Source organism: Clostridium sp. MT-14 (genome assembly GCF_042436595.1).
Classification (GTDB): domain Bacteria; phylum Bacillota; class Clostridia; order Clostridiales; family Clostridiaceae; genus Clostridium_B; species Clostridium_B aromativorans.
This window is the reverse complement of record NZ_JBHMIY010000027.1, coordinates 1-57,671: the sequence shown is the minus strand read 5'-3', so window position 1 is coordinate 57,671 and position 57,671 is coordinate 1. Positions and strand designations below refer to the sequence as shown.

General features: G+C 33.7%; 59 protein-coding genes, 1 pseudogene and 2 CRISPR repeat arrays. Of the genes and pseudogenes, 19 read left to right on the top strand and 41 right to left on the bottom strand.

Annotated elements, in window-relative coordinates; all coding sequences use genetic code 11:
• The first annotated feature begins 82 nt into the window (after nt 1–82).
• The 4 genes from ACFHWD_RS15995 (at nt 83) to proC (ending at nt 4,824) form a co-directional block, all read left to right on the top strand.
• The gene (locus ACFHWD_RS15995) at nt 83–643 is read left to right on the top strand and encodes a helix-turn-helix domain-containing protein (RefSeq protein ID WP_150358558.1); all 561 of its coding nucleotides are present in this window, start codon (nt 83–85) and stop codon (nt 641–643) included.
• Nucleotides 644–667: 24 nt separating this feature from the next.
• Entirely contained in the window at nt 668–1,570 is a 903-nt protein-coding gene (locus ACFHWD_RS15990) for a trans-4-hydroxy-L-proline dehydratase activase (RefSeq protein ID WP_378062667.1), read from the top strand.
• Nucleotides 1,571–1,576: 6 nt separating this feature from the next.
• Entirely contained in the window at nt 1,577–3,955 is a 2,379-nt protein-coding gene (gene hypD / locus ACFHWD_RS15985; RefSeq protein WP_378062666.1) for a trans-4-hydroxy-L-proline dehydratase, read from the top strand.
• Nucleotides 3,956–4,017: 62 nt separating this feature from the next.
• The gene (gene proC, locus ACFHWD_RS15980; RefSeq protein WP_378062665.1) at nt 4,018–4,824 is read left to right on the top strand and encodes a pyrroline-5-carboxylate reductase; all 807 of its coding nucleotides are present in this window, start codon (nt 4,018–4,020) and stop codon (nt 4,822–4,824) included.
• A gap of 85 nt (nt 4,825–4,909) precedes the next feature.
• Here proC and ACFHWD_RS15975 read toward each other — a convergent pair whose 3' ends face one another.
• The 4 genes from ACFHWD_RS15975 to ACFHWD_RS15960 form a co-directional block, all read right to left on the bottom strand.
• Complete coding sequence (locus tag ACFHWD_RS15975) at nt 4,910–5,884, bottom strand: D-2-hydroxyacid dehydrogenase (protein WP_150358562.1); 975 nt, start codon at nt 5,882–5,884, stop codon at nt 4,910–4,912.
• Between the two features lie 272 nt (nt 5,885–6,156).
• Nucleotides 6,157–6,645: a DUF6803 family protein gene (locus ACFHWD_RS15970; RefSeq protein ID WP_179978624.1), complete on the bottom strand. Its 489-nt coding sequence runs from the start codon at nt 6,643–6,645 to the stop codon at nt 6,157–6,159.
• Nucleotides 6,646–6,783: 138 nt separating this feature from the next.
• Nucleotides 6,784–7,611, bottom strand: coding sequence for an alpha/beta hydrolase (locus tag ACFHWD_RS15965; protein WP_229981404.1), 828 nt, complete (start codon nt 7,609–7,611; stop codon nt 6,784–6,786).
• A gap of 22 nt (nt 7,612–7,633) precedes the next feature.
• On the bottom strand, nt 7,634–8,161 hold the full coding sequence (locus ACFHWD_RS15960; protein ID WP_229981403.1) for a 2'-5' RNA ligase family protein: 528 nt from the start codon (nt 8,159–8,161) through the stop codon (nt 7,634–7,636).
• 172 nt (nt 8,162–8,333) lie between these two features.
• Between ACFHWD_RS15960 and ACFHWD_RS15955 the strand changes: the two genes are divergently transcribed.
• Nucleotides 8,334–8,717: a DUF1523 family protein gene (locus tag ACFHWD_RS15955; RefSeq protein ID WP_179978621.1), complete on the top strand. Its 384-nt coding sequence runs from the start codon at nt 8,334–8,336 to the stop codon at nt 8,715–8,717.
• Here the strand turns inward: ACFHWD_RS15955 and ACFHWD_RS15950 are convergent.
• From ACFHWD_RS15950 to ACFHWD_RS15940, 3 genes are all read right to left on the bottom strand, one after another.
• The gene (locus ACFHWD_RS15950; RefSeq protein ID WP_229981421.1) at nt 8,676–8,873 is read right to left on the bottom strand and encodes an ATP-binding cassette domain-containing protein; all 198 of its coding nucleotides are present in this window, start codon (nt 8,871–8,873) and stop codon (nt 8,676–8,678) included. The genes ACFHWD_RS15955 and ACFHWD_RS15950 overlap by 42 nt on opposite strands.
• Before the next feature lie 279 nt (nt 8,874–9,152).
• Nucleotides 9,153–9,938 carry an N-formylglutamate amidohydrolase gene (locus tag ACFHWD_RS15945; protein ID WP_150358567.1) on the bottom strand — a complete coding sequence of 262 codons (786 nt, stop codon included), beginning with the start codon at nt 9,936–9,938 and terminating at the stop codon, nt 9,153–9,155.
• A gap of 84 nt (nt 9,939–10,022) precedes the next feature.
• Nucleotides 10,023–10,622 (bottom strand): tyrosine-type recombinase/integrase, encoded by a 600-nt coding sequence (locus tag ACFHWD_RS15940; protein WP_150358568.1) that lies wholly within the window; start codon nt 10,620–10,622, stop codon nt 10,023–10,025.
• A gap of 312 nt (nt 10,623–10,934) precedes the next feature.
• Between ACFHWD_RS15940 and ACFHWD_RS15935 the strand changes: the two genes are divergently transcribed.
• Nucleotides 10,935–12,083, top strand: coding sequence for a methyl-accepting chemotaxis protein (locus ACFHWD_RS15935; RefSeq protein WP_378062664.1), 1,149 nt, complete (start codon nt 10,935–10,937; stop codon nt 12,081–12,083).
• Nucleotides 12,084–12,159: 76 nt separating this feature from the next.
• Here the strand turns inward: ACFHWD_RS15935 and ACFHWD_RS15930 are convergent, their stop codons facing one another.
• The 3 genes from ACFHWD_RS15930 to ACFHWD_RS15920 all read right to left on the bottom strand — a co-directional run bounded on the left by ACFHWD_RS15930 (nt 12,160) and on the right by ACFHWD_RS15920 (nt 14,920).
• Nucleotides 12,160–12,684 carry an FmdE family protein gene (locus tag ACFHWD_RS15930; protein ID WP_229981401.1) on the bottom strand — a complete coding sequence of 175 codons (525 nt, stop codon included), beginning with the start codon at nt 12,682–12,684 and terminating at the stop codon, nt 12,160–12,162.
• 263 nt (nt 12,685–12,947) lie between these two features.
• Nucleotides 12,948–13,361, bottom strand: coding sequence for a hypothetical protein (locus ACFHWD_RS15925; RefSeq protein WP_229981400.1), 414 nt, complete (start codon nt 13,359–13,361; stop codon nt 12,948–12,950).
• A gap of 35 nt (nt 13,362–13,396) precedes the next feature.
• Nucleotides 13,397–14,920: a sulfite exporter TauE/SafE family protein gene (locus ACFHWD_RS15920; RefSeq protein WP_229981399.1), complete on the bottom strand. Its 1,524-nt coding sequence runs from the start codon at nt 14,918–14,920 to the stop codon at nt 13,397–13,399.
• Nucleotides 14,921–15,145: 225 nt separating this feature from the next.
• Between ACFHWD_RS15920 and ACFHWD_RS15915 the strand changes: the two genes are divergently transcribed.
• Both ACFHWD_RS15915 and ACFHWD_RS15910 read left to right on the top strand, forming a co-directional pair.
• The gene (locus ACFHWD_RS15915; protein WP_229981398.1) at nt 15,146–16,537 is read left to right on the top strand and encodes a cell wall metabolism sensor histidine kinase WalK; all 1,392 of its coding nucleotides are present in this window, start codon (nt 15,146–15,148) and stop codon (nt 16,535–16,537) included.
• The gene (locus ACFHWD_RS15910) at nt 16,530–17,222 is read left to right on the top strand and encodes a response regulator transcription factor (RefSeq protein ID WP_229981397.1); all 693 of its coding nucleotides are present in this window, start codon (nt 16,530–16,532) and stop codon (nt 17,220–17,222) included. Before ACFHWD_RS15915 ends, ACFHWD_RS15910 begins: the two co-directional genes overlap by 8 nt.
• Nucleotides 17,223–17,284: 62 nt before the next feature.
• On the opposite strand, the gene ACFHWD_RS15905 is transcribed toward ACFHWD_RS15910, so the two are convergent.
• Entirely contained in the window at nt 17,285–17,575 is a 291-nt protein-coding gene (locus ACFHWD_RS15905) for a hypothetical protein (protein ID WP_229981396.1), read from the bottom strand.
• A gap of 923 nt (nt 17,576–18,498) precedes the next feature.
• Here ACFHWD_RS15905 and ACFHWD_RS15900 point away from each other — a divergent pair.
• On the top strand, nt 18,499–19,050 hold the full coding sequence (locus ACFHWD_RS15900) for a hypothetical protein (RefSeq protein ID WP_150357112.1): 552 nt from the start codon (nt 18,499–18,501) through the stop codon (nt 19,048–19,050).
• Nucleotides 19,051–19,110: 60 nt separating this feature from the next.
• On the opposite strand, the gene ACFHWD_RS15895 is transcribed toward ACFHWD_RS15900, so the two are convergent.
• Entirely contained in the window at nt 19,111–19,728 is a 618-nt protein-coding gene (locus ACFHWD_RS15895; RefSeq protein WP_229981395.1) for a hypothetical protein, read from the bottom strand.
• Nucleotides 19,729–19,852: 124 nt separating this feature from the next.
• Between ACFHWD_RS15895 and ACFHWD_RS15890 the strand changes: the two genes are divergently transcribed.
• Nucleotides 19,853–20,068 carry a hypothetical protein gene (locus ACFHWD_RS15890; RefSeq protein WP_150357114.1) on the top strand — a complete coding sequence of 72 codons (216 nt, stop codon included), beginning with the start codon at nt 19,853–19,855 and terminating at the stop codon, nt 20,066–20,068.
• 153 nt (nt 20,069–20,221) lie between these two features.
• Here the strand turns inward: ACFHWD_RS15890 and ACFHWD_RS15885 are convergent, their stop codons facing one another.
• Entirely contained in the window at nt 20,222–21,967 is a 1,746-nt protein-coding gene (locus ACFHWD_RS15885; RefSeq protein ID WP_378062663.1) for an ABC transporter ATP-binding protein, read from the bottom strand.
• 259 nt (nt 21,968–22,226) lie between these two features.
• On the opposite strand from ACFHWD_RS15885, the gene ACFHWD_RS15880 reads away from it, so the two are divergent.
• On the top strand, nt 22,227–22,502 hold the full coding sequence (locus ACFHWD_RS15880; RefSeq protein ID WP_150357116.1) for a helix-turn-helix transcriptional regulator: 276 nt from the start codon (nt 22,227–22,229) through the stop codon (nt 22,500–22,502).
• Between the two features lie 46 nt (nt 22,503–22,548).
• Complete coding sequence (locus tag ACFHWD_RS15875) at nt 22,549–25,032, top strand: CoA-disulfide reductase (RefSeq protein ID WP_150357117.1); 2,484 nt, start codon at nt 22,549–22,551, stop codon at nt 25,030–25,032.
• A gap of 70 nt (nt 25,033–25,102) precedes the next feature.
• On the opposite strand, the gene ACFHWD_RS15870 is transcribed toward ACFHWD_RS15875, so the two are convergent.
• The 7 genes from ACFHWD_RS15870 to larA all read right to left on the bottom strand — a co-directional run bounded on the left by ACFHWD_RS15870 (nt 25,103) and on the right by larA (nt 32,432).
• On the bottom strand, nt 25,103–26,404 hold the full coding sequence (locus ACFHWD_RS15870; protein ID WP_179978566.1) for a pyrimidine-nucleoside phosphorylase: 1,302 nt from the start codon (nt 26,402–26,404) through the stop codon (nt 25,103–25,105).
• Between the two features lie 13 nt (nt 26,405–26,417).
• Complete coding sequence (deoB, locus tag ACFHWD_RS15865; protein WP_179978567.1) at nt 26,418–27,599, bottom strand: phosphopentomutase; 1,182 nt, start codon at nt 27,597–27,599, stop codon at nt 26,418–26,420.
• Nucleotides 27,600–27,698: 99 nt separating this feature from the next.
• Nucleotides 27,699–28,343 (bottom strand): deoxyribose-phosphate aldolase, encoded by a 645-nt coding sequence (gene deoC / locus ACFHWD_RS15860; RefSeq protein WP_150357120.1) that lies wholly within the window; start codon nt 28,341–28,343, stop codon nt 27,699–27,701.
• A gap of 142 nt (nt 28,344–28,485) precedes the next feature.
• The gene (locus tag ACFHWD_RS15855; RefSeq protein WP_150357129.1) at nt 28,486–28,881 is read right to left on the bottom strand and encodes a cytidine deaminase; all 396 of its coding nucleotides are present in this window, start codon (nt 28,879–28,881) and stop codon (nt 28,486–28,488) included.
• A 68-nt stretch (nt 28,882–28,949) separates the two neighbouring features.
• Nucleotides 28,950–29,711, bottom strand: a complete 762-nt coding sequence (locus ACFHWD_RS15850) for a TIGR03915 family putative DNA repair protein (RefSeq protein WP_150357121.1) — start codon at nt 29,709–29,711, stop codon at nt 28,950–28,952.
• Nucleotides 29,712–29,722: 11 nt separating this feature from the next.
• Nucleotides 29,723–31,009, bottom strand: a complete 1,287-nt coding sequence (locus ACFHWD_RS15845; RefSeq protein ID WP_150357122.1) for a putative DNA modification/repair radical SAM protein — start codon at nt 31,007–31,009, stop codon at nt 29,723–29,725.
• A gap of 148 nt (nt 31,010–31,157) precedes the next feature.
• Nucleotides 31,158–32,432 (bottom strand): nickel-dependent lactate racemase, encoded by a 1,275-nt coding sequence (gene larA, locus ACFHWD_RS15840; protein WP_150357123.1) that lies wholly within the window; start codon nt 32,430–32,432, stop codon nt 31,158–31,160.
• A 322-nt stretch (nt 32,433–32,754) separates the two neighbouring features.
• Here larA and ACFHWD_RS15835 point away from each other — a divergent pair, with 322 nt between their 5' ends.
• Together ACFHWD_RS15835 and ACFHWD_RS15830 are read left to right on the top strand one after the other, a co-directional pair.
• Nucleotides 32,755–34,098, top strand: a complete 1,344-nt coding sequence (locus ACFHWD_RS15835) for an amidohydrolase family protein (protein WP_150357124.1) — start codon at nt 32,755–32,757, stop codon at nt 34,096–34,098.
• A gap of 342 nt (nt 34,099–34,440) precedes the next feature.
• Nucleotides 34,441–34,749 carry a hypothetical protein gene (locus ACFHWD_RS15830; RefSeq protein ID WP_150357125.1) on the top strand — a complete coding sequence of 103 codons (309 nt, stop codon included), beginning with the start codon at nt 34,441–34,443 and terminating at the stop codon, nt 34,747–34,749.
• A 152-nt stretch (nt 34,750–34,901) separates the two neighbouring features.
• Here the strand turns inward: ACFHWD_RS15830 and ACFHWD_RS15825 are convergent, their stop codons facing one another.
• The 4 genes and pseudogenes from ACFHWD_RS15825 to ACFHWD_RS15810 form a co-directional block, all read right to left on the bottom strand.
• Nucleotides 34,902–35,057: a hypothetical protein gene (locus tag ACFHWD_RS15825; RefSeq protein ID WP_179978571.1), complete on the bottom strand. Its 156-nt coding sequence runs from the start codon at nt 35,055–35,057 to the stop codon at nt 34,902–34,904.
• 110 nt (nt 35,058–35,167) lie between these two features.
• A pseudogene (locus ACFHWD_RS15820) lies at nt 35,168–35,469 on the bottom strand (DUF3021 domain-containing protein).
• A 238-nt stretch (nt 35,470–35,707) separates the two neighbouring features.
• Nucleotides 35,708–36,052, bottom strand: a complete 345-nt coding sequence (locus tag ACFHWD_RS15815; protein WP_179978572.1) for an SdpI family protein — start codon at nt 36,050–36,052, stop codon at nt 35,708–35,710.
• Nucleotides 36,053–36,075: 23 nt separating this feature from the next.
• The gene (locus ACFHWD_RS15810; protein ID WP_150357128.1) at nt 36,076–36,399 is read right to left on the bottom strand and encodes a hypothetical protein; all 324 of its coding nucleotides are present in this window, start codon (nt 36,397–36,399) and stop codon (nt 36,076–36,078) included.
• 484 nt (nt 36,400–36,883) lie between these two features.
• Here ACFHWD_RS15810 and ACFHWD_RS15805 point away from each other — a divergent pair, with 484 nt between their 5' ends.
• Nucleotides 36,884–37,132, top strand: coding sequence for a hypothetical protein (locus ACFHWD_RS15805; protein ID WP_378062662.1), 249 nt, complete (start codon nt 36,884–36,886; stop codon nt 37,130–37,132).
• A 197-nt stretch (nt 37,133–37,329) separates the two neighbouring features.
• On the opposite strand, the gene ACFHWD_RS15800 is transcribed toward ACFHWD_RS15805, so the two are convergent.
• Nucleotides 37,330–37,683: a helix-turn-helix domain-containing protein gene (locus ACFHWD_RS15800; RefSeq protein WP_150357943.1), complete on the bottom strand. Its 354-nt coding sequence runs from the start codon at nt 37,681–37,683 to the stop codon at nt 37,330–37,332.
• Between the two features lie 153 nt (nt 37,684–37,836).
• Between ACFHWD_RS15800 and ACFHWD_RS15795 the strand changes: the two genes are divergently transcribed.
• Nucleotides 37,837–38,196 (top strand): cupin domain-containing protein, encoded by a 360-nt coding sequence (locus ACFHWD_RS15795; RefSeq protein ID WP_378062661.1) that lies wholly within the window; start codon nt 37,837–37,839, stop codon nt 38,194–38,196.
• Nucleotides 38,197–38,851: 655 nt separating this feature from the next.
• Here the strand turns inward: ACFHWD_RS15795 and ACFHWD_RS15790 are convergent.
• From ACFHWD_RS15790 to ACFHWD_RS15715, 16 genes are all read right to left on the bottom strand, one after another.
• Nucleotides 38,852–40,582, bottom strand: coding sequence for a cell wall-binding repeat-containing protein (locus ACFHWD_RS15790; RefSeq protein ID WP_179978574.1), 1,731 nt, complete (start codon nt 40,580–40,582; stop codon nt 38,852–38,854).
• An 87-nt stretch (nt 40,583–40,669) separates the two neighbouring features.
• The gene (locus ACFHWD_RS15785; RefSeq protein ID WP_150357940.1) at nt 40,670–40,999 is read right to left on the bottom strand and encodes a hypothetical protein; all 330 of its coding nucleotides are present in this window, start codon (nt 40,997–40,999) and stop codon (nt 40,670–40,672) included.
• 414 nt (nt 41,000–41,413) lie between these two features.
• A CRISPR array of direct repeats spans nt 41,414–42,037; the repeat unit is 30 nt; unit sequence ATTTAAATACATCTCATGTTAAGGTTCAAC.
• A 177-nt stretch (nt 42,038–42,214) separates the two neighbouring features.
• Nucleotides 42,215–42,499, bottom strand: coding sequence for a CRISPR-associated endonuclease Cas2 (cas2, locus tag ACFHWD_RS15780; RefSeq protein ID WP_106010966.1), 285 nt, complete (start codon nt 42,497–42,499; stop codon nt 42,215–42,217).
• A gap of 19 nt (nt 42,500–42,518) precedes the next feature.
• Entirely contained in the window at nt 42,519–43,523 is a 1,005-nt protein-coding gene (cas1b, locus tag ACFHWD_RS15775) for a type I-B CRISPR-associated endonuclease Cas1b (protein ID WP_179978575.1), read from the bottom strand.
• A gap of 26 nt (nt 43,524–43,549) precedes the next feature.
• The gene (gene cas4 / locus ACFHWD_RS15770; protein ID WP_179978576.1) at nt 43,550–44,044 is read right to left on the bottom strand and encodes a CRISPR-associated protein Cas4; all 495 of its coding nucleotides are present in this window, start codon (nt 44,042–44,044) and stop codon (nt 43,550–43,552) included.
• A 32-nt stretch (nt 44,045–44,076) separates the two neighbouring features.
• Nucleotides 44,077–46,326: a CRISPR-associated helicase/endonuclease Cas3 gene (locus ACFHWD_RS15765; protein WP_106010969.1), complete on the bottom strand. Its 2,250-nt coding sequence runs from the start codon at nt 46,324–46,326 to the stop codon at nt 44,077–44,079.
• A gap of 16 nt (nt 46,327–46,342) precedes the next feature.
• On the bottom strand, nt 46,343–47,050 hold the full coding sequence (cas5, locus tag ACFHWD_RS15760) for a CRISPR-associated protein Cas5 (RefSeq protein ID WP_106010970.1): 708 nt from the start codon (nt 47,048–47,050) through the stop codon (nt 46,343–46,345).
• A gap of 1 nt (nt 47,051) precedes the next feature.
• On the bottom strand, nt 47,052–47,981 hold the full coding sequence (gene cas7i, locus ACFHWD_RS15755) for a type I-B CRISPR-associated protein Cas7/Cst2/DevR (protein WP_106010971.1): 930 nt from the start codon (nt 47,979–47,981) through the stop codon (nt 47,052–47,054).
• A gap of 1 nt (nt 47,982) precedes the next feature.
• The gene (locus tag ACFHWD_RS15750; protein ID WP_179978577.1) at nt 47,983–49,719 is read right to left on the bottom strand and encodes a hypothetical protein; all 1,737 of its coding nucleotides are present in this window, start codon (nt 49,717–49,719) and stop codon (nt 47,983–47,985) included.
• Between the two features lie 9 nt (nt 49,720–49,728).
• Complete coding sequence (locus ACFHWD_RS15745; RefSeq protein ID WP_179978578.1) at nt 49,729–50,427, bottom strand: CRISPR-associated endoribonuclease Cas6; 699 nt, start codon at nt 50,425–50,427, stop codon at nt 49,729–49,731.
• A gap of 138 nt (nt 50,428–50,565) precedes the next feature.
• Nucleotides 50,566–50,802, bottom strand: coding sequence for an Rrf2 family transcriptional regulator (locus ACFHWD_RS15740; protein ID WP_179978579.1), 237 nt, complete (start codon nt 50,800–50,802; stop codon nt 50,566–50,568).
• A 248-nt stretch (nt 50,803–51,050) separates the two neighbouring features.
• Nucleotides 51,051–51,458: a nucleotidyltransferase substrate binding protein gene (locus tag ACFHWD_RS15735; RefSeq protein ID WP_179978580.1), complete on the bottom strand. Its 408-nt coding sequence runs from the start codon at nt 51,456–51,458 to the stop codon at nt 51,051–51,053.
• Nucleotides 51,445–51,744, bottom strand: a complete 300-nt coding sequence (locus ACFHWD_RS15730) for a nucleotidyltransferase domain-containing protein (protein WP_179978581.1) — start codon at nt 51,742–51,744, stop codon at nt 51,445–51,447. The genes ACFHWD_RS15735 and ACFHWD_RS15730 overlap by 14 nt, the downstream gene beginning before the upstream one ends.
• A 122-nt stretch (nt 51,745–51,866) precedes the next feature.
• Entirely contained in the window at nt 51,867–52,709 is an 843-nt protein-coding gene (modD, locus tag ACFHWD_RS15725) for a ModD protein (RefSeq protein WP_179978582.1), read from the bottom strand.
• Between the two features lie 19 nt (nt 52,710–52,728).
• Nucleotides 52,729–53,640, bottom strand: coding sequence for an ATP-binding protein (locus tag ACFHWD_RS15720; protein WP_378062660.1), 912 nt, complete (start codon nt 53,638–53,640; stop codon nt 52,729–52,731).
• A gap of 69 nt (nt 53,641–53,709) precedes the next feature.
• Nucleotides 53,710–54,039, bottom strand: coding sequence for a helix-turn-helix domain-containing protein (locus ACFHWD_RS15715; protein WP_378062659.1), 330 nt, complete (start codon nt 54,037–54,039; stop codon nt 53,710–53,712).
• Nucleotides 54,040–54,772: 733 nt separating this feature from the next.
• Between ACFHWD_RS15715 and ACFHWD_RS15710 the strand changes: the two genes are divergently transcribed.
• Genes ACFHWD_RS15710 through ACFHWD_RS15700 form a run of 3 tightly spaced genes read left to right on the top strand, consistent with a single transcriptional unit; the run spans nt 54,773 to nt 55,666 of the window.
• Complete coding sequence (locus tag ACFHWD_RS15710; RefSeq protein ID WP_150357931.1) at nt 54,773–54,958, top strand: type II toxin-antitoxin system HicA family toxin; 186 nt, start codon at nt 54,773–54,775, stop codon at nt 54,956–54,958.
• Nucleotides 54,959–55,014: 56 nt separating this feature from the next.
• The gene (locus tag ACFHWD_RS15705) at nt 55,015–55,410 is read left to right on the top strand and encodes a type II toxin-antitoxin system HicB family antitoxin (RefSeq protein ID WP_150357930.1); all 396 of its coding nucleotides are present in this window, start codon (nt 55,015–55,017) and stop codon (nt 55,408–55,410) included.
• A 49-nt stretch (nt 55,411–55,459) separates the two neighbouring features.
• Nucleotides 55,460–55,666, top strand: coding sequence for a tyrosine-type recombinase/integrase (locus tag ACFHWD_RS15700; protein WP_150357944.1), 207 nt, complete (start codon nt 55,460–55,462; stop codon nt 55,664–55,666).
• Between the two features lie 97 nt (nt 55,667–55,763).
• Nucleotides 55,764–57,656: a CRISPR direct-repeat array (repeat unit 30 nt; unit sequence GTTTCAATTCCTCATAGGTAATCTAAAATC).
• Between the last annotated feature and the right edge of the window lie 15 nt (nt 57,657–57,671).

The window sequence follows — 57,671 nt, the reverse complement described above, 5'->3', positions numbered from 1 at the left end:
CAAAAATTTTTTTGTATAATATAATGATATTAGAAATTGTTAAACAATCTACAATTTTAATATAAAAATGGAGTGACTTAATTTGAATTTAGATATTGGCGAAAAAATAAAGGAATTGAGAACTAAAAATAATTTAACTTTAAACGATTTAAGTTCAAGAACCAACTTATCCATTGGCTATTTATCCCAATTGGAAAGAGGCTTAACAAGCGTGGCTATTGACACATTGGACAATATTGCTAAAGCTTTAGGAGTTACAATATACTATTTCCTGAGCAAGCCTAAAAACAAGAAAAATTTTATTCTGAGAAGTTATGAAAGAGAGGTACTGGAGGTAGAAAACAATCGAATCATACAGATTCAATTGACAAACGATATAGAGGGGAAAAATTTACTTCCAAGAATTTTTGAAATACTTCCAAGCAGCAGCGATGAAGAAATAACTTCATATCCGCATATTGGCGAAGAATTTGTATACGTACTGGAGGGAATTTTAACCTTATTGATCGATAAAGAAAGATATGAATTATTTCCCGGAGACAGCGCTCATTACAGCTCAAATCGCGAACATAACTGGACAAATAATACCAACAGAATCGTAAAAATATTGACAGTTCATACCCCAAACCTTTTTAAAAAATAATTATCAAATTAGGAGGTGAATTACTTGACATCAGGTACTATTTTCAATATACAGAAATATTCCATTCACGACGGCCCTGGAATTCGTACTACGGTCTTTTTCAAGGGATGTCCTTTAAAATGCTGGTGGTGCCACAACCCTGAAAGTCAAAACACAAATCATGAAATAATGTTTTTTGAAGAACGATGTACTGTTTGTGGTAAGTGTATTAAAAAATGTCCTCAGAATGCAATTAAAATAAATAACAATTTTCCCGAAATCGATAAATTCAAATGCACTCTATGTGAAAAATGTGTAGATTTTTGTCCAAATAAAGCCAGAGAACATGTTGGCAGAAATATTACATCAAACGAGCTTATAAAGGAAATTGTAAAAGATGAAGTTTTTTATGAACAATCCGGTGGAGGCGTTACTTTTTCTGGAGGAGAACCACTTATGCAGGTGGATTTTCTGGATGATATACTCAAAAGATGCAAAGACAGGGGAATTCATACTGCAGTAGATACCAGCGGCTATGCGCCATGGAAAAGTTTTGAAAGAATAGCTTCAAAAGTCGACTTATTCCTATATGACATAAAGATTATGGATAACGAAAAACATAAAAAATATATTGGAGCTGAAAACGATATTATACTCAAAAACATTGAAAATCTTTCCAATATGGGATGTAATATATATCTTCGAATGCCTATAATAAAGGAAATCAACGATGATAATGACCATATAGAAAAAACAATAAAACTACTATCAATCATAAATGTAGAACAGGTAAACCTGCTGCCCTATCACAAGATAGGAATGGATAAATACAGAAGACTAAAAATGAATTACAAATTATCCGGCATGGAGAAACCTTCTGACGAAAGGATGGAGGAAATAAGCCAAAAATTTAAGAAAGCTGGAATAAAAATCAAAATAGGAGGTTGATTGATTATGATGACTGAAAGAGTAAAAAAACTCAGACAAGAAAGTTTGAATGCTGTGCCAAGGATCTCTATGGAAAGAGCTCAAATTGAAAGTGACGTTTATAAAAAGTATGAAGGGAAAGTATCCATACCAGTACTCAGAGCTCTAGTCTTAAAAGAACTAATGAGTAAAAAGAAGCTCTGCATCAATAAAGGCGAATTAATAGTTGGAGAAAGAGGAGAAGCGCCAGCAGCCACTTATACCTATCCTGAACTGTGCTGCCATACCTTAAAGGATTTTGATATAATGAATATACGTGAAAAAATATCTTTTAAGGTAAATGAGGAAGACAAAAAGATTCAAAAGGATACCATAATTCCATATTGGGAAAAAAGATCCATGAGACATAAAATTTTAGACAGCATGACCGATGAATGGAAGGACTGCTATGCTGCAGGAATGTTCACTGAATTTATGGAACAGAGAGGTCCTGGGCATACTGCGGGAGATGACAAAATATATAAAAAGGGATTTCTGGATTTTAAAAATGACATCAATAGAGCCATAAATAATCTCGATTTCTTCAATGATGACGAAGCATTGGACAAGAAAAACCAGCTGGAGGCTATGAGCATAGCTTGTGATGCAATAATGATTCTGGGTCAGCGTTATTCTGAATATGCTGCAAAACTGGCAGAGGAAGAAAAAGATCCCCTGAGGAAACAGGAGCTTCTTGAAATTTCAAAGGTATGTCAGCATGTACCTGCCAATGCCCCCAGGACATTCTGGGAAGCTTTGCAGATGTACTGGTTTGTGCACCTATGTGTTATATCTGAACTGAATCCCTGGGATGCATACAACCCTGGAAGATTGGATCAGCATTTAAATCCATTTTACGAAAAAGGTCTTGAAGAAGGAACCTTGACCAGAGAAAGTGCAAAAGAGCTGCTGGAATGCTTCTGGGTAAAATTCAACAATCAGCCGGCACCTCCAAAAGTGGGTGTAACCTTAAAGGAAAGTGGGACCTACACAGATTTTGCAAATATAAATGTAGGAGGAGTAACAGTAGATGGTAAAAGCGGCGTAAATGATGTAAGTTATCTTTTACTGGATGTAATAGATGAAATGCGACTTCTTCAACCAAGTTCAAACGTTCAGATAAGTAAAAAAAGCCCCCAGAAATTTGTAAAAAGAGCTTGTGAAATTTCCAGAAAAGGCTGGGGACAGCCATCTATGTTCAATGCAGATGCCGTTACCCAGGAACTTGTAAGGGCAGGAAAATCAATAGAAGATGCCAGATGCGGCGGTACAAGCGGTTGTGTTGAGGCAGGTGCCTTCGGTAAAGAAGCATATATTCTTACGGGATATCTGAATCTGCCTAAAATATTTCAGATAACATTAAACAACGGCACTGATATAACTACAGGTAAAAAACTTGGAATAGAAACTGGAGATGTAACCACCTTCAAGACCTACGATGAGTTGTTCAATGCTTTTAAAAAACAGCTTAAATATTTTGTAGATGTAAAAGTCCAGGGAAACAGGGTAATTGAAAAACTATATGCTTCCCTGATGCCCGTACCGTTCCTTTCCATAATAACCAGCGACTGTATTTCAAAGGGTAAGGATTATAATGCAGGAGGAGCCAGATACAATACCAGCTATATTCAGGGCGTTGGAATAGGAACAATTTCAGATAGCTTGATAGCCATAAAATATCAGGTATTTGACAAAAGTAATATAACCATGAGTGAGCTTATGAATGCAACAAAGGATAATTTTGAAGGTCATGAGGATATATTGAACCTTGTAAAAAATAAGACTCCTAAATACGGCAATGACGATGATTATGCCGATACCGTAATGAAACAGATATTTGATGCCTTCTACAATGAAGTAAATGGCAGAAAAAATGGACGGGGTGGATTCTATAGAATAGATATGCTTCCAACTACATGTCATATTTATTTTGGAGCAGTTATGGGTGCAACTCCAAATGGAAGAAAGGCATATGCTCCAGTTTCAGAAGGTATCTCACCTGAAAAAGGTGCAGACACAAACGGTCCTACAGCAGTAATAAAATCGGCTTCTAAAATGGATCACTTGAGAACCGGCGGAACTCTGTTAAATCAAAAATTCAATCCAAGTGCAGTTGAAGGCGACACAGGCTTAAACAATCTGGCAAGCCTTGTAAGATCTTATTTTACTCTGGATGGACATCACATACAATTCAATGTGATAAGCAGGGAAACACTTTTAGCAGCTCAAAAAAATCCTGACGAGTACAAGGATCTTATTGTACGTGTTGCAGGTTACAGCGATTATTTCAATAATCTTGATAAGGTACTGCAAAATGAAATAATTCAAAGAACAGAACAATCCTTTGATGGATGTTCCTGCTGCTGATTTGCCACAACAGATTACAGATAGGATATACAAAAAATTTTAATTTACGAGGGAGGAACATTATGAATAAAATAATAGGTTTTATAGGATGTGGAAACATGGGTCAGGCAATGATTGGGGGAATAACTAAAGCAAAACTTGTAGCCCCCAAAAATATAATTGTAGGAGATCTAAATGAAAAAAGTTTGGAAAAAGCAGCTGAGAAATATGGAATCAAAACCACCACGGATAACAATGAAGTAGCTGAAAATGCGGATATTTTGGTATTATCCGTAAAGCCAAATCTATATCCCATAGTTATCAAGGGAATAAAGGACCATGTTAAAGAAAATGTCACAATAGTGACAATTGCCGCAGGTAAAAATATAAAGGGCACAGAAGAAATGTTTGGTCGAAAATTAAAGATTGTCAGGGTTATGCCAAATACACCAGCTCTTGTGGGAGAAGGGATGGCTGCAATATGCCCCAATGACAAAGTGACTAAAGAGGAAACAGAAGAGGTACTTCATATATTTGAGAGCTTTGGAAAAGGAGAAATAGTAAATGAGAAGTTGATGGACGTAGTAACTTCCGTAAGCGGTTCTTCACCTGCTTTTGTATACATGTTTATTGAAGCCATGGCAGATGCTGCTGTACTGGATGGAATGCCAAGAAACCAGGCATATAAATTTGCTGCACAGGCAGTACTCGGTTCTGCAAAAATGGTACTTGATACTGGAAAACACCCTGGTGCTCTAAAAGATATGGTATGTTCCCCTGGCGGAACTACCATAGAAGGAGTAGCTGCGCTTGAAGAAAAAGGATTCAGAAATGCAGTTATTTCAGCAGTGAGAAAGACAACTCAAAAATCAATTGAATTATCCAAGTGATACATTCTCAAAGAATATCAAAGAGGAGTGTAGGTTTTTCAATCTACACTCCTCTTTGATATAAATTTGAACTCGTAAATAAATGCTAATTATTCACCACATTCACAGGTGTTCCCTCCAAGAACTGTCTTAGATTATCTGCCGCAATATTCATGAGTCTCTGCCTTGTTTCTCTAGCAGCCCAGGAAATATGAGGAGTAATTATGCAATTTTCCTCTTTTAAAAGAGGACTGTCTTTTCTTACAGGTTCCTGTGACATAACATCCAGTGCTGCTCCTCTAATTTTTCCACTGTTCAGCCCATCGGCTAAATCCTCATCCACAATCAAAGGTCCACGGGCATTATTTATTATTATGACTCCGTCTTTCATTTTGCTTATGGACTGTCTGTTGATTATTCCTCTGGTGTCATCAGTGAGAGGACAGTGCAAAAAAATAACATCCGACTTCCCAAATACATCCTCCAATGTGCCATATTTCATATTGTCATTCTCCAGATTTTTATTTTGATGCCTGTTATAAGCTATTACCTTCATTCCCATGGATTGAACTATTTTAGAAGTTGCACGACCTATTCTTCCATATCCTATAATTCCAGCCGTTTTATTGTCCAGTTCAATTAATGGTTTTTTCCAGAAACACCATTCCCCTATTCTGTTCCACTCTCCGTTTTTTATGGCCTCATTGTGAATCCACACATGATTCGTCAGTTCCAACAGCAGTGCCACAGCCATCTGAGCCACGGATTGAGTGCTGTAATTAGGAATGTTTGTAACCGTAATACCAAGTTTTCTAGCAGCATCCACATCTACTACATTATATCCCGTAGCCAATATTCCTAAAAATTTTAATTTAGGACAATTTTTAAATACATTTTCAGACAAGGGTGTTTTATTGGTAAAAACAATTTCTGCATCTCCTATTCTTTCAATTATCAAATCATCCCTGCTGCCATCATATACGGTCCTGTCGTAAACAGTCAAATCCCCAAACCTCTTCAAAGGCTCCCAGGTCAAATCCCCCGGATTCAATACATATCCATCTAATACAACAATTTTCACATATACCACTCCTACCAATAATCTTTAACTGTAAGCTGTTCAACTTTCATCATATTTCTATTATATTTTACTTTTTTCATTATACCATATATCTTTACACAGAAAATTTTTTACATAAGATGGATAAACAGATTTCTAAGCATCAGATGGAGTTTTGACTCCACCTGATGCTTAGAAATCGTTATCCAGGGACGTAGCTGCTCTTTACTCCCACTTAGAGAAGTGGAAGTATTAGAGCAGGTAGTCATCGGATAAAATGCTACTTATATTTTTTACATCTTTGGCATTCCCTTCATAGTACCTATAATTTCAGGATTTACCATGCCAAAAATCATTGCAACATGGGCAACTATTAAAAATCCACCCACTAAAATAAAGTGAATTTTAAGTCTCTCTTCACTTCTTTTATTTTTAAATATTATACCTAATTCCATAAGTGCTATTGGCAGTAAAAATATTACACCACTTAAATAAAATCCTACTGCAACTACATCCACCCAGGTATGCCATCCGCCTCCGCCCGTAAGCGGTATCACCGCATTTATAAATAAGTAGATAAATATTCCTGTAAAATAGAAGCCATCAAAAATCCCCACAATTTTGTTTAAAGTTCTTATCCAGCCTGATTCAATTCTATTGTATATTATAAAAAATTCCGTAATAGTGAGAGCTTCAGCACATATTACCGGCACAGCCATAAAAATAATCAGATTCCAGGGCTGATTGTCCATAAGCAGGGACATGTAGTGTGTCATATTCATGATTACAACCTCCAATAATTTTTAATATCGATACAAAGAGATTGTATCAAAAAGTTATGGAGATCTTATGAAAATGTATTGGCTTTTTCAGTTTTATGAAAAAAGCCCGCCTTTTTAAAAACAGGCGGACTTTTTTCTCTATATCCTCTTCTCAATCCAGGAGTGAATGTCCTCTATGACAACATCTTTTTCATCTTTTTCATTTAGAATCTCATGATAGCATCCAGGATATATTTTCAGATTTTTATCCTCGGAAGATATATTTTTATAAAACCATTTTGATGCTTCATTTGTCACTATCTGGTCATTGCCTCCATGAAGTATAAGACAAGGATATTTATATTTTTTTACATTATTTTCAATCCAGACCGGACCCTTTACAAAAGCTTCACCCAGGAGTTTGACGTTGCTCTCCTTCAGCACAAGAGGATCCTCGTCATAAGCCTTTACAACTTCCGGATCCCTGCATATTAGATTCGAAAGGACATTTGGTACTTTCTGGAAGGGATTCTTATCAAAATCAATGCTATTTTTGATAGATTTAAAAGCAGGTAGATCTATTACTGCAGCCCCTGAAAGTATTTGCCCATTCAGTTTATCCGGATACTTCATTCCATAACCGGCAGTTATAAATCCTCCCATGCTATGACCAAACATAAATACCGGAATGCCCTCATTTTCCTTTTTGGCCATATTTACAAATAAATCAGCATCATCAAAAAAATACTGGAAATTTTCTACATAACCCCTCTCACCGCCGGATTTACCATGACCTCTGTTATCAAATCTATACACATTATAGCCAAAATCATTTAGTTTTTCGGTAAAATAATTATAACGTCCCAGATGTTCGCATAATCCATGAACAACTACCAATACAGCTTTTGGTCTTTCAACCAGGCTTTTTTTATAAAATAATTCAACATCGTCAAAAGTTTTAACTTTTCCACCAACACAATTAGTCATACAAATACCTCCAATAATTTTTTTAAACAAACTCATATTTTCTGAGCAGTACCCATGTATTGACCTCCCAGTGATAAAGAGATATATTGTCAAAGTATTCATTGAAATCACAAGGGTATTTACATACATACTTCCATATATCTTTAAAATTATCCTTTATTTTTTTAGAAACTATTGTACAGTGAAATACTTTATTTTTTCCTTCATTGCTTTTAAATTTCATCCACGGTATTTTCTCCAGTTGAGATATAAGATCATCATGAACTTTTTTTGCCTCAGGTGACATTTCCACGGCCATGTAGATTACATCTTCCCTAAATTTTCCGTAACCTTTCAATTTTATGGGTGTTTTGCGGTTATCTGCGGAAAACCTTTCAAGTACATTCTCCGCCTCCTCAATTTTATCAGTTTCAAAAGGCGCCTTTATTGTAAAATGTGCAGGCAGTTTAGTTCGTTTTTTATTAAATTTGTAACAGACGCTGCTGGTTAGCTTTTCATGAAATTTTAGCGCTGCACCTCCTATGGCACACACAATAACATATCTTTCCATTCATTACCATCCCCTATTTCACTCTATATTTAATGCTGTCAATTAATTCAAAATCTTTCTACATCAAAAAACCTATCTGTTCTAAAATATTGTCACAGATAGTTTAACATAATATGGAACAAAAAAGAATATTAATAAAGTATAATCTATTTATTAATATCGAGGAACTCTCATGAGAAGAAAACATTTTTATAATTTTAGATCTCATAAATCCTTAAAATTTAAAATTAAAATAATAGTAATCGGAATAATTGCTGCAGCTGGTGTATATATACTGTTCCCCCATTTCTTCAGAAATACCTATATAGTAACAATCGCCAGTAAACAAGTAAAAAAGCAAAACAGCAGTACTTATTACTTAATTTATACACAAATGGAAAATGGGGACACAAGAGTATTTAATAATACCAATAGTCTGCTGGAACTGAAATTTGACTCTGAAGATATATACGGCGGACTGAGAATTAACAGAAAATATGAAATCAGTGCTTACGGGTTTAGAATACCACTGTTGTCATCTTATGAGAATATCGTAAAAACCAGGGCCATAAAATAAAAGCAGCCTCCTTGGATATATGGTTATATAATTTGCAGAAGGTTCGGTTACCTTTTTCCCATCTATGGATATATTTCCTGAAGAAGGCTTGTCAAATCCAGCTGTCAAATTCAAAAGAGTTGATTTCCCGCAGCCGCTGGGACCTAAAAGGCATATGAATTCTCCTTTTTTATACTTAAATTTACACTGTGAAGTGCTTCAAATCCCTTCTCATTTTTATTTCCATATATTTTGGACACAGAGTTGACTTCTATAAACACTTTTACTCACCTTCCCGTCCAGGAACAATGCCCCATGTTTTTCCTACCCATTTTTCAAAAATAACAATTAATTTATCCAGCAGAAGTCCCAGAATCCCTATAAATATTATTCCTGCCAGCAGCAGATCTGAATTTTTTTTGTCAATAAAAGCACTAAAAAATCACCTTATGTAATTTAAGCCAATTCATCACAGCCTTTTTTTATCTTCAAAAATGCCCCATGCAATCGCATTTTTGCATCATTAAACAGTTTATAATCTACATTTTGAATCTCTTCTTCACCAAAATACCTGTTTTCTATATATGCAGTATACCTTATTTCAATCTGTACAGCCTGTACATGATCGATAGAACCGTAGTGAGCTGTAATATATCCTCCTCTGAGCCCCTTTTCATCAACTTTTACATTGAATCCACTGTCTAAGAAAGAAACATATACCATGTTTAAAAAATCTGCGGAACAGGTTTTTCCTTCACGGGTACCAATTATTATATCCGCTCTGGACTGCTCATAAAAACTGTGCAGGTCAAACAGATATACCCTGCCTTTCACTCTTAAAATTTTATTTATTTCCTCATAAAGACTTAGATGATAGGGTTTGTATATTTTTTCTATCCTATCCTCTATGGTACTTTTATCAAGCTCTCTGTTGTAAATTTTTCTATTAAATGTGGTATTGTAATAAATAAGAGATTTTGTATATTCATCATGTATGTATTTATTTTTAATATCCCTGTTTACATCTACTACATATCTGCTGTAATTAGCTGAAACAGAGTTTATATCCAATTCTCCTAGAAAATCATACAGTTCATTTAAAAACCAGTCGTTATTGGCAAGTATTACACTCTTTTTCATGTTTTTTTTCATTTCCGAAGTTATGCTGCTTGAGCTGTGAGGTATACTGGCTATAATACTGCAGGGATTATCAACATCTTTTATTGTAACTGAATTCACCATATATCTCCTCCCGTAAATAATTATAATACAATATATCACATTATTTCAACAAATACATTAAAGACTCTAGAACACGCCTTCCAGCTAAACCATTTCGCTTTTTTCTTTAAGTTTTAAATACATCTTCTCCTGCTGCTTCGTGGTAAATTGAAAATAAATTTCTGTATTTGAAACAGATTTATGCCCAAGCCACCATTGGAGCTCTTTGATATCCATATCTGATTCAGCCAGGTGGACAGCTGTAGTATGTTTAATGGAGTGGAAATGACATTTAGAACTATCATCTATATGAGCAATACTGCAGTATTTTTTTGTCAAATAATCAAGGGTATGCCTGGAAATAGGATTTCCCTTCTGACTTTTAAATATACTTTCAGAACTATTTCTTATATTATACTTTCTTATATATTTATCCAATGCAAATTTTGCATTGGAATCCAAACGTATTGTGTTGTTTCTGCTTCCTTTCAGTCTTTTACAATAAAGTTCTCCTTTTGACATATTATAATCATCCAATTTTATCATCGCTATTTCAGATGCACGCAGTCCGCATCTATAGGCTACCCTGAAAATTGCCAGATCCCTGCAAGAATGTTTACTTCTAGAATTTTCAATTGCAATAAAAATCTTTTTCATCTCTTGCTGTGTAAAGTATTTTATTTTTCTATTAACTTGTTTTCTCATAAATACCTCCATATGGATAATGCTACATAATAAATATTTTGTTGAATTTATTATATCATAAATTCTCCAAAAATGTATTTTTTATTGATATATATGTAGAAAAATAGTATAGTAGAAACTATTGATTTAATTTAATAATATTTTTATAAATAAATATTACAAATATTTTTAATTAATAGTATAATAGGAATTTAAATGAGCGATAATATAACAAAATATTTATTATGTACTAAATAACCATTATAATATATTAAATTTAATATTAAAAATACATCAAAACAACATCACAATTAGAGAGGAGAAAATTATATTATGATTTCAGTTAATGCATTAGAAGATTTAAAAAGATTATCAGAAGCCCAAGCTGACTTAGTACCGAGAGGAGTTGTATATGGAATTACAAAAGAAGATACCATGGAATGGGTTAAATATTCCAAGTCCTTAAATATGGATGTATTCCACGTAGGTAAAAAATTAAGCAAAAACAGTACAACCAGTATAGCCCTTCAAGAAAAGAGGATATTAACCCAAGAAATTCCACGTTCTGTTTATGGTACAAGATTAGAAATAATTTCAATTCCGATTGTAGATGAAACTGATAAAGCTGTAGGTGCATTTTCCATGGCTTTCCCCAGATTACATCCAGTAGCTGTAGCTTTTGACGGTTTTGCACCGGTATTGGCTCAGATGTTCCCGGAAGGTGCCTTTTTATGCTTGACGGATTTAGAACAGTTTGTAAAAGTTCAATCTTCGCAAAAATTTAATATACCCTCTATAAAAGCTGGAGAAAAATTTGAAAATAATTTTTTAAGCAGTGAAGTCATAAAAACAGGAAAACAGCAGGAGAAAGAATTGGATGCTTCAATTTATGGAATTCCTGTAAGAAATGTAAGTTTTCCATTACTCGACAAAGACACCAGTGAAGTTGTTGGAACATTCTCCATAATAACTCCAAAGGAAGCAGCTGTAAATTTAAGAGATATGTCAAGCAATCTTACAGAAAATATTACGGGAATATCTTCTGCAATTGAGGAGTTAGCAGCATCTGCGTCTCAAATTCACACCAATGAACAGGAACTTCACAACAGTATCAATGAAATAACGAAACTGTCAGAAGACATAAATGAGGTAACTTCTTTCATAGCTAATATTGCCGATGCCACAAAAATGTTGGGATTAAATGCTGCAATTGAAGCCGCCAGAGCAGGACAAGCAGGAAGCGGCTTTGGCGTGGTAGCAAATGAAATCAGGAAATTGTCAGATCAAGCTAAGAGTACAGTTCCTAAAATAAAGAAATTAACAGGCAATATTGAAGAAAAAGTTAATATATCCAGCGAGAAAAGCAAGGGTTCCCTGTCTTCCAGCCAGGAGCAGGCTGCTGCTACACAGGAGATTACAGCAAGCATAGAAGAAATAACCACTATGTCTGAAAGGTTAACTGAAATTGCTCACCAACTTTAAACAGTCATCTACAAAAAACTACCTTCCCGACAATTTACTTGTTTCAAAGGTAGTTTCTTCTATATTTAAATTAATTTTACCATCCCCTTGAATATTCATGAAAACAGTCAAGGCAAACTTTTTTACCATTTTCCAATCTTATTTTATTTTCAGATACCCCTTCGCCGCATTTTTCACAGGTTACAGTCTTAAATATTCTTGCAGCTTCAGGTATCTTAAAATGTGGTTTTTTAATACAAAAAATATCTTCTATTGGAGCTTTCAAAATATATCTTTGTCTCTCCTCTTTATTCATCTTGACTTTTGAAGGTTTTGACACAATCCTCACATTGTCTCCATTTTGTCTATTAAAAAACGAAAAGGCCATTTTTCCAGTTCCTCTGTATATGAGATTTCCCTTGCCAAAAGTACATCCCGTTATAACCTGTACTGCATCAACTGCACAAGAATCGTTTTCACAAACGCATACTATTTCTTCATCGTGAGAAAATTCTATGTTCATTTCTTTTACAACTGCCTCACAGACCCTAAAACCTATAGCTAACCCTGGACACTCGTGTCCGTGGAAAACCACACATCTATTCCATAAATTTTCATTCATTATTGATTCACCTTCCTTTATTTAATTATACTTCATAAAATAAAATATCCCAAAAGACTCTGTAAAATAAATCAAATCTCTTGGTGATACTGGAAAAATAACTAGAACTATTCAATTATTAACCCTAAACTCTAAAAGACCTTCCAGCAAGATAATTGCCGAAGGCCTTCTTCTATTTGTTTTTCTAAAATTCAGGTACGAAGGGGCATTCCTCTTAGGCAAACTCCATATGATCCTAAGAATCACTCACTTGATATTTATTCTCATACCTGGTGCATCATATGGTGCATAAGCGCCATTTTAACTACCCTGCTCAAATACTGCCTAGCATCATCAATTGACATATTACAGCATATCAGTGTATTTATTATATCTGGATGGTGACGTTCAAACATACTTATAATTTCCTGAGTATCTGAATTTATTTTTTCCTCCATATCTGATTCTGACATACCCTCCATCATTTCTGGCATCTGCTGATTTGTATCCGGAGCCTGCTGAATAGGTTGTACCGTTGTTGCGCCTCCGCCACTGTCAATTCTATTCTCTTCATATTCACCGTTTCTAAACATAGACCTGTATTTTCTTCCTTTTAAAGCACCTCTCATCCCATTGTTAATTCTGCAATAGCAACACATTGGCATAATTCCCATATCTGAACGTATATATGGATACATAAAAACCTCCAATAAAATTTTATTATAATAGTATACTATGCAAAAGAATTAACTAAAGGTGCATGCTCGATTGCATAAATATATTTTTCAGTTTTTCGAACCAATCGAGCGGTTTCAACCTTACTCAAATCCGTACTATAAATACTTGGAGCTTTAGTCGTGGAATCTTCACCCTGTGCCCCATGCATACTGCAGCCAGGCATTCCACTGGATGGGGCAGGTATTGAAGAATCAGGCTTGGAAGTATCCACGGTGGAAATATCATCAACCACTTTAATCACTCCTCTTATCATGCCCATTTCACAGCTGAAATTTATATCTCCGCCCTTCGGTGTAAATTCAATTATATTTTCACCAGCCTGTAAGTTCCTTTGAATATTTAAGGAAGGTACAATAATTTGTCCATTACAGGAATTCAACGCTTTTCCATCAATTATCCACTTCACAGGTACATTTTTTTGAACATAAAGTCCATTGGGAGTATATCCTGAATCATCTGCTGTCATTTTGATTATCTGGACTCCATCTTTTAAGGTTGATTTTCCAGCAGAAGATTCTGCAGATGTCTTATTGCCGTATAAACCTGCAGCCAATGTAGACACCGTAGGTATGTTTACACCAGCTAGAGCCAATCCCCTGCTTCCCATCACTATGCCTAAAACTATTACCAATATCCCGCTGAATTTCAATAAAGTTTTTGTATATCCCCTGCTGAGTATGCCGGATACTGCACCAAATCCCAGCATCAGAGGAACAGTACCGAAAGAAAACATCAACATGGACAATGAACCCTTAAGTATACTCCCTGTTCCCAGTGCATATAACTGCATTGCCTGAAGAGGCCCGCAGGGCATGAGTCCGTTTAAAATTCCAACCCAAAATGGTGTTCTTGGTTTTTTCTTTATGGAGCAGGCAGACCAGGGCAGACTTATGTTAAATCTTCTAAATAAGCTATATCCACTCATATTGGATCCCATTATAATCATGAATATACCCGCAAATATTTGAAGGCCGGCCTTTATGGATATAGATAGTGAAAATACCGAACCAAGCCCTCCTACTATTCCGCCGAGTACGGTATAAGACGTCACTCTGCCTGCATTGTATAGAGCAGCAGGCTTAATAGAATCAAACTTACTTTTTCCACCCTTGTTTATACTCTGTGACAGTGCTATTCCGCCACACATACCTACGCAATGTATGGATGTGAGTATTCCAACCAGGAACAAGACAAAATATGTAGCGCCATTGAGCCTGGAGTTAATATCAATTCCACTGGATGAACTGCCAATCAATATAATCGCAGCTGCAATTACAAACATACCTGCTATTTTATACTTGTTTGAGCTTTCAGTACTGTATCCGGATACCCTTATGGCATCTTTAATATTTTCCAGGCTGCATAGATCAGGATTGTATTCTACAATTACAGATTCATCATTAAAACTGGCCAGAGCATTTCTTACACCATCTAACCTTTTAACCGCCTTTTCTACCCGCAGTTCACAGGATACACAGGTCATATCAAAGACTTTAATTTTCTCTTTTCTACTCTTCACACCTTCAATCCTCCCATAATTTTTATAATTTGGACAAAAATCAATTTAATTAAGTATATAAACTTCCTATGAAGATGTTATGAATCATCACTAAAGTCTTCATATAATCAACATAATAATTTGGTAAACTAATTTTGAGTTAACGGTGAATACTAAAATTGTAAATACATCAAATTATCTGTAAAATATAATTAGGTCATTATTATATCCTTGGGAGTGATATTTTTGCAAAGCATTCGAAAGAGATTGAGTATTACAATTATTTTCTGCTCAATTATTTCAGTTATATTACTGGCACTGTATGTAAAATTCACAGTAAACAGTACTTTTAATAAATATATGATGGACACTCAGAAAAGCAGAAACAACAGAATTGTGGACTATTTTCAACAGGTATACAAAAGAGACAAAAAATGGACTATAAATTCTGGAGAAGAGATAATGCACGAAGCTTATATGAGTAATTACTGCCTGACCCTTTTAGACTCCAATAAAAATACCATCTGGGGTATGGATTCCAACGATATAAAAGAAAAATCCCACAAGATGATGCAAAACGTCTATAACAACAAGGGGATTTACACATCAAATTCCTTTAAGATCAAGTATAATGGAAAAATTGTAGGCTATGTAGTAATAGGACAATATTCTCCAATTTTACTGACACAGCAGGATATAGATTTCAAAATGTCTATAAACAGAGATATTATTATAAGCGTTATAGCGGCCATAATTATCGCTGTCATAATAAGCATAATAATATCAAAACAATTTTCATCCCCTATTAAATCCGTATCCGATACTTCTGTTAAACTTTCCAGGGGAATGTACGATTCCACTTCAAATGTAAAAACTAATATAAAAGAACTAAACAATCTGACTAAAAGTATAAATGCCCTGGGTAAAATATTAAAGGAGCAGGAGCTCCTCAGGAAAAGACTTGTTTCAGATATCTCCCACGAAATAAGAACTCCCCTGAATATTCTACAAAATAATCTGGAGGCAATGATTGACGGAATATTTCCTGTAACTGAAGAACGCTTGAATTATTTGAATCAGGAGGTCATAAGATTTGGCAAGCTGCTAAATAATTTAAATATTTTAAAACAATTTGAAGATGAAAAATCAGACCTTAATATGATGGAGATCATATCTCTGGATAAACTTGTTACTTCCATAAGCAGCAAGCTTTCCATCGATTTTAAAAAGAAAAATATCAATTTTTCTCTAAATATAGAAAAAAACAAAAAATTTGAGATACTGGGAAATGAAGACGAATTGAAACAAGTTTTTATAAATTTATTCTCCAATGCCATTAAATTCACCCCGTCTGGAGGAAGCGTATGGGTTGATCTTTATACAAATGCCAGTAAAATTATAGTTAAAATCAGAGATAACGGCATAGGCATAAAGAAGGAGGATCTCCCCTACATTTTCGAAAGATTGTACAGGGCAGACAAGAGCCGCCGTAAAACAGAGGGAAGTGGCATAGGATTGACTATTGTAAAAAAAATACTCACTCTCCATTCCGCTGTAATTGATGTCAAAAGCACTTTTGGCAAAGGAACGTCATTTATTTTATATTTTAACAAGAACAAGGAGAATAATAATGAATAATATTTTAATAATTGAAGATGAAATAAAGGTATCGGAAGTAATTAAAGCCTACCTTGAAAGAGCAGGTTATAGAGTTTATTGTTCTACTAGAGGCTATGACGGAATCAAGCTGTTCAATAAGATAAATTTTCAACTTGTCATATTGGACTTGATGCTGCCGGATATAGACGGAGAAGAAATATGTAAAATTATAAGAGAAGTATCGGACGTACACATATTTATGCTCACTGCAAAAGCAGAATTAAGTGATAAGATCAAAGGGCTTACCCTGGGAGCGGATGAATACCTCACCAAGCCCTTGAGTCCAAGAGAGCTCACTGCAAGAGTAAATGCATTATTTAGAAGAATAAATTCTGACAAAACAACAATACTTTCTTATGACGGCGGAAAACTTAAAATTGACAATGAAAGAAGAAATGTTCAGGTAAAAGGAAAATATGTAGTTCTCACCCCAAATGAATTCGATATTCTATATGCTCTTGCTTTGAATAACGGCAAAGTTCTATCCAGGGAACAGCTCATAAGAAATGTATATGGTATAGATTTTGAAGGTTCCGACAGAACTATAGATGCCCATATCAAGAACTTGAGAAAAAAAATAGAATACAACAGTAAAGAGCCAAAATATATACTCACTGTGGTAAAGATAGGCTATAAATTCGGCGCTGTGAAAGATCCAGAATGATATGAAAATGAGCATAGATTCTAACCCTTGTATGAACCTATGCTCCCCTGCCTTATCTAGATTTAATTACTGATCTTTTTTACATTTACATTTTTATCATTTTCCATATCATCACAGCACTTATTCTTTTTAGAATGCATAAACATCATTGGTATCATTAAGATCATCATTATAGGACATATAAACGGAGCTGCTGCTGCAAGCATAATTTTGAACCTTGGCGCTAATCCTAAAAATGGCAGAGATGATAGTAACACTACCGGTATAGCACAGCAAACAACCATCATAATCATGTGACCTATTCCACTGTGGCCGCTTTTATTGTTCATATTATTACTTCCATGACAATTCATAATAAATACTCCTCACTTATATTATTTATTTAGATAATACAATATTGTTATGGAGATATTATGAAGGGAAAAATGAATTTGTTTATATACTCTTTACAAAATCAAAACCACCAATTAGCCCATTTACATAGAACTAATTGGTGGTCAAGCAACTCCTAACCCATATAAACACTCTGATTCTACTTGAATATCCGTCACCCTTTTCTAATTGTTTTTTATAACGTAAAATCTATTATATTTACTTAAATCAATTACAATTCTCTACAGACATATAAATTTGATTGACAACTAATCTTTCTTAAACATACTATTCTCCATATCTGTATCTTAAACATTTTCAAATAACAATTTTCAAATCATACATCAAATCATCAATCTTTTATACTTCCTAAAACTCAATTAGGATCAATTATCTCTTACCCTGAACATTTTCATAATTAAAAACGTTCACCGTCCCCGATCTAGTAGATACCTCTTCAAGTTTACTTCCACCAAGCACATTTGCTTCCATATACTATTGAGTGTTCACTACCTGCTGTCCTAATCTCTTCCTTGTCTAAACCCTTTTTTCAATCTTAATTTATGAGTTAGAAGTGCTGAGAAGAAGTTTTTATCCTTCTTCTTAATTTTATTATATAGTAGGCCTATAATTATGTCAACTTACATTTCAAAATTTTTGAATAATTCTATCTACTATTTTATTATAAAACCCTCCTTTCTTATTTGTTAGTATATTTTTAGACTATACTTTTCGATATTTTTTATCTAAATTTTTATATAGTTTAAGAAAATATTAAGGAAACAGTTTTAAAATTATAACAAATGTATATAAATACATAAACACCAATAGATACAATTATAAATAGCCATGACAAGGGGCTTACAATACCTTGTACACTACATTATACAAAGGAAGTGTAATTATGTCCAATGACATTAGCTCTTTAATTCCATACTTATACAGCATAAACTCAAATAATCAAATTTTTCAAGATCCACTTTTAAGTTCAGATGACGATTCAGATAACACGGATGATTCAATTTCAAGTTTGGGACTGGATTCAATTCAACTTAGCCCTGAAGCATTGAGCACCTTAAATTCACTGCAGACTTCTAATACTAATAATATACTCAATTCCACCCTAGATAGTTTAGTAGAAAATAATACTATTACTCAGGAACAAGAAAATTCTATTAAAAATGCCATTTCATCATTAAATACTGCATCTTCAACTTATTCAAACACTAATTCACAATCTCCATTAGACAAACTTGTATCAAGCGGTATTATTACTCAAGATCAGGAAGACTCTATCAAAAGCGCTTTATTATCTTCCCGCAATGGGGAAATACAAAAACAAGCCAAATTAATATCTGAAAATCCCCTATTATCAAATAATCCTGAGCTATATTTAAATTCGGATTTGTATCAACAAAATAACGATTCTAATAGTTCAATTTTAAATGAATTATAACTATATAGAAATCTAAAACAATGACCTAGAATAGATTTTACGCTACTCTAGGCCTTAAAATTATTGTGTCGGCTGTGCTGGCTGTGTCATATTAGTTGTACTTTTCACAGGAGCCACAGTACTTTGCATATCAGTAATTTTCTTTTTCAATTCTCCGTTTTCCTGCTGTAGCTTGTCTCTTTCACTCTGGAGCTGTGAATTTTGAGTTTGAAGCTGCGATATTTGAGTTTGAGCCGCCGTCTGCCCAGCTGACTTTTTCTCTTCTGGACTTTTGAGTTCATATACTTTACTCTCTATCGCCCCGGAAACTATGGTTTTTACATTGTCATCCACTTCTATACCCAACTTTTGAAGTACACTATATACATAATCTTCAGCACTCTTTTTCCTCTGGTCCGCTGGAAGCTGTGAAGATATATTGAGCTGCTGAGCTTGCCCTACACCTATCTCCGCATAGTGTTCTATGATACTCAAAATATTCAGAAATTTATTACCCGGTACTATAGCTTTTGCAGCATCAGTATATTTTTTGACCTCCTGCAGGCCGGCATCAACCTTTTGTAATATCTCTCCAGTGTCAACACCCTTCCTCTTTAAAGCTGGCAGGAGTACCAATACTGTAGTTCCCACTCCAATGGCCAGCCCTATAACAACAAATAATATAGTTGTACTTGACATTTTTACATTCCCCCATTTTTTATAAAATTAAGTACAGATTCATCACTCTTGTTTTACATTATTTTCTAAAGGTTTTTTAGATTATTTTATAGAATTATTTTCTTTAATAAGTGGGGTGGTGGTTATGTTAAAAAGCTCTATAAATAAAGCTGTGAGTTCCGTGGTATCATCTGTTGAATTTGAAAAAGTATCCGATCTAACTAAAAAACAATTCACTAAAATTCTTTCAGAAGCAATTTATGAGGCCATAACTAATAAAGATTACATAAAAGAAATATATCAACAATTGCCTACGCAAATTCAACTCGAAATAAGAGCAAAATCTGATAAATTGATTTAATTTTCTGCTAGCTGCTCTTGAACTGGTACTTCATGAGCAACTTCTTTTTTATTCTTCATATATCTCGCCTCTTTTAAATTGTTTTGGATAAAGCCAAAACAATCATAGATGAAAATTTATGAAATTATTTTTGACGAATAAATGTTAAGGCCTTTATTCTCTTATATCCAACCCTTCAAACTGCATATTGTAGTAATACGCGTAAAGTCCTCCTTTTTGAAGAAGTTCACTGTGACTTCCCCTCTCCTTTATTCCTTCATCATCAATGACTATTATCTCATCGGCATTTCTTATCGTGCTGAGTCTGTGGGCAATAACTATAGTAGTCCTGTTTTTAGCCAGCTTTTCAAGGGATTTTTGTATAAAGCTTTCACTTTCATTGTCCAATGCAGAGGTAGCCTCATCCAATATAAGTATGGGAGGGTTCTCAAGAAACACCCTTGCAATTGAAATTCTCTGTTTCTGTCCTCCTGAAAGCCTGACCCCTCTTTCCCCTACATAGGTGTCATAGCCATTATCCAGGCTCATTATATAATCATGAATATTAGCTTCCTTGGCTGCCTCTATTATCTCCTCGTCAGATGCCTCCGGTTTTCCATATCTTATATTCTCCTTCAGGGTTCCAGAGAACAAATAGACGTCCTGCTGTACTATTCCAATGGAATTTCTCAACGATTCAAGAGTAACATCCCTCACATCTTTTCCATCTATCATTACAGAGCCTGATGAAACATCATAAAATCTTGGAAGAAGTGAACAAATTGTAGTTTTCCCTCCCCCTGAAGGTCCTACAAATGCAATCTTCCTGCCTGCTTTTATTTCCACATTTATATTTTTAAGTACCTGCTTTTTAGAATTGTAGCTGAAAGAAACATTTTTATATTCTATATTACCCTTTACATTTTCTAAAGGTACGGCATCTTTTTTATCCACTATTTCAGGTTCCACAGTTACAATATTTAAAAATCTCTTAAATCCGGCAAATCCCTTTTGAAACTGCTCTGCAAAATTTATCAGTATATCTATTGGATTTATAAATATGTTTATATAAAGAGCATATACGGCAAGATCTGGTATCGTCAAAGAACCATTGGCTATAAAAAATGCTCCTGTAACAAGTATCACCACATACAAAAGCCCTTCAAAAAAAGTATTTCCTGCTATAAATCTTCCCATAACTTTATAACTTTTTTCCCTTGAAATACGATATGCATTGTTGTTTCTGTCAAATTTATCTCTTTCAATATCTTCATTGGCAAAAGACTTTACAACCCTTATCCCAAGGAGGCTATCCTGAACAGAGGAATTTATATTGCCCATTTTTTTTCTGTTGTCAAAGAATATTTTCTGCATTTTTTTATTTTCATAGAATGAGAATACTACCATCACTACAGTCACTGCAAAAAGTATAAGTGTCATTTCAGCATTGATTAACATGAGTACTGCAAAAGAGCCTATTATTTTAATTGCCGAAATAAATACATTTTCCGGTCCATGATGGGCCAGTTCTGATATATCAAACAGATCCGATACAAGTATGGACATCATCTGACCTGTATTGTTTTCATCATAATAAGAAAAAGACATCTTCTGAAGATGATAAAATAAATCCTTTCTCATATTATTTTCCATTCTAGCTCCCATAATATGACCCCAGGAAGCAATAAAATACTGACAGAAATATTTAAGTATATACAGCGCAATCAGGGCTGTCCCAATATATAATATGGAATTAAGTATAACTATTTTATCCTTTACAAAAATATTCTTTGAAAGATAGCTTAAAATTAAAGGAAATGCCAAATCCACCAGCGATACTACAAGCGCACAGAGCATATCTGCATAAAAAAGAAATCTATAAGGCCTGTAATACTGTAAAAATTTTTTTAATATCTTCATAAAATCTGATGTCACTCCTTCTCCGTTTTATTAGTACAATTATAGGAACTGCCATATAAGCATCATTTGCTCATAATAATCAAATGATAATATTTTATTTATACAATGTCAAGATAGGATCAAAAGTATAAAGTGTAAATATTAAATGTCATCGCGAATAAACACCAATAATTTTGAATAAAACTGTTGAACATTTTATCGTTATATTGTAATATATAAATATAACGATATAAGAATATCTTTTGAAAGAGGTACAGCTATGAATAAAAATTTTAAAGATTACAATGAGAAAGCCGAAATCCTCAAAGTACTGGCACACCCTGTCAGACTCTGCATAGTCAAAGGGCTGCTGGAAAAGGGACAATGTAATGTAAGCTATATGCAGGATTGTCTCGAAATACCACAATCCACCCTGTCACAGCATATTCAGAAACTGAGGACAGCGGGAATCATAGAAGGCACCCGAAATGGACTTGAAATCAATTATAAAGTTTGCAACCCCATGGTAATCAAACTAATTCAAATTTTATTTTAATCTTTTGTGAAACTCAATTTAAAATATTATAGAAGGAGGAATTCTTATGAGTAAAAAAATATTGGTGGTAGGCGGAGTTGCAGGAGGAGCGTCTGCAGCTGCAAGGCTGAGAAGATTGGATGAAAATGCCCAAATAATAATGTTTGAAAAAGACAATTATATATCTTTCGCAAACTGCGGTCTTCCCTATTACATAGGTGAAACAATCAAGGAAAGACAAAGACTCCTGGTTCAGACACCTGAAAGTATGCACGCCAGGTTCAATATAGATGTAAGGGTGAACAGTGAAATTACAGATGTGGACGTTAACAAAAACACAGTAAAAGTAAAAAACAAAAATGGAAAAACTTATGATGAAAATTATGATTATCTGTTATTATCTCCCGGTGCAAAAGCTATCAAGCCAAAAATTGAGGGTATAAACAGCAGTAAAATTTTCACTTTAAGGAATATACCGGACACGGATAATATAAAATCATTCGTTGATAAAAAAGGAGTAAACAGTGCCGTGGTGATAGGCGGTGGATATGTTGGCGTTGAAATGGCTGAAAATCTTAAAGAAAGAGGATTGAGGGTTACTTTAGTCGAGGCCGCGCCACACATTTTAGCACCCTTTGATTCAGACATGGCAGTCATGGCTGAAAAAGAACTTGTGGAAAACGGCATAGATCTAATATTAAATGACGGAGTAAAATCTTTTAAAGACAGTGAGGATAATATTGAAATCACCTTAAACAGCAATACAAATATTACTGCCGACCTGGCCATACTATCTATAGGAGTTACCCCAAATACTGATTTCATAAAAAATAGCAAAATAAAGCTTGGAACAAAAGGTCATATATTAGTTGACAGTAAAATGAGAACAAATATTGAGAATATCTATGCTGTGGGAGATGCTGTCGAAGTGACTGATTTCGTCAACAAGCAAAATACTGCAGTACCTCTGGCCGGGCCGGCAAATAAGCAGGGAAGAATAGCTGCAGACAACATAGCAGGGTTAAATTCAACATATAAGGGCACCCAGGGTACTGCAATAATCAAAATTTTTGGACTGACCGCTGCAAGCACAGGAAATAATGAACGAACTTTAAAGAGACTTAACATACCTTACAAAGTTATATATGTTCATCCGGCTTCCCATGCATCATATTATCCAGCTGCCCTCCCTATGTCCATAAAGCTTATATTCAATGAAACAGGTAAAATCCTGGGTGCCCAGGCTATAGGCTATGACGGTGTTGATAAAAGAATTGACGTTATCGCAGCTACAATGAGACTTGGCGGCTCGGTATCAGATTTGACAGAACTGGAACTATGCTATGCACCTCCATTTTCCTCGGCAAAGGATCCTGTAAATATGGCGGGTTTTGTGGCTGAAAATGTTCTTTCCGGTAAAGTTGATGTTATTACTCCAATGGAATTTTTAAATTATAATAGAGAAAATACTGTCCTTCTGGATGTACGTTCAGAAATAGAATTTAACAATGGCCATCTTGAGGGGGCTGTAAATATACCTGTAGATAATTTAAGAGAAAGACTTAACGAATTGGATAAAAATAAGGAGATCATTGCATACTGTCAAGTTGGCCTCAGGGGATATGTTGCGGCAAGAATACTTTCCCAGCACGGATACAGAGCTAAAAACATAACCGGTGGATACAAAAGTCTATCGATCTTAAACTATACTCCTGAAATACGTGATAAAAATATCAATAACTATCAAAAGCAAATTTTAGACCAGGATACACAAACTTTAAAATCCGAAATAGCTCTGGATAAATTGGATTATGACAAAAGCCTTGATGCATGTGGACTTTGCTGTCCCGGACCGCTCATGCAGGTCAAAGCAGCTGTGGATGATTTAACAGAGGGACAGATTCTAAAAGTGACTGCTTCCGACCCGGGTTTTTACGAAGATATAAAGGCATGGTGCAGGAGGACATATAACGAACTCATTGATTTAAGAAGAGATAAAAGCAATATCACTGCCTTCATTAAAAAAAAACAAAATAACAGAGTCGAGACAGAAAAACCTATAAAAGATATTCCACCTGTGAGGGACAACAAGACCATGGTAGTGTTCAGCGGTGATTTAGACAAAGCTATAGCTTCCTTTATCATAGCAAACGGAGCTGCATCCATGGGTAAAAAAGTCACTATGTTCTTTACATTCTGGGGATTGAATATTTTAAGGAAGAGTGAAAAAGTTCCTGTAAAAAAGGGTTTTATGGATTCCATGTTCGGATTCATGATGCCAAGGGGCAGTAAAAAATTAAAACTGTCCAAAATGAACATGATGGGTATGGGTACTAAAATGATAAGAAAAGTTATGAAAGATAAAAACATAACCTCTCTTGAAAACCTGATCAAATCAGCTTTAGACAATGGTATAGAGATAGTAGCTTGTCAGATGTCCATGGACGTTATGGGCCTTAAAAAAGAAGAACTCATAGACGGCGTCAAAGTAGGAGGTGTTGGCTATTATCTAGGTGAAGCTGAAGATTCCAATGTAAATTTATTTATATGATATTAAAATTTATCATGCAGAAAACGTACCTAGTTTATATAAATCAAATTCAGGTACGTTATTTTTGTATTTATTTCATAATAACCTTATGTATTAATACTGGCTTTTCAGCCCTGCTGCCGATAGTTATATTCTTGTAGATTCTGGTTTTTATTTCCTCAACATCCCGGCAATTAGAATGTATGGTTAAAAATTTTTCCCCTTTTTCTACCCTATCGCCAATCTTCTTATGAAGCACAAGCCCCACGGAGGGATCTATCTTGTCCTCTTTAGTAGCCCTGCCTGCCCCAAGAAGCATTGCCGATATTCCAATTTCATCGGCCACAATATTGGAGACAACGCCACTTTTCAATGCGGTCAGATCAATTTTATATTTTGCCCGTGGTAATTTTTTAGGGTTATCCACAATTGACGGATCTCCCCCTTGATTTTCAATAAAGGCCTTGAACTTTTCAAGGGCTCTGCCAACTTTTATTGATTCAATAAGTTTTCCTCTGGCCTCTTCCAACGTATCTGCTTTTTTAGCCAGAACCACCATCTCACTCCCAAGTGTCAGAACCAGTTCCGTAAGATCTTCTGGCCCTTCTCCCCTTAGTGTATCAATAGCTTCTTTTACTTCAAGGGCATTACCTACGGCAAATCCCAGCGGCTGTGACATATCTGAAATTACAGCCATGGTGTTCCTGCCCACACTGTTTCCTATCTTAACCATGGCAAGTGCAAGCTTTTCCGCATCTTTATCGGTCTTCATAAAAGCCCCCGCACCTGTTTTAACATCCAGTACTATGGCATCAGCTCCTGCCGCAATTTTTTTACTCATTATGGAACTTGCAATCAAGGGTATGGATTCCACTGTTCCCGTTACATCCCGGAGAGAATATAATTTCTTGTCTGCCGGAGTCAAATTACCCGTCTGGCTCATGATTGCAATTCTATCATCATTTACCAGCTGAATAAATTTATCCTTTGTAATTTCCACATGAAACCCATCAATAGACTCCAGCTTGTCAATAGTTCCACCAGTATGTCCCAGACCACGTCCTGACATCTTTGCAACAGGTATATCCAGGGATGCAACGAGAGGTGCCAGCACAAGTGTTGTGGTATCTCCCACACCACCAGTAGAATGCTTATCAACTTTTATGCCTCTGATCTCCGACAAATCCACAGTCTCACCAGATCTCACCATTGACATTGTAAGATCAGACATCTCTCTGGCACTCATATTCTGAAAATAGATCGCCATAGCCAGGGCACTTGCCTGATAATCCGGAATTGCTCCACTGGTATAGCCTCTTACAAAAAAATTGATCTCCTCCCTGCTGAGTTCCCCTCCATCTCTTTTTTTTGAAATTACATCCACCATTCTCATTTTTATTACCCTTTCATTTTAATTTGTTTAAGAAACTTTCCCCATATTTCGGTAATTGTACTTTGAAATTATCCGCAATTGTAGCCCCTACATCAGAAAATGTTCTGCGTACACCCAAGCTTTTTCCAGTATCAAATCTCTTTGAGTAAACAAGAAGCGGCACAAATTCTCTGGTGTGATCTGTTCCAGTATAAGTGGGATCATTTCCATGATCTGCGGTAATTATCAACAAATCATCCTCATTCAATTTTTCAAAAACCTCCGGCAGCCTTTTGTCAAAGTCCTCCAGTGCATTTCCATAGCCAACAGGATTGCGGCGATGTCCATAAGCTGCATCAAAATCAACCAGATTTATAAAACTGATACCGTGAAATTTTTCATCCAGCAGTGCAATTAATTTATCCATACCATCCATATTATTTTTACTTCTGACTGCCCGTGTAATACCTTCTCCATCAAAAATATCGGAAATTTTGCCGATTGCAATACAATCCAGACCGGCTTCCTTCAAGTAATCCATCACCGTTTTATCAAAAGGTTTCAAAGCATAGTCATGGCGATTCGGGGTCCTTTTAAAGGTATCCGCTGTTTTTCCTACAAAAGGTCTTGCAATAATTCTTCCCAAGACATAGGGCTCATCCTTTGTTATATCACGGCAGTACCTGCATATCCTATAGAGTTCATCAAGTGGTATGACATCTTCCTGTGCTGCAATTTGAAGTACGGAATCTGCCGAGGTATAGACAATGAGCTCACCGGTCTTAAGCTGTCTCTCCCCTAATTCTTTTATAATCTCCGTTCCACTGGCAGGCTTATTTGCTATGACCTTTCTTCCCGAAAATCTCTCTATTTTTTCAATTAACTCCTGTGGAAAGCCATTGGGAAAAACGCGGAATGGTTTGTCAATATATAATCCCATCATCTCCCAATGTCCCGTCATAGTATCTTTTCCCCGGGAAGCCTCCCGCATTTTCCCGAAATAAGCTTTGGGGAAGACAGCTTTTTCTATTCCTTTGATTTCACAAATATTAGATAATCCCAACGCCGACATATACGGCATATCAAGTCCATCTTTTTTCTCCGCAATATGCACCAGTGTGTTTACACCAAAATCACCAAATTCATTTGAATCTGGTGATTCGCCAATGCCCACCGAGTCCATAACTATGATATGTACTCTCTCAAATGCTCTCATTACAAATTCCCCTTTCATAAAGTAATTCTTAGGTTCATCTAAAACCTTCCCCATGGGGAAGGTTTTTCTTCAAGTGAATAATCTCACATTATAGAATAACTATCCTTTAACAATGGAAACTCCGGAACTCGTTCCAATACGATTTGCCCCTGCCTCAACCATATCAACGGCCTCTTCTCTGGTATGAATACCTCCGGCGGCCTTAACTCCCATATCATCCCCAACGGTACTGCGCATCAATTTTACGTCTTTTACTACAGCTCCCGCATTGGAAAATCCAGTAGAGGTCTTTACAAAATCCGCACCTGATTTCTCAGCTATCCTGCAGGCTCTCACTTTTTCCTCATCATTTAAAAGGCAGGTTTCAATAATCACCTTTACCAGCGCCTTTCCTTCTGCCGCTTCCACAACACTTCTAATATCCTTTTCCACATAAGCATCATTCTTATCCTTAAGTTCACCTATATCTATAACCATATCCAATTCCGATGCGCCATTTTTAATGGCATCCACTGCTTCAAAAACTTTTGCTTCAGTAGTGTTGGCCCCGAGGGGGAAGCCTATGACAGTACATACCTTTATTCCACTGCCTTTCAATTCCTCACCTGCAAGTTTAACCCATTTTGGATTTACACACACAGATGCAAATCCATACTGTTTAGCTTCTTTTGTCAGCTGAATGATCTGCTTTTTTGTAGTGTCCGGTTTTAGTGCCGTATGATCAATTATTTTAGCAATATCCATATGATCTCATAGTGAAAGTCGTACATTCTAAGTACCTCGCTTTCACTAAAACTCACCTCTTTCCCAATTCACAGTGTACAATCAATGATGCTTTTCATCATCAGTCTAAAATCTATAAGGATTGAACTCTGATGTCATAACTCTATGATAAATCCTTTTTGGTAAAAGCTCCAGGTAAAATTTCATTTAAAGTTTTAACAATATATTCTTTTTCATTTTTAGCAAGAATTATTTTCATATCCGGTAAAGCAAATTCAGCCATTACCTGCCTGCAGATACCGCAGGGCCAGGTATAATTATTTTCTGCTCCAGCTATGGCAATTGCCCTCACAGCTTCATGTCCTTCAGACACAGCCTTGAATATGGCAGTCCTTTCTGCACAATTGGTGGCTCCATAGGAAGCATTCTCTATATTACAGCCAGTGTATATATCCCCATCTTCAGTCAATACCGACGCTCCCACCTTAAAACCAGAATAAGGTGCATAGGCATTTTTTCTTCCCTGAAAAGCTTTTGAAATGAGCTTTCCATAATCGATCTCCATATTATCCCCTCCAGTACCATTTAGTTTTTTTAATACCTTAGAATCACTTGAGCTGCGACAAATCAATGCAGATCACTGCCCTGAAATTCCGTCATATATTTCCAGTAATGCTTTGGCATATTACTGCTACGGCATTTAAGGTTTCTCCTGTTTTTTATTTCAACTGTATTGTAAAACATTCTCCACAACCTTCTAAAATATTTCTCCTGGTCATCCGCTTTTGCCATCTGTAAATTGACCATGGGAATAATTTTGTATTCATGTGGTCTGTACACAAGTGCCATATCATGCGTTTTATCGTAAATTAAAAAATGTTCTTCAGCATACCTCTGGCAAAAATGCCCGGCAATAAGAGGAAGTACATAATTCCGGGGTTCAATTTGTGATACCAGTATATCACTGAAGATGGAAAATCTCAAAAATCCCTTTAGAAGATGGCTTTCACTTTTTAAGTATTTTACAGCTTTAAACAATTTATCCACCACCTCATCCCCAAACATACTCATAACTGAGGACCCGTAATGATATCCTCTCCTCAAAAACAAGAGCATATACATTTCTTTCTGAGACATACATGTCAAAAAAGCACATCTTAAAAATTCAAGGGCAGATTTTCCCATTTTTCTGGGTATTGAATTTATGACCCTTGTGGATTCCTTAAAATCCGTAACAATTTCCCTTACCGGGAAAAAGGTAGTCTGAAATTGAGCAGAAGATATGATATCCATAGGTATTTCTTTTTTATAATAGCTTTCAAACACACAGCACATGAACCCTTCAAAAGTTCCATCATATTTATATATAATATTTGATCTTTTGATCATCTGCATTCCCCCTATGCCAATGGAAGCTTATCAAAAAAAGACATCTGTTCATGCTTTTTTCCTAAAGTAAAATCTCTATAATATCTATCTACAGATCCTCTGGACATAAGCGCCCTTATAACTGCATCCCTTTCCGTATTCAGCCCCTCTATTGTATTTCCGGAACACAAAATGAAATATTGGGCTCTTTTGAGTACAACTCCTATTTTTTTGAGTGCTTCAAAATTCAGTAAAAAATTCCGCCTGGCAGCTACGATTCTCTTTGCACTTCTTATGCCAATTCCGGGTACTCTTATCAGTTTTTCATAAGACGCCCTGTTTACATCTATCGGAAAATACTCTCCGTGATTCAGTGCCCAGTTGCATTTAGGATCTATATATGGATTGAAGCTCTGATGCCTCCTATCCAAAATTTCATTTGCCCTGAAGCCATAGTATCTCAAAAGCCAGTCAGCCTGATAGAGGCGATGTTCACGTAAAAGTGGAGGCCTGGTATTCACCCGGGGAAGCAGTGAATTCTCAGCTACCGGTATGTATGCAGAAAAAAACACCCTTTTAAGTTTGTATTTCCTGTAAAGTCCTTCCGCCAGGTTCAAAATGTGAAAGTCAGTATCGGGGGTAGCACCTATAATCATCTGGGTGCTCTGACCTGCCGGTGCAAATTTATATGCATGTCGGTATCTTGCAGCATCTCTGGAATTTTGTACTATACAATCTTTAATATAGCCCATAGGTGTTAAAATGGAACCTTTTGACTTGTCCGGTGCCAGCAGCTTCAAGCTGTTCTGTGACGGAAGCTCAATGTTCACACTCATTCTGTCTCCCAAAATGCCAAGCTTATGTATAAGCCTGCTGTCAGCCCCTGGAATAGCTTTTACATGTATATATCCAAAAAATTTGTATTCATTTCTCAAGAGCTCAAGCACCCGAATCATCCGCTCACAGGTGTAATCAGGATTTTTAAACACTCCGGAACTCAAAAAAAGTCCCTCTATATAATTACGGCGGTAAAAATTCATGGTCAAATCCGCCAGTTCACGCGGCGTAAATGAAGCTCTGGGCACATCATTTGAACGTCTATTTACGCAGTATTTGCAATCATAAACACAGACATTTGTCATCAAAACCTTTAAAAGTGAAATACACCTTCCATCTGCCGAAAAGCTGTGACATATTCCACAGGCCACAGAACTTCCAATTCCACCAGTACCTGCCCTTCTATTTACTCCACTGGAAGTACAGGCCACATCATATTTCGCCGCATCGGTGAGAATTTTCAATTTATCAAAAACATCCACAGAACCACTTCCATTCTTTTCTCCATATTATCATAGAACATATGTTCTGTAAAGTAATTTTTTCCACTTTCCCATCATATTTGCTTTAACAGCTGCCATTGCCAGAAATCCCATTTCCCTGGAAATAAAATGGGATCCACAATTGTCTTTATTCTACAATTACTGCTGCCCCGTCCGGTATAACAGTAACTTTTGCATTTTTCCCCAGAATATCATAGGCTTTGTTCAAGGCCTCTTTCACAGTATAGGCATGAAGCATGTGAATATTTTTTACAAGCTCTGGATCACACATATCCGTAACCAGAATCACAGTAAATTCACTCAGTATCCTGGCCAGCATCTGTGACTCCCATTGATCCGGCGTGGTATCTCTTCTAGAAAGCCTGGAGACTTTTTTCAGAAACTCTTGAGGTGATTTCACATTTGCCAAATTGTCATAAAATGCCTGTCCGCCATGGCCGTCATTACAAGCAGCCACCATTATGATCACACCGCCCTTTCTGCAAGTGGCTTCAGCAGCCACCATACCTTTGACAGACTGATATATATTTTGATCCAGAGGATATCCTCCATTAGTGGAAATAACTATGTCGGCCTCCACCCTTTTAACCCTGGACAGCTTTCTGAAAAACTCACAGCCTTCTTCATGAGCCAGCCTGCTGTCACCTGCAAAGGCGTTTATTATTTTCTTGTTTTTATCCGTAACTACATTTATTATAAAAGCCAATTTTGCCTTTTTGGCAGCAGCTAACATATCCATATGAGTTGGATTATTTCGAAGGTTACCTGTTCTGGCATAAGGACTTGCTATAAATTCAGAACAATGATTGGACATAATGGTTTTTGCAGAGGATATTCCGGGAAGTATACTTTTTCTTCCTCCTGAAAAACCTGCAAAGAAATGAGATTTTATAAGTCCTTCCGCTATCAAAAGCTCGGTTTCAGCTGCTGTCTTATTTATCTCAAGATCCCATCCCGATGGAAAGGCAGCTATTTTAACCAATTTGCTTTTGTCCCGTGAGTCATGCACTATTATATTTTCATTCTCAACTATTTCTTTACCAAACTTGTCTACGAGCTCCTCCCTGGTTGTAGCTCTGTGAAATCCCGTGGCAATTAAAATTTTAATGTCAATATTGGGATTTACCTTTCTTATTCTCCCTAAAAGTATTGGCATTATGATCTTACTGGGAAGGGGCCTTGTATGATCACTGCTTATTATAACCATATTATTTTTGCCTTTTACCAGCTCCTCCAGTTTTGGAGAACCTATTGGGTTATCAAGGGCTTTTTCAACTATTTCATCCTCTGTAAGTTTCACTTTAAAATCAACTGGCTTTGGTTCAAGTACTGCAGCAAGATTCCTGTCATCGATTTCAACTTCAACAGTTCTTTTACTATAAGGCAATTTTATTATCGGCATCAATAAATCTTCCTCTCTATAATTTAATAAAATCATATATTTAAAGTAATACATCCTTCAATACTAAAATATTGGTACTATGGTACTACCACTTATAAGTTAATTTTATCATATGTACTTAAATTTTTCTATCCCTGATATTTTATAACCTTCACATCATTTTCAAATACTATTTGGACAAGCATTAATATTTAGTTCATTTGAAATAAAATATTAACTTTTATAATCTAATGTGCTAAAATAACACATAAGGAGATTATCATAATAATTTCTTAATAACATTTATTAATTCAAAAGAGAGAATTAAGAAAGGGCGATTGTTATGGACAAACAAAATAATATTTGTGCTTTTATCAACTGCAATATAATCGATGGAAAATTTGAGAAAGACATTGTAAAAGAAGGTGTAATATTAGTAGAAACTTCTGATGGTGCAGGTAAAATAAAATCTCTTGGAAATAAAGATGAAGTAAGTATCCCCAAGGATTGCAAAATTGTAGATTTAAAAGGTAAATATGTACTTCCAGGGATTATAAACGCCCATGTACATCTTTTTGGAGATGGAAATCCGAATTCACCGGAACAAGTTAAGAGAACTCCTGATGAAAATTTGGAATACATGAAATCTTCTCTTGGAAAACATTTAATTAAAGAAACCATGAAAAAAAATGCAATGGCAGCACTTCACGCCGGAGTAACCACTTTTCGAAGTGTAGGAGATCCCTTCTATTACGACTTAGAAGTAAGGGATGAAATAAAAAGCAGCAATGAAGTGGGACCTACAATGTTATGTGCAGGACCTATGATATGCATAACTGGAGGTCACGGATATAAATTTGTATCTGAAGCCATAGATTCACCTTGGGAAGGAAGAAAAAAGGTGAGAACCCATGTATACAATGGAACTGACCTGATAAAAATAGCCAATACGGGTGGAGTAACTGATTCCAAAAAAATAGGTGAAGCTGGAAGGGCAGAAATGACCTATGATGAAATTGCAGCCATATGCGATGAAGCACACAGAGCAGGCCTTCTTGTAGCAAGTCACTGTCAAAGTACCAAAGGATTAAAAGAGGCTCTAAGAGGCGGAGTAGATACCATAGAGCATGGTGCTGAAATGGATGACGAGGTAATATCCCTATTCAAGCACAATCCCAATTCTTTAAGAGGATATAGTTCTCTTACCCCTACATTCCTCACTATATATTATATAGCAAATCTCAGTACAGAATATACCAAGCTAACTGACGTACAACTTGCCAATGGAAAAATTATAGAAAAACGTATGATCTCAGGCTTCCAGACAGCACTCAAAGAGGGAATCAAACTGGCACTGGGTACTGATGCTGCCATGCCTTACGTAACTCATTACGGTACATGGAAAGAATTAAAGCTTGATGTCAAATATGGAGCTACAAATAAGCAGGCCATAATGTATGCAACTAAATCCAACGCTGAAGTTTTAGGTATAGATAAAGAAGTTGGCACTCTGGAACCTGGAAAATTTGCAGATTTTATAGCAGTTGACGGAAATCCTGTTGAAGATTTGAATTACTTAGGCAATCCATACATGATAGTTAAAAATGGACAAGTTTTGGATAAAACAGATAAATATATCATACCTGAAGTCGAAAATATGATAAAAGGACTGGATAAGGAAATGTAGTTATAAAAATCAGCTATTTTAAGTGCCTAAAGTAAAATGAGTAGAGCTTATATCGAAGCTTTGCTCATTTTTTATTTATCTAGATTCTGCCATTTTGTTAATACTCCCTACTCCCAAAGTGGAAGATAGGCACTGCTGCACACCTGAATAAGGCGATTCTTAGGTTCACAGTGATTTGTTTATCAGCCTATCGGAAAATTTTTCTTAGAATCTCCAGATAAAGCGCATCTTCATAGAATCTACATATTAATTATGTATTATTAAATAGAAAATAATTATCAAATTTATAATATATCAAATAATTGGAAAAATTAATTATGTATAAGTGAGGGATAATAAATCATGTTAAAAATTGAAGATAAAGCTTTAAATTATGCTGGGGACAGAAATCTGTGTTTTGTAACATCTGTTAAAAATACATCAATAGACTGTGATTGTGGAAATGTCCATAATAATGTTAAAACTGTTAAAATTAAAGTTCTATTCGAAACCGAAGTAGCAGATAAAGAGCTGTATAATATTTATGAATATAAAGGCATAAAATTATTTGTATTAAAAACTTTAAACATCACAGGTGACATAGACATTTATCAAAAGCCAAAGGTTCTTTTCATGAGACCAAAATTCGGACTTAAAGGTATTACAGCCTGAAGGAAATACCCTCCATTTTCATAAATGCATCCCTAATGGAACAGGCAGCTTTTTCAGCTGCCTTAAAAATCTATGCTTAGTAATAGGAAGTTTTTTGTTTCAGATCAATTATCTAAATTGCTTTGATCTTTATAGGAGTATATTTTGCTGTACTAATTATCAAATATGTCCTTATTATAAGAGAAGTTGCACGGTTCACCATCACAATTTAAAGCTACATCGTCATATTCTCCTGCAAATATAACCTTTTTATCTATAACATCCTCATATAATCTTTCTTCAGCTTTAAAATCTCTTTCATTTTTCATAATTCATACCTCCATTTATTTAATAAGAATTAACATCCACTAATAATCTTTATCAACTAATTATTATTATAGCACAAGTTACCAATTAGTCAATACTTTTTTAATATATTTTATTTATTTTCTAATTTATCATTTATCTGTTTGATTCTGTGTTTCCATACACTATACTGTATTATCCATATTGCAACGTACATTGCTAAAAATATGATGAAGCAACCTACAATTCCAGCAAATGTGTGTTCCTGCCAGTGTGAAAAGTAGGCAATGGAAACATTGTAATGGAAGTTATAATAAAATGCATAATTGATTGTTTGAGAAAACTCCAATCATCATTTTCCCATATTACAGAACCTGCACCCATAACAGCACTTAAAAGGCCTGACAGGGTAAACTGCAGGATGACTGCATTTATCTGAATACATTCTTCAAAACTCTTAAAGATTAGTTCTTATCAAATAATTTAGGATATATGTACAATATACATCCAATTATTACAGAAACTATAATATAATTAATCATATTACCCTTTAATTTAATGATTTGAAACCCTATAAAAAGTACCACAAATATAACAATAAAATTCATTACTCCAAGTAACCTTTCCTTTTTGATATAATCATCTCCTTATATATTGAAAATATTTTTATAGATTAATATCGGTTCCTTTTGCTTCCATCTTTATTAAATAATTTTCTTAAATATATTTCATCAATAACTATCATGACTACAGCACCTGTCAATAAAAATAATAGCTGTACCTTTCCGTTGTTAATACCCAGCGGTTGAATAATCGCCCAGATTCCTAAAATGCCATTAATACACCCAAATAACATCATACTAATTCCACCGCATTTTTGGGACACATTCCAGGTATCCTGATTTTTCATTGCAAAAGGTGTTCTATAACCATAAGTACTATTTATATTTTCCGGCGGATACTTAAATAAAATAAAACCAAATAGGATAGAAAATATACATACTCCCAAAGAAATCATATACCTGCCTCCAATCAAAATATCTATGCTTCTCCATAATCTTTAACAAAATATAAAAATCCTATTTTTGTAACTTTATAATTGATTATTACATTTCCTGTTTCTATATCATATAAGTTATTACCAGTAATAGTATAGATCATAGCATTTTCTTTATCTAGCTTACTTTTATCCATATTATATTGTCCCTTATTAATGTGTACAGTTCCCTTAAATGCTCTAATTGGATGTCCTGTTACAAATACATGAGTTCTAACAGATAAAAAAGGGGAAGAATGAATCAAGATAAATACTCCAATGATTATCAAAATGGCTATTGTTGTAATCTCTTTTTTTAAAAAATTCATTTTAATCTCCTTTTATATTTAAAATATTGTTACAATTTAATTTTAGCATATTTAAGGGTCACAGTAAAAATTTATGTGGCGCAGATTTTCCATCAATATGAATACTATTTCTTCTTGAACTTATACCTGTATCTTTTGGTATCCCTGCTTTCAAATATCATATTATCTACATTATTCTTTTGATTGTAAAAGAATTAACATTGATAAGGAATTAGCACCCACAGATGATTTAGAAAAAGAAATTATAACTATTTTATCTCATAAGAAAATTATTATAGTTAATCCTAATTCACCAATAGAGGCTTTCCCTGAATTAGAGGAAGATCCTTTTCCTATAATTTATTATATATACTATGTTAATTATTTTCTTAATATAGATTTTTCAAATAATAGTAAAGAGAAAATTATCAGTGATATAATAAATCCATCTGAATTTACTAAAAATAACAGTGAAGAAGCATTCAAAATTTGGAGAGACATTGCATTGTCCGAGTGTTTGGAATATCTTAATTTTCAAATGGATAGTGTAAGATTTGATTTTAACCCCGGTAAAAAAACAATAGCTGTATTTAATGACTTGCTTGATAATTTTTCGGTTTCACAAATTTATGGAATAATTTATAAAGCTATAACTAACGCCACTAAATTTTGTCAAGAAAGTGATATTTCAAAAAACAGGCAGCAAATTCAGTTATTGGTGATTGTCAAAGATATGTGGAGAAAGCATTGCTAAATAAATGGGATTTAACAAAATATCATAAACTGAAAGATCTTCCTCAAACAATAATTAGTGAATTCTTTTTCAATAGAATAGTGAAGATAGGAAGTTTAGGATTTGATATGCCACCTATGATGCTCTAATTCAAAAAAAATAAAGCCCCGTTTCTGGGGCAATAATTATTTCTATGTTTAAATTTTATGTCAATAAACCTATAGCATATATTTTTTGCCCCAGATGCATAATTCAGTTAATATATTTTCTAATGATCTTCCCCTATCAGTAGGTATGTATTCCACTTTAGGCGGAATTGTTGTATAGGGGATTCTTTCAATAAGGTTATCCATCTCGAGTTTTTTTAATTCCTGTGATAATATTTTATGGCTTATATTTGGAATAGACTTTTTTAATTGCCCATACCTTATTGGTTGTCTCTTTAATATATACCATAATATTATTGCTCTCCACTTACTGCCAATAACGGTCATAGAAAATCCTAGAGAACATTTGAAGTCTTTTTGTCTTTTTTCCTGATCTTTAAATTCTTCAATTTTAGTTTTATCCATTTTTTTATTCTTCTTTCTAAATAGTAAGTATATGATAAAAAAGTGCGTACTTGTACATACTGTCTAATAAAATTAGAATTTACTTCGTAACAATACCTTATATATATTATAACTTATAAAATGCTTTATAAAAAGTTTAAAGGGGATGTTTTAATGGATAAAGTCAACGTTTATGAAAAATTAAATCTTTTTAATGAATACTGGAGTCCCAAAATTCTAGGCGAAATTAACGATTCCTATTTGAAGGTTGCTAAATTTAAGGGTGAGATTTTATGGCATAATCATGAAAACGAAGATGAAATGTTTTATGTTCTAAAAGGATCATTGATTATTAAGTTTAAGGATAAGGATGTTACTTTAAATGAAGGAGAATTTCTCATTATTCCCAGAGGAAATGAACATATGCCTGTTGCTAAAGAAGAGGTTCATGTAATGCTAATTGAAGCAAAAACCACATTAAATACTGGAGACGTAAAAAATGAAAGAACAGTTGAGGAACTTGATAGAATTTAATGCAATCAATTTTCGTTTTATGACCTAAAAGAGTTGCCCCAGACCTGGGGCTAAAACTATTACGTTGGCTGTGCCGTATTAGTCGCCTCTTGCGCAGAAGCCGCAATACTCTGCATATCAGCAACCTTCTTTTTTAATTCTTCATTCTCTTGTTATAATTTTGTTTGGTACTATGTCAAGAAAAAGCACAAATTAAAATAGGAAAATTCTAAATAAGCCTATAAACTTTAACTTGCAATTGATTCATTAAATTTTGCAGTCTTTCTATATACTTTTTCAAACTTGTTTGATGACATATAATTGCAGTGGCTGTGAATCCTTACAGTATTATAATTTGAAAGTGTCTAAGCTATAATTTTTTGTGAGTATAAATCCATAATACTTGCAAGGTATACAAAACCTGCATTAGTCCAAAGATTGTAATATCTGTACACCATACTGCATTTGGTGCAATAGGGTTAAACTGCCCATTTAAAATGTTTTCCAGCTTACTGCTGAAATCAGAATTCTTTGTAGTAATAGTAAGGCTTTACATATTGAGCCTTAATTCCAAACTAAGGGGTTCTAATCCGATTATTTGTATAAATACTATAATCCACACTACCACCCCATGTTTTAATACATTTATTATATGTATATAAACTTGCATTATACCTTAGTCTGCTAACTTATCCATGACTTCTTTCGGGAATACCCCCGTACCGCCCAATACATATGCATTTTTAAATCCACTAGATTTAATATAATCCTTCAAATCCCCCATATTAGAGCTGCCTGATACATCTGCGAGAAGTATTGGCGAATCTTTGCTAGCAGATAACACACTTCCTGTTATGGCATCTGGAAAATCTAATCCATTTACTACAGTGAAAACAGCATTCCCAAAGTCAAAAGCCTTTGCAATTGCTAAAGAAGTACCATATCTATCTTTACCAGCTATTCTTGGAGTATTTTCATCAGATAGACCGGTAAGTTGCTTAACCTCGTTTCTAACATTTTCACTTACAGAGCCAGTGCCGCCAACAAAATAAATCTTTTCTGGCTTCTTATCCCCTATATATTTCTTAATATAATCTGCCAGTTTATCTTGTTTAGTTATCATTATAGGATATCCATTTTCTGCTGCAACAGGCGATATTGACAGTGCATCTGGGTAGTTATCCTCATTTGCTATAACTATTGGTGTCCCAACAGCAGGTTGTATTGTATCAACTATCTTACTTGCAGTTTCCTCTCTATTAGTACCAGCTAATCTTATGATATTATACCTATAACTAAACCTGTCCAGAAATTCCTGAGAAATTACACCATCACCACCAAGTACATATAAATTTCCGTCTGAATTAAGACACCTAGTTATATACTTAGTTATCTCCACCAAATCTTCCTCACTGTCTCCCAAAAGCAGTATCGGTGCATCTAGCTTCTTCGCTAAAGTTGCACCAGCAAGACTGTCTGGAAAATTCTTACCGCTGGCAACTATTATATTATCTACACTATTTGTTCCAGAGTATTCCTCTGCAATACTTACAGCTGTTTTATACCTATTATCACCTGCTAATCTGGTAAAGTTTATTGTACCGCCGACTGGCACATCTCCACTTTCCCCTGTATCTGAATTGCCACCTGGCGTACTATCTTCATAAGGACTATACACTGGATATTCCCCTTCTCCTGCAATACTTCCTGGTATAAATCCTTCCTCTGATGAATCTGGGTAGTTGTCTTTTGTAGGTTTTCTACTATGTGATAGTAGAGGATTCAATTCATCATCAGAGTTATATATCATAAACCTCAAATACGGAAGCTCACCAGTGTCTGACTCATAGACAAACGAGCGGTTGCTAAATCCTTCAGCTACTTCTCCATCGACAAAAATTGCATATGAAACAACTCTCACACACTGCACATCACTGTTATGCTGAAGAAAATCTACATAAGTTGCATACATCCTTCGTACCTCATAGTACGTATCATAAACCTTTCCATTTGCAGTAAATTTATATCTATAAACTTTACCATCAAGGTTTAACTTTGACACATCTATAAACTTGTGCCTAACACTGGCAATTATATTATCTGAATAACTATCTGTATATTGCCAATTAACCTTATCGGTCAATAAATCACTGTCATCAGGCACCTCGATATAATTTGTTGGTTCAGTTCCAAGACCTGGTAATACGTTATCTGGCTCTGTTATGTCCGATGTTATCCATCCTGTGTTTGTCTTTTTAGGTGCTATCTGCGCATCAACATCTCCATTTGAAAGAGTAAATGCCTTCACAGTATTTCCACCTAGCATAAAACCATCTCCAGCACCAAACAGCATACTCCATAATATTCCAACCGGCAGTAACATACTCATAATTTTTTTCCTATTCATTATAATCTCCCCCATCTATTTTTATCATCACGCTGAAACAAACTTGCCTATGTTGGATATTAAGCGTCTGTTTATAAATATATCTATTTAATCATCTGATGTCAAACTATCTATGTAATTATCTATATACTTAGAGCATTCTTCCTCTGTTGTATATCCCAAATCCAACAGTACACTATGATGCCCATACAGAAGTACACAATCTCCAACGTAATCTTTAATACACAGACTTCCCTTATAATCCTTCTCATATAGTTCTTTACATCGCTGATGAGCATCCTTTAGTGTTGTATTGTCATACCACCATTTAAGCAATAGGCTTACTCGACTATCTCCATTGTGCAGGGCAAACCCTACGCAAGTATTAAACTCTTCTGATGTCATCTTAATAAACTTATTTCTCCGATTGCCATTCACAACAAATCCTTTACTTGATACTAGAAGTTTAGATTATTATTCTGCCAAGTAATACTATACAGCTTTGATTACTTTCCATCCATAACACACTCATTAATTCTGGTTTACTTTATTCTACTAGTATGCTTAAATGCAATGGGTTACTATTTTTTGATGGTATGCCAACCAGTTATGGATTACTAATATTTCTTAGCTAATTATTTTAGTACGTTATTCCGACTTGATTTTCTTTCCATTTACAACAAAACCTTACTAGATTATATAATATTACTAGCGATATCCCCACAACTGAAACTACAGTACAATTCATATTCAATTTTGATGCTATAACTGTGACAAATACTACTACAGTTATCCTAAACAAGGGTCGTATAAATGGATTGGTAATCCCGGATTTTCTGTACTATCAATTATTATTTAATACATCTCATGTTAAGGTTCAACTTTGCCAAAGATGGTGGAACAATAAATTTGGATGGCCAATTTAAATACATCTCATGTTAAGGTTCAACCAATTTAAACTTTCCAAAAAATATAAAAGATGTTAAATTTAAATACATCTCATGTTAAGGTTCAACTCGCAAAGTTCTTCTCAAACATCTCTAAAGCTTGATTTAAATACATCTCATGTTAAGGTTCAACCCTGCCTACAACAAGCAGGGCATACACTGTAACTTTATTTAAATACATCTCATGTTAAGGTTCAACTAAGGATCTTACAGAAGAACAAGTTGGAGATATTGTATTTAAATACATCTCATGTTAAGGTTCAACATGGTAAATGGTATATAAAGGAGGATGAAGAATAGAATTTAAATACATCTCATGTTAAGGTTCAACTTGTTACAGGCTTTATGAATGGATTGATTCTCAATTATTTAAATACATCTCATGTTAAGGTTCAACAACCATAAAAGGGGACATGTTATACTTTTGTTAAATATTTAAATACATCTCATGTTAAGGTTCAACAATTTTATCTCCGTACATTGCACATTTATATTTACTATTTAAATACATCTCATGTTAAGGTTCAACTAATGTAAAACAGCCATTCTTTATTTTATTATAGGACTTAAAGTCGCATAAATAAAGCATTTTCTTCAAAGTTTTCCAGACGTTTTTACTTTTTTCAAGAATAGATAAAAAAAGTGCCTCAATTCACTTCAATTCAAGACATTAAAACACTTTTAAAACTTAATTTGGTTGGAAAAATCAGAGTATTAGATTTTCAGTGTTATTTACATTTACTCCTAAAGTTTCTTCATCAAAACAGCTGTCATTTATAAGTTTTATTATTGTTACAAAATCTGTTCCCTCCACGATTTTGTTCAATTCACTTTTCAATTTTATCAATTTCGAAGGAGTTATAGCTCCCCTGAAAACAGAATTTTGATGGTGATGAAAATATTTCTTACATATTTTAAATATCTTGTTCACCCTTTTTTCATTTACATCATAAAATACAAAGGCGTAATTGAAATTAAAATTTTTCGCCATAAAGCACTGCCCCCAATTCTTACATCATATTCTTTAAGCTGAAAGGTCTGAAATCCTCACCTTCCACCAAATATTTTATAAGCTTGTATCCATCCAATCTTATAGCCGTCTTGTAGCTTATCTTTCTCTTGAGTTTTTTATGATCAAAAACACTTTCAAATCTCTGTTCAATAGCTTGTACAAATATCTTCTTTCCTTCTTCGTTTAAAAGACAGTAATTATACTTTTTATCAAAATGCCTGCCCACCTGAATCTGTTTTGTATTTACAAGTTCAAAAATTGTCTTGTAAACTATAGCCGGTTTGAAAACTTCAGACAAATCAAGGCTTAAAGAAAATCTACCTTCGGAAGGCTCATGCAGATAGCTTATGGTCTGATTCAAATGGGTATTGTAAATCTGAGATACGGTCTTTGAATATAAGATGGAATTTCCAAAGGATATAAGCGCATTTATAGGGTTATCCGGCGGCCTTTTCACTCTTTTATTGAGTATAAAATCCTTAGGAAGAATATATTTGAAATTCTCATAAAATCTCTGCCATATTTCACCTTCAATTCTCAATATCTGTTTTATGCCGAGATTATCATCTTCCATATATTCGGGAACCCTTTCTCTCATCCATTCAACGGTATCATACACTTCCTTTTTATCATGTCTGTAGTAATGATAAAGCACTTCACATATATTGTCAGCTATTCCCTGTACAAAAGTTTTTGCTATTTTGTTTCTGTTATTTAAAAATGCTTCTACTTGTTTTATGGTAACTTTGCCGCTTACCAGGGTTTCTTTAGGATAAAAGCTGCCACTGTAGTATCCATAATAATTGAAAAAGTGAATTACTATCCCTGCCTTTGCAGCAAAATCAAAGAACTTACTGTTTACCGTGATTTCATTCATGCAGTATATTTCCCTTGTGGATTCTATAGGCAAATAAAAATTTCCTTTTTCATTATGAAATAAAACAGAATTATCTTTTCTCTTGAGTTCACCCATACTCATCAAATACTTAGTGCCGCTGGCCATGAAATTTCACCCTCCTACAATCTATTCTAAATATAACAGTATTCATAATAGGCACACTTCCTGCATCCTTTTACTTTTTTAACTTTAGGAGGCATGTCCTCTTCAAACAATTTTTCCATATTTGAATTCAGCCCTTTTAGCTTCATTTCATTTTCCTCTGTAAGGCTTACATATATTATCTTCTTGTCCTGCTTGTTTTTCTCCTGAAATTCAATTTTTCCCTCTCTATGAATTCCCTTACTTTTCAACAAGCTGAGATAGAACAACACCTGCCACTTCACCGCTTCTATATCTGCATCAGATTTTTTTATCTCTACCAGATAATCTTTTGTGATTTTATCTATTTTCACATTGTCTATGGATATTTCTGCATTCTTTTTTCCTTCGGATTTTAATTCATGAATTATCTTTCCTATGTGAACATCCTCACTATTGTCCTCCATGTTGATCCTGCTTCCATGAAGCCAGCACTGCCTCTTGCAGTGAAAATAATAATTTATGAGCGTACCGTTTATTTTCATGCTGAATCACCCCGTAATTATATAAACAAATTTTAATCATCCCCAACAAACAAATCTAATTTACCATTTAGTGGAATTTTAACTCCAACATCATAGTCATATGAAAAATTAAGAATACGATAATAAGTTTTTTCAAATTCTGGGTCAATTAAATGTCCCAGTCCCAGTTTTGGATCAGCAAAATAAGCCGGCAGTGAAACTGTGTAATCATACTTAAGATTGCCCTCATCGTAATCTTTCTGTAAAATAAAATCTTCCTTAGGAAATTCAATATCTCTTATATCATAAACATCCTGACTCTGCTCTATGCCATGGAGCTTTTCTATAACTTTATCAATCATATTATATCCATCTCTAAACTTACTTTGAATCTCATCTTCAATTTTTTTATCACTGTATAATTTATCATACACAATATTCAGCCATTCATTATATTTTGCCAATGTAAACAGACCTTCTTCTATAGTTTCATATGTTAATTCAAGTACTTTATAATAATAGGGTTTTTCATTTATATTTTTGAATATAAATATTTCACCCAATTTATCAGGATTCTTTCTTCTATTCACCCTGCCAAACCTTTGAATCAAAGAATCTATAGGTGCATTATCTGTATACATAACATCAAAATCTATATCAAGAGATATTTCAACAACCTGAGTAGCTACTAAAATAAAATGCTCCTTATTGTCCAATTTATTACATATTTGACTTTCCTTCGTTACTCTATCCATTTTTTTAAATTGAGAATTATATAAAACTATATTTCCTATTTTCTTTTTTAGGCTCAAAAATGTTTCTATTGAATCTCTTATATTATTTCTTACTATTAAAATATTTTTCCCTTTATTATATTTATCAATAATATCATTTAAATTATTATCCAAGGAATCATCTATTTTGTGTATATAATTTGCTTTTTGAGAAAATAGTTTTGAATCAGTAACAACTGGCATTTTATCTATACCTATTAATTTTTTTGTTTTATCAGGTATGGACGCACTCATAATACAGACGGGTACTTTGTAATACTGACAAATTTCTAAAAATCTTTTTATAAATCCCATCATTTTAAAGTCATAAGAATGAACTTCATCTATTATCACTACTGATTTCATAAAATTCAACATAGCAATATTATATCTGCCTGTATTCAGAAAATATTTAAACAAACTATCTATTGTGGACACTGTAAAATTCTTATTAAACGTTTTGCTGAATAAAATATTACTTTCACATTCATCGTCAATTTCTCCATGCTCTTCTTCATATTGCTTTTCTAGAAACATTTTAGATGCTCCATGCACAAGGCCGGTATTATCATTAGAAAATACCTCTGCAGCTCTTTCATAAAGCTTATTCGAAGTAGTTTGAGTGGGCAATGTATATATAATCTTGCCATTTCTGCCTTTTAAATTCTTTATACCCCATAAAAATGAACCTTCAGTTTTCCCTTCTCCTGTCGGAATTTCAACTAGTACACTTCCTTTAAAATTTGAAAGTTCATCTTGAAAATTTTTAGGCCTGAATTCTGGAATGTCTATTGATTTTGCCAATCTTTTACATAGCTCACTTTTATCTATTAAATTATCGAATTCTATTTTGGGCATAGTTTCATTGAATTTGGCAGAAGCTATCCAATCCGCCAGGTTCAATATGCCTAAAACATAGGAATATACCAATCTCAATTTTTTATAATTTATTTCCCCTACATCTTCTTCCGTTCCTTCTACACACCTATATATACATCTAATCCTACTTCCCATTTTCTTTAGAGGAATTTCTTCATATTCAAAAGTATAGCTGCACTTTCTGTTCATATATTTTTCATAAGCATTTTTATATCCATAAAAAAATTCTTTCGCACAATCAAGAAACTCAAATTTAAGTTCCTTACTATTGCCTGCACTTTTAAATTTACTGTTCTGATTAAAAATACTATGGTGTGTCATTACACAAAGCATAAGTAAATTTATGCCATACAAATTAAAACTTTTTATCTTAGCCATTAAATCAGCTGAATAAAATGAATGGTAACTTTTAGTCTCATGTTCTATAGTTTCCTTAAACTGATAGGTAGCTTTACCTACATCATGAAAATATGCACAAAAGAAGATCAGATCTTCAATTTTATTTTTTTCCCATCCAATTTCGCAGCAAACTTTTCCCAGTTCATTGTTATTTATTAGTTTTAGTGCTTCTTTTATAACAGCAGAAGTATGCTCATTTAAATTCTGTGTAGCACCATCTTTTCTCTTTTTAGCCACAACAAAATCAACCATTATACATCAAATCCAATCAATAAAAAATTAATTTGTTATTTTCACATATATAGCTTTTAACACCTTTTATTTCAACATAACAGTTCAAAAATTCTATCTGTTTACATAAATCTGTGCCAGTTCTCTCGGATCTTTTACTCTTATTTTCTTTAATTTCATACTTTAAAGGAACTACATTAGCTGTTGGTATCTCCATCATATTTGAAAAATCATCTACTTTAGCCTGGTATTCATACCCTCTGTCCATAAAAACAGAATTAACAATTTCAGTACTGTTTTCATCAAAATCCAAATCATAGGCCACATCATATATTTTCACAATTTCATCATCAAGACCAAGAGATGGAATTGATTTAGGATACAACAGAGAATCATATATTTCTTCACTCAATTCTTTATCATCAGTCATAAAATATATGGTATATTTGGCATTAAAAAGCCTATCTCTTCTTATAATGCTCCTGCCATGATTCTTATTCCCAAAAGTTTTATATGTCCAAAGATCCTTTGCCTTCCCCTTTATAGAATCTATCACAACAGAAACCTTTATCTTATTCTGATTTAAAATATTATAAAAAAAATTTTCCGATTTTCCCATTATATTGGTTATCATTCCAATTACAGTAGTTTTAGGTGGTGCAAGAAAAGTTTTGTGGTAAGTTCTAAAGAAGGGTATTCTAAACGAATTAAATACTCCTTCTACTTTAAATCTTACAATATGCATTTTATTCAGCTCCTGTTTTTAAGAAATTGAATGCTTCTGTTATACTCCCTATTTCTATATTTTCTTCTTCAACATATTTTTTAATTTCATCTTCATTTTTAAAAATATTTTTTGAAATTCCCATTCTCACCCCATCTAAAACAGCTTTATTATCTATTATTTCTTCAACAATACTTTTAATGTCCAACTCATTTTTATCATTTATATGTATACTATTCAACAGAAATGGGTTACCCGTTTTCTGCTTTGTCAAAACTGCAAATTTAGGTGAAATATCCTCTAAATTTCTTGCCTGCTTAGCACCTCCGTTAAAAAATCTTACAGCATCTATAAGTTTATTTATTCTAATATTCTTTTCTTCCTCAGTAAGCATGGGAGTTACCTCATAAGTATATTCATTTATATCATTGCCCACCCTATCTACGTCAATAATTATATTTCCACGCATATAATTTAGGGTATCTATTTCTATTTGAACAATATTTCCTTTTTTCGCACTTCCTTCTTCAACTAATTGTTTCCTTGTCAAATAATCATATTCTCCTTTATATGGATGAATTGACATCATAGGTGAAACTTTAACCGGGGACCATCTTCTCCCACTATTGGGAAACATATAACCAAACAAATCCAAGTCACAAAAGTTCTCATACATCAATTTTTTATTTTTAAATTTTTTACCTTCAATTATTTTATCCTTCAGTTCAAGGAAATTTGGCTCACCATTTTCATCAACTGCAGATATTCTCTCACCTAACTGCATAAGAGTATCTTTTAAATATCTTCTCTGTGCCTGACCTGATATATAGGCATATTCCTTTCCTTCGTTATCAGTAATTTTCTTAATGGGAGTTATATTTCCTCCCATACTCTCGCTGCCATTTAATGATGCCAAATTAACTTTTGAAATATATGAAATATTATAAAACATTCTATTTTCCTCCCTTTGATTTTTGTAATTCTTTAGCACTATTTATAGATTTATATTTACTGATAGCATATATAGCTATGTAATCTCTTATTACCTCCCAATCTCCATTTTCTACTTCATCACTTTCCAGCAAATCAAATAATTCTTCTAAATTATTATTAATTTGTTTAGTGTATTTACCAACTTCTTCATTTCTCAAAATAACAAACTCCAGATCCTTAAAATAAGAAATCATCTGATTTTTATTTTTAATATTCCTAAGCCTAAATAATAGATTTTTACCATCTTTATTAACACTATTTAAATTAGAAGCATAAATTCCTATGCCATCACCAATTCTTTTTGATATCTCATGTAATTTCATAACGTGTTCACCTCTTCCTATCTCTTTCAAATATATACTTTCAAAGCAATATAGTGCTGAACCTAAACCTCTTTTATTATTAATAAATGTTTTAAAAGAAACATCATAATAAACTTTTCTTAAATCGGCAAATTTTAAAATATTTCTGGAAAATCTTTCGATATTCAAATTTATCTTTTCCTGAGTATTTTTAGATAAATTTATTGAAGTAATAAGATCAGAAAGGTACTTGAATAATGTAGTTTCCAAATACTTTTCATCCATAAGACTATTTAGAAATCTAATCATCCTATAAGATCGGCAGTACTCATCAAGACTTGATTTCATATCTCCATCTTGTGTATACGATACAAAACTAGCTTTTTTCAAATTATTGAATATCTCTTTTTTCCGTCTCGTAACTTCATCTTCATCCAAATCTTTATAATCTTCATCAAGATGATATATACATGATGTAATATACATTAAAAATTTCAACTGAAACTCAGCAATACTGCTTGATATATAAAAATTCGTATTATCTATATCATCATAAGAAAGCTGCTTAATAAAGTTCACATTAGTTAAAAGTTCCTTTATATTTTTCTTCTTATCTGATATTCTAATTTTATCCTCATTTATAGGTATCTTTGTCTTTAAATCCTGAAGTGCCAACAAATCTGTTGAATTGTAATAGATAAAATAATTAAAATTGTAATATCTCTTTACCTTCACACCAAACCAGTAAACAAGTGCATCCCATTTATCTATGGTTTTATCCTTTTTCGAAAGCATATCTTTGAAGCAATATCCGCCGTCCTCAAACTGATGTATCTTTGAATCAAATTTAAGCCTGTCACCTTTTACACAATAATCAATATAGCTTTGGACAGTTTCATCTTGTGTCATAAATACTGGAATAGTGCACTTGTTCTCCTTTTTAAAGCTATTTCCACTTTTAAAAAATTTGGTATGAGATTTAACTGTTGATTTACTAAATCCATTTTTTTCTGCAAATTCAATATATTCATCAAAAAACTTTTCCGTACTTATTCCTATTTCACTTGGAGTTATATACTTGTATAAATATTTAACATCATTAGGAGATGTCTTTCCTTTAATATCGTATTTTTTTTCATACATAAAACGTTTATCATCTTTATTCCAATAAAGTCTGTCATTTTTAGTTTTAAATACTATTTTATTTTTATCTATAAATTTTTTAAATATATCATTGAAATATTTTTGTTCTTGATTTTCAGGAATTCCAATTATTAAACTATTTCGATACAATTTACAATTTAAATCTTTAAAATATTTATCTAAAAACATTTTTAAATTAATCAATCCATTATTGCAAAAGACATCTCTTTTAACAAATTTTTTAGTATTCAAATTTTATATTCACCTCCAATCTGCTTCACAATATCCAGCTCCCAGTATTGAATTTTTCTCCGCTAATCCTGCTCCTAACGTCACAAACGCCAATTTTTGAGACTTTTCATCTTCATTTACTTTAATTAAATATTTATTTCCCAACAAGTGTATGCCCTTATACTTATAAGACATTGGTTTTCTATTTAATATCTTTAATTTTTCAATAAAATAATCCTCTGTTTCTCCAATATCCATATTAAAAAATCTTTTATACTTCTTTGCGGCATTTTCATGAATACGCCTAACTAACAAAAGTAAATCATCTTTCTTAATCCAGGGTTTATTATCTTCAGTTGTTACTATTGCCGGATTTATAGTTCTAATAAACTTAATTTTCCTTTGTTTCACTGTTTTTATATTCAAAGTAATGACTTTAATAGTATCACTTTCATAATCCTTTAGACATTTATTTATATGATTTAAAAATTTTTCATCAAAAGTTCTCAATTCAAATATATATAACCTCCCCTCTTTATATATTCCATCTTTTTCTACAGGAGTAAAATTTCCAAATACATATTTATAGGTTTTTTCCTTATGGTATTTCATCAAATATTCACTTTTTAACATAGCAGAACTTATATTTTTGCCTATAATTTCACTGCTGTCTGTAAATTTCATATTTTTCTTCAAAAGAACTATTACCTTAATATCATAATATTCCAAGATCATCCCTCTTTTTCAGTAAGTTAAACGTCTTTATTTTCTAAATATAACAATATATTATTGTATTCTACATATTTATTTCAATTCCTGCATATAATACGCAACATTTGTTTATACATTATATAATAATCAATGTCTTCATTTACTGTATAATAATTTGCAGATACTGTTTACAGAATATTCTTTATTCAGCATATATCCACCATTTCTCCCCCTACATGATTGTATATAAATTCCTGCTCCTATAAGTTCATTTATATACCACCTTACAACACTTTCAGGTACTTCTATTTTTTCTGATATTTCCTTAGTTTTATGTATATTCTCATCAAGTAGAAAATCCAATATTTTAAAAGATAGAACTATTTTGGACATGGTCATTCCCCTTTTCACTACTTATCTTACTGATATTAATTTTATTATAACATTAATTGTAATAATATATTACCACAATTAATTTATTTTTTATATTTTTACATTACATGTTAAGGTTAATGTTAAATTAAGTAGTTCATACACAACTTAACTTACATTTAAATACAATTCTTGTTAAGGTTTAAGTTGAAGAGCATCAGATACTGTCTCCGTTTAGAAGATTTAAATACAATATTTTTGTTATGGTTCTATTTCGTGTACTTTCGCATTCTTTCAACTATTTTATCTTTAAGCTCATTCAAAGCATTTACATATTTGTCTTTTATATTTCCACTGATTTCTACGGCATTACTTTCACTATACATATGTGATGTAAGATTTCTGTCCTTAAGCATATTTATCCATAATTTTTCATCTTTAATTAATCCTGCCGAAAATGCTTCTCTCAATACAGATTTGGGAGAATTCAACCCTATTAGTCCTTCATCTTCAAAAACCTCTTTCAAAGTTTTCCATGCCAACTCAAATGTAAGCTCAAACCTCTGGATTAATCCATCCCTTAAAAGTTCATTTTTCCCATCGTATTGCAGCAGTCCTTCCTCCAATTTGTGCAATGCCTTAATAAAGTTATTTAATTTATTATCATAGGGCTTCATATATTACAACACCATCTCTTCCAATGTTCTCTATCAATTTCTTGTCCGTATTGCTGTTGACAAATATAATATCCAATTTTAACAATGTATCCATGTCATCCAGTTCAAAATACATTTTTCCCTCATTCTGAAAATTTTCATCACAATATACAGCTAAATCTATATCACTGGTTTTTTTATTATCACCTCTGGCCCTTGAACCAAATAGGACAATTTTATTAACTTTATACTTCATGCCAATTTTTGAAATTGCTCTTATTATATTCACATCCAAATTAATCACCATGCAAATACACTCCTGTTAGTTTTCTTTACTATAAATTATTACATACTAAAAAAGTTGTCCATTTTACTGATATTTATTCAATAATATCATATCTATCTGCAATATATTTTTTTCGCAATCTACTAAATAGGCACTATCCTGCACCCAATGTCTATAGGTCCTGCATAATACATTGAACTGGTCACAATGGCATCAACTCCGGTTTTTGCATATTCCACAATATTACTTTCATTAATTCCTCCAGCAGCCAAAATTGTAATATAAGGGTCGATGTCTCTAAGAATATGTACATGTGACTTTAGTTCATTCCAGGAAATTTTATCAAATTGAATACCATCGATGCCATTTTTGCAAAGTTGAACAGCCTGATTTAAATTTTCCACCTCTGCTATTATCTTTTTCTCACAGGCCCTGGCCTTAACATTTTTTAATATTTTAATTAGTCCTTCAACACCGCCTAAAAAATTCAAGTGCTGCTTAAAAATCAATATGGTTTCTGACAATCCCAGTCTATGTGGAAATCCGCCTCCTGCAATAACCGCCTTTACAGACAATTCCTTTGTCCCAGGAATAATCTTTCTTGTAGCAGTAACCTGTACATTGGGATTTACACGGGAAACCTTCTCCACTAATTTTTTTGTTTTTGTAGCAATACCTGAACTATACTCAAGAATATTTTGAGAAACTTTCCACGCCATATGTAAATCTTCAGAGTTCCCCTCACCTTCAAGAAAAATTTGATCTTTCTCTATTATACTGCCTGAACTACAGGTTTTGGTTACATCTATATTTAACCTATTCAATATTTTTACAACTTCTTCCATACCACAAGCAACAGCACTTTCTCTTGAGAAAAATTGTATTCTACCCCTCTGACCGTTAATTCCTAAAGCTAAAGTTGTCAAATCAATATAAGGAACATCTTCTTTTATAAACCTATCAATAAGTTCTTCTGAAATATACATTCATAAAATCTCCCCTTATTTACAATTCATTTTTATATATGCTAAGAATAAATTCTTCTCCTGACTCCTGCAAAAGCGGTTCTTTTGCACCTTTATCCTTCATTGTTTTAATTATCATGGGAATTCCTCTGCCCAATTGATCTATATATCTCATATTTTCCATATATTTTACTAAAAATGGGTTTCGGGCATAAGATACCCCTATCTTCATTTTTTCAATGGTAACAGTATTAGGCAGTTTTCCCGGGCTATGAAACTCAATACGATCATCAAACATAAAAATTCTTATCTTGGAGCCTAAAATGCTGTAATTTCTATGTACAAGAGCATTTACAATAGCTTCTCGAAGTACCAGTACGGGATATTCTTCTCTTTCTTGCCTTCTCAACTGATTAATAGTTGAAGGATTCTTCATATTGTTTTTTAATATAACCAACATCTGCTCTGCTATATCCTGCAACCTGCCGCAAACAATCTTTTTGTCTATAAGCTCATCTGTTATTTCATCTCCACGGAAATGTGCAAAGCTAATGCCATTTTGAGGCATAATATTATCTGCATTCTTTCCAAATATCAGCAAGCCACCTACAGAACACATAGCTTTCCCCTCTACTTCTTTCAATATATCTGCATTGATCAATATTCTCTCTAAACTTTTTTTGTCTTCTTCATATAAATCAAAAGTATTATACTTTAAAAAATAATCTCTTACTATGTCCAAATTTAAATCTTTTACAGAAGTATCATAAACTGGTGATATATCAAAATGAATACTTCCATTAGCTTCAAACAATCGCATTAGTTCCTCTCTTGATGCTATTCGTTTTGTAGTTCCCACTCTTATATAATATTTATGATCAACTGTATAATAAGGCTTATTTAATCCTTTAGGAATATTAACTACTGATATCCTTAATCCATCTAATTCCACACTCTCATCAAGTGATTCTTAGGTTCAGATGGAGTTTGCTTATAAGGAATACTTTTCTCCACCTGAACCTTAGCAAAACTTATCCAGGCGCGTAGCAGTGCTTATCCCCCACTTTAAGAAGTTGGGAGTATTAGCAATGGTAGCGTTCGGATAAACAGGAATTATATTAGGTATGCAATTATTTCTGCACACATTCATAATTTTCTCTTCTATGTTTTTATCAGTTATTCCCTTTATTTTACCGTCATCAGATACACCTATTAATATTGTCCCGCCTTCACTATTAGCAAAAGCTACAATTTCTTCCGCCAATTCTTTCGCCTTTATGCCTTCCTCTTTAAATTCTATATATGAATTTTCTCCATTTTCAATTATATTTAACAATTCAACTCTATTCATGACAAAATCCATCCTTACTCAAAACATATTTTAGACATTAGCTATGAATTAATTATATCATATTTATTTTTACATTTATTCATAATATTAGAAATAGCATGATTTATTATACATCTCATGTTAATGTTCAGCCAATGTAAAACAGTCATTTTTATTCGTAATTTGTTAATTATTTTCATGGTAATTTGGTCAAACTTTCTCTTAATTTTAAACATTCCTCACAGGTAATCTAAAATGGTATTATATTGCTAATACTCGCCTATACAATTAGGTTTCAATTCCTTATAGGTAATCTAAAATCATAGTATAATACATATTATAGTTGTAAGCAAGGCAGAGTTTCAATTCCTCATAAATAGAAATGAGGTGTATATAATATGTGGCACATTCTATAAATGGGGCAAATGTATGATTTTCAACCCCGGTTTGTCGGTAATGTGTGCCAATAAAATATAACTGGGGGTGGTGTTTGTCCCCGATTTGTCCCCAACCATATAAAATAGACATAATTCGGAGGAGATGCAGAGATGTGTCTCCTCTTTTAGTTTAAATACATCTCATGTTGAGGTTCAACTTTGGTCAAGTAAGAACCTTAACCTTATTTAAAAACAACATTTGTTGCAGTTCATGAATTTATTATAGCATATTTTTAAAAATATTTTAAAGAATCTTCTAAAAACTATTGGCACGCTCTGCAACGTGCGTTATAATATAATTGTAGGGAGGGAAGGAAATGAATGCAAGGGAGGTAATAAAAATTCTAAAGGCGGATGGATGGATTGAGAAAAACAAAAAAGGTTCGCATAGACATTTCATTCACCCGACAAAGAAAGGAAAAGTTCAAGTACCATACCATGGACATAAGGATTTGAAAGAAACAACATTGAAGTCAATATTCAAGCAGGCGGGGCTAAAATAAAGCCCTCACCACTTGAAGATTCAAATAAATAGTAAATCAATAAGGAAGTGAATAACATGGATAAATATATGTTCCCGGCAGTGTTTCAACCTTGTGAAGAAGGTGGATATTCTATATACTTCCCGGACTTGCCTGGCTGTATTAGCGAGGGCGACACCCTGGAGGAGGCTCTTGCAATGGCGAAGGACGGCTTAGAATTGTTTCTCTGGAATATGGAGGATGACAAGGAGGAAATACCAGAGCCAACGCCGCCGGAGAAAATAAAAATTGAAGATGGAAATTTTGTTGTTCCTATAATTGCAGATATGAAGCTTGCGAGGGCTCAGATGAACAACAAAACTGTAAACACCAACGTGACAATGCCGCAGTGGCTAAAGTATAAAGCTGAGGAAAATAAAATTAATTTTTCCCAGTTACTACAGGAAGCAATAAAGCAGAAGCTAAACATCTAATGTATTCCCTGCCCTACTCTGGGTGGGGAATTTTTTTTAAAAGAATAAGATACGCCACGTAAAACTCCATGGCCTGCGTCATACAAGTGCTACGTATCTCCTGGAACATGGTGCCACCGTAAAATCTATCCAGGAAAGACTTGGACACTCAACCGAAAAAGTTACAGAAGACACGTATCTGCGTGTTACGAAGAAAATGGAAAACAAAGTTGTTCAGGAATTCGACCAGTTCAAGGACATATTTGAAGGTAAATAATTTTGTCCCCAATTTGTCACCAGCCGGGCATATGCAAGATTCCGACATGCCCACAATGCAAGTAATATCAACACTTCTAGAAAAAAGTATTTTTGATATTACTACTCCTCATAGGTAATCTAAAATCCTGCGTTTTTATAAGGGTATCTCCTAGCTTTTTCTGGTTTCAATTCCTCATAGGTAATCTAAAATCCAATACAAGAAGTAGCAGCAGCATTAAAATATAGCTAGTTTCAATTCCTCATAGGTAATCTAAAATCAACTACAAGAAATGAAATTAGCTGAGAAAAAATCTACGTTTCAATTCCTCATAGGTAATCTAAAATCTATACTGCAAAACACGGAAAAGACCCAGATGAAATGAGTTTCAATTCCTCATAGGTAATCTAAAATCATTGGTAGTCTGTTTTTACTCCGCCTAGAGTTTCAGGTTTCAATTCCTCATAGGTAATCTAAAATCAGATTTTTCTATATCGTCAAGATGCCTTTGACATGCGTTTCAATTCCTCATAGGTAATCTAAAATCTCAAAAGCATATGTAGATGGAAAAATAATTGGTAGTTTCAATTCCTCATAGGTAATCTAAAATCAGAGCAATTATAAAAAACTTATGGAGGCATACGAGGTGTTTCAATTCCTCATAGGTAATCTAAAATCAGTTTGGTTTAGAAATGAAATATCTCCTTTCCGAAATGTTTCAATTCCTCATAGGTAATCTAAAATCGTGCTGTGTATTCTCATTCATGGGTCCAAAGGTTCTAGTTTCAATTCCTCATAGGTAATCTAAAATCATTTAAAGTCTTCGTGATTTTCTACCCATACATTATAGTTTCAATTCCTCATAGGTAATCTAAAATCGTTGTCAAAATTCTTTCATTGTTGTATGTTGCTGGTATGTTTCAATTCCTCATAGGTAATCTAAAATCAATTAAGCATACCCGCGTATTTAACCAGGGTAGGGCGTTTCAATTCCTCATAGGTAATCTAAAATCAAGTTTGGGAGTTCAACGCAGAATCTAGGCAAGACTAGTTTCAATTCCTCATAGGTAATCTAAAATCTGTAAATGATACAAGAATACCTGCAGGGCAAATTGGTTTCAATTCCTCATAGGTAATCTAAAATCGATAAATTAGAGGAAATATTTCTTGAAGGAGTTTGGAGTTTCAATTCCTCATAGGTAATCTAAAATCGAACCATCTACGCTAGCACTTCCTGTTACATCTCCCGTGTTTCAATTCCTCATAGGTAATCTAAAATCTGGCCTAGCGCCGTAGACATATTATTTACAGTTGAGTTTCAATTCCTCATAGGTAATCTAAAATCAAATACGTTGTAGCTTTCTATATGGGTGCATGGAGATGTTTCAATTCCTCATAGGTAATCTAAAATCTTATCAGTGAACGTCCCCATTACATTTATACGTAGTTTCAATTCCTCATAGGTAATCTAAAATCCTTAGGTATAAGTTGACTAGCAATACTGCCAATATCTTGTTTCAATTCCTCATAGGTAATCTAAAATCTGTTCTGTAAGTATTCATAGTAGAATGATAGCCCCGTGGTTTCAATTCCTCATAGGTAATCTAAAATCCAAAACCAGTATCAGCCATATAATCACCTCTATTCAAGTTTCAATTCCTCATAGGTAATCTAAAATCCGTCCAACTGTCGTGACCTGCAATTCCGTCCCCCCCAAGTTTCAATTCCTCATAGGTAATCTAAAATCAGAAAGCTTACCCTGTAGAGTGCTTACTTGGCTTTGTTTCAATTCCTCATAGGTAATCTAAAATCGGCATTATATCTTCCTCCTTGCATCTGTTATCTTTTGTTTCAATTCCTCATAGGTAATCTAAAATCTTTATATGTATCTGCCATAGCATAGCCGGAATTCATAGTTTCAATTCCTCATAGGTAATCTAAAATCATTATTTCAGGAATATGTTATGCCCCGTCTTACCAGGTTTCAATTCCTCATAGGTAATCTAAAATCGTCTACAGCCTGACT

Coding starts and splice junctions, on each gene's coding strand:
- hypD (WP_378062666.1), top strand. CDS start 1,577: ATGATGACTGAAAGAGTAAAAAAACTCAGACAAGAAAGTTTGAATGCT.
- proC (WP_378062665.1), top strand. CDS start 4,018: ATGAATAAAATAATAGGTTTTATAGGATGTGGAAACATGGGTCAGGCA.
- ACFHWD_RS15970 (WP_179978624.1), bottom strand. CDS start 6,645: ATGAATATGACACACTACATGTCCCTGCTTATGGACAATCAGCCCTGG.
- ACFHWD_RS15965 (WP_229981404.1), bottom strand. CDS start 7,611: ATGACTAATTGTGTTGGTGGAAAAGTTAAAACTTTTGACGATGTTGAA.
- ACFHWD_RS15960 (WP_229981403.1), bottom strand. CDS start 8,161: ATGGAAAGATATGTTATTGTGTGTGCCATAGGAGGTGCAGCGCTAAAA.
- ACFHWD_RS15955 (WP_179978621.1), top strand. CDS start 8,334: ATGAGAAGAAAACATTTTTATAATTTTAGATCTCATAAATCCTTAAAA.
- ACFHWD_RS15945 (WP_150358567.1), bottom strand. CDS start 9,938: ATGGTGAATTCAGTTACAATAAAAGATGTTGATAATCCCTGCAGTATT.
- ACFHWD_RS15940 (WP_150358568.1), bottom strand. CDS start 10,622: ATGAGAAAACAAGTTAATAGAAAAATAAAATACTTTACACAGCAAGAG.
- ACFHWD_RS15935 (WP_378062664.1), top strand. CDS start 10,935: ATGATTTCAGTTAATGCATTAGAAGATTTAAAAAGATTATCAGAAGCC.
- ACFHWD_RS15930 (WP_229981401.1), bottom strand. CDS start 12,684: ATGAATGAAAATTTATGGAATAGATGTGTGGTTTTCCACGGACACGAG.
- ACFHWD_RS15925 (WP_229981400.1), bottom strand. CDS start 13,361: ATGTATCCATATATACGTTCAGATATGGGAATTATGCCAATGTGTTGC.
- ACFHWD_RS15910 (WP_229981397.1), top strand. CDS start 16,530: ATGAATAATATTTTAATAATTGAAGATGAAATAAAGGTATCGGAAGTA.
- ACFHWD_RS15905 (WP_229981396.1), bottom strand. CDS start 17,575: ATGAATTGTCATGGAAGTAATAATATGAACAATAAAAGCGGCCACAGT.
- ACFHWD_RS15900 (WP_150357112.1), top strand. CDS start 18,499: ATGTCCAATGACATTAGCTCTTTAATTCCATACTTATACAGCATAAAC.
- ACFHWD_RS15895 (WP_229981395.1), bottom strand. CDS start 19,728: ATGTCAAGTACAACTATATTATTTGTTGTTATAGGGCTGGCCATTGGA.
- ACFHWD_RS15890 (WP_150357114.1), top strand. CDS start 19,853: ATGTTAAAAAGCTCTATAAATAAAGCTGTGAGTTCCGTGGTATCATCT.
- ACFHWD_RS15885 (WP_378062663.1), bottom strand. CDS start 21,967: ATGAAGATATTAAAAAAATTTTTACAGTATTACAGGCCTTATAGATTT.
- ACFHWD_RS15880 (WP_150357116.1), top strand. CDS start 22,227: ATGAATAAAAATTTTAAAGATTACAATGAGAAAGCCGAAATCCTCAAA.
- ACFHWD_RS15875 (WP_150357117.1), top strand. CDS start 22,549: ATGAGTAAAAAAATATTGGTGGTAGGCGGAGTTGCAGGAGGAGCGTCT.
- ACFHWD_RS15870 (WP_179978566.1), bottom strand. CDS start 26,404: ATGAGAATGGTGGATGTAATTTCAAAAAAAAGAGATGGAGGGGAACTC.
- deoB (WP_179978567.1), bottom strand. CDS start 27,599: ATGAGAGCATTTGAGAGAGTACATATCATAGTTATGGACTCGGTGGGC.
- deoC (WP_150357120.1), bottom strand. CDS start 28,343: ATGGATATTGCTAAAATAATTGATCATACGGCACTAAAACCGGACACT.
- ACFHWD_RS15850 (WP_150357121.1), bottom strand. CDS start 29,711: ATGATCAAAAGATCAAATATTATATATAAATATGATGGAACTTTTGAA.
- larA (WP_150357123.1), bottom strand. CDS start 32,432: ATGCCGATAATAAAATTGCCTTATAGTAAAAGAACTGTTGAAGTTGAA.
- ACFHWD_RS15835 (WP_150357124.1), top strand. CDS start 32,755: ATGGACAAACAAAATAATATTTGTGCTTTTATCAACTGCAATATAATC.
- ACFHWD_RS15830 (WP_150357125.1), top strand. CDS start 34,441: ATGTTAAAAATTGAAGATAAAGCTTTAAATTATGCTGGGGACAGAAAT.
- ACFHWD_RS15825 (WP_179978571.1), bottom strand. CDS start 35,057: ATGAAAAATGAAAGAGATTTTAAAGCTGAAGAAAGATTATATGAGGAT.
- ACFHWD_RS15815 (WP_179978572.1), bottom strand. CDS start 36,052: ATGATTTCTTTGGGAGTATGTATATTTTCTATCCTATTTGGTTTTATT.
- ACFHWD_RS15810 (WP_150357128.1), bottom strand. CDS start 36,399: ATGAATTTTTTAAAAAAAGAGATTACAACAATAGCCATTTTGATAATC.
- ACFHWD_RS15800 (WP_150357943.1), bottom strand. CDS start 37,683: ATGGATAAAACTAAAATTGAAGAATTTAAAGATCAGGAAAAAAGACAA.
- ACFHWD_RS15795 (WP_378062661.1), top strand. CDS start 37,837: ATGGATAAAGTCAACGTTTATGAAAAATTAAATCTTTTTAATGAATAC.
- ACFHWD_RS15790 (WP_179978574.1), bottom strand. CDS start 40,582: ATGAATAGGAAAAAAATTATGAGTATGTTACTGCCGGTTGGAATATTA.
- cas2 (WP_106010966.1), bottom strand. CDS start 42,499: ATGGCGAAAAATTTTAATTTCAATTACGCCTTTGTATTTTATGATGTA.
- cas1b (WP_179978575.1), bottom strand. CDS start 43,523: ATGGCCAGCGGCACTAAGTATTTGATGAGTATGGGTGAACTCAAGAGA.
- cas4 (WP_179978576.1), bottom strand. CDS start 44,044: ATGAAAATAAACGGTACGCTCATAAATTATTATTTTCACTGCAAGAGG.
- ACFHWD_RS15765 (WP_106010969.1), bottom strand. CDS start 46,326: ATGGTTGATTTTGTTGTGGCTAAAAAGAGAAAAGATGGTGCTACACAG.
- cas5 (WP_106010970.1), bottom strand. CDS start 47,050: ATGCATATTGTAAGATTTAAAGTAGAAGGAGTATTTAATTCGTTTAGA.
- cas7i (WP_106010971.1), bottom strand. CDS start 47,981: ATGTTTTATAATATTTCATATATTTCAAAAGTTAATTTGGCATCATTA.
- ACFHWD_RS15740 (WP_179978579.1), bottom strand. CDS start 50,802: ATGTCCAAAATAGTTCTATCTTTTAAAATATTGGATTTTCTACTTGAT.
- ACFHWD_RS15735 (WP_179978580.1), bottom strand. CDS start 51,458: ATGAAGCCCTATGATAATAAATTAAATAACTTTATTAAGGCATTGCAC.
- ACFHWD_RS15730 (WP_179978581.1), bottom strand. CDS start 51,744: ATGGTGATTAATTTGGATGTGAATATAATAAGAGCAATTTCAAAAATT.
- modD (WP_179978582.1), bottom strand. CDS start 52,709: ATGTATATTTCAGAAGAACTTATTGATAGGTTTATAAAAGAAGATGTT.
- ACFHWD_RS15715 (WP_378062659.1), bottom strand. CDS start 54,039: ATGAATAGAGTTGAATTGTTAAATATAATTGAAAATGGAGAAAATTCA.
- ACFHWD_RS15710 (WP_150357931.1), top strand. CDS start 54,773: ATGAATGCAAGGGAGGTAATAAAAATTCTAAAGGCGGATGGATGGATT.
- ACFHWD_RS15705 (WP_150357930.1), top strand. CDS start 55,015: ATGGATAAATATATGTTCCCGGCAGTGTTTCAACCTTGTGAAGAAGGT.